A 57,120-nucleotide genomic window follows, 5' to 3' on the forward strand; every position below is an offset into this window, starting at 1 on the left:
GCGGCCAATCCGCCGAACGGATAATACCGTTTGTTGTCTTCGGTGACAACAATGCCCGGCAGCTGCATATTGCGGATTTCCTGCGCTTTTTCCTGCGAAATTTTGCGGCCGCCGGGCTTGATATAAGCTTGAGATTTGCGTACTGTAATTTGTTTGTAAACTTCCGCTTCGCTGAGGTCGAGCGCCGCCGCCAGCTTGGCCGCCGTCATCTGCGGATCTTTGATCTGGACAGGAATGGCCATGACCGTCGGCGTGCTTATATTGTAGGCCAGCTGTACGCCATTCCGGTCAAGCAGCTCTCCCCGTTTAGCCGTAACCTCGATGTTTCTTCGCCAAGATTCCTCGGCTTCTTTCGACAGCCTCGGCCCCATCCATATTTGCACGTACGCGAGCCGCACCACCAGCGCGAAGAACAAAATCGTTCCTATTATCAGTGCGGCGAATAATCGTCGGCGAACCGTTACATTCGATGCCCGCATGCCCGCTCCTTCCCCCTCCTGAATCAAGAATGGTTTCATATCATCCCTATTCAGGACAACCCGGGGTTAGAACAAGCTATCGTTTGGCGGCGTTCTTATCGGTTTTGCTTCCGGTTGCGGACGATGGGGATTCAGCCGGGTTATCCGGCGTCTCCAACAGTTCGCTGTATGGCTTCAGGGACAGCGTCAGCACCCGCTCGCTCTCGGTTCCTTCGAGCGTTTGGGCAGCCACATACCCTTCTCCTACGGATTGACAGCGCACTTTCAGGAGCGAGCATACTTCCATCGCGTCGCGAAGCGATTTGCCGGTTAAATTCGGGATCGATACGTGCTCAGGCTGTTCCAGCACTACATAGATTCGTTGCGAATTCCCGATTTCAGTATCAGGAGCAGGCAATTGGGCCAAAACGGTCGAGCCTTTTCCATACGATTCCACACTGACGCCCGATTTGTTCATTAAAGATTTCGCTTGGTCAAGCGTCATGCCGGTCAAGTCCGGCGCTTTCGTCTTCTCGCTGACCGGCGCCGGCTGCGTCTGCACCGTCGTCGGAGCAAGCCCCATATAACGCAGCGATTGCGAAACAATCTCGCGAAACGCAGGCGCGGCAACCTCTCCACCGCGATGGTAGTCCCCGCCGAGATCCGGCTCGTCGGCGATAATCGTAACAAGAATGCGCGGATTTTCAATCGGGGCGTAGCCGATAAAGGAAATGACCCATCTCCCTTCGGCATATCCTTTTTCACCCGGAAGCACTTTGTTGGCCGTACCTGTCTTACCGGCGATCCGGTAGCCGTCGATATAGGCTCTTTTTCCCGTTCCAATATCCTGGTCGGAGACTACCTGCTCCAAATATTCGCTGACTTGCTTCGCCGTCTTCTCCGATACGACTTCGCGGATCACCTTCGGTTCGAACTTCTGGATGACCTCGCCGGTATCAGGCTTCGTAATCTCTTTAATCAGATGAGGCCACATCAGCTTGCCACCGTTCGCAACGGCGGCATAGGCGGCCGTTTGTTGAATGGCGGTAGCGGTCAAGCCTTGTCCATAGGTCGCCGTTGCAAAATCGGGAGCGTAACGCATATTGACGATACCCGGCACCTCGCCGGAAATGTCGATGCCCGTCCTTGCGCCGAAGCCGAATTTGGTAATATATTGGCGCAGTTTGTCCTGCCCGAGCTTCTCGATGCCAAGCTTAACGAAGGCGACGTTACTCGAACGCTTCAAACCTTCTAAGTACGAAATTTTCCCCCATCCTGAAATGTTATGGTCATGAAGACGCCGGTCGGCCACTTTGATCGAACCGGATTGATACGTCTCATTCGGATTGAACAGCCCTTCTTCTACGGTAGCCGCTAATGTGACCAGCTTGAAGGTAGAACCGGGCTCATATTGGGAGGCCACGGCATGATTAAGAAAATCTCGCGTTTCTTTCGTTTCCCAATATTTGTTCGGGTTGAACGTCGGGACGTTCGCCAATCCTAAAATTTCCATCGTTTGCGGATCGACCGCAATCGCCGTTATGCTTTTCGGCTTGAATTTCTCGTTCACCTTCTGCAAGGCGCTTTCGATATAAAACTGAATATTTTTATCGAGGGTCAACTTCACATCATCCCCGTTGACAGCCGGCTGATACCGGCTTTGCGAGTCCGGCAGCTCGACGCCCTTCCGGTCTTTCTCATAAATCAACCAACCGGGAGAACCTCTCAAATATTTATCCAGCGTTAATTCCAGCCCCATAATCGGCTTATCTTCCTTGTTTATATATCCGATCAGGTGCGAAGCCATCGTCTCGGCGGGATAAAACCGCTTCTGCTCGGGAAGCAGCAGGATTCCCGTACTTTCGTTTTTCTTGGGCAGCTTCGACTGTAAATCGGAAATCATCTTCTTAATTTTATCAGCCGTTTCGGCGTCGATTTTCCAGCCATCGTTCCCCAGCTCCACCTGGGCGTAATACTTGCCGTCCTCTTTCTTCTTGTTGATGCGCGTACGGATCTTGTCCTCCATCGCCATCACAGCGCCCGCATCGTCAGCCGGACTTAAGATTGCCGCCAATCCTTTGATGACATCCAATTCAAGTCCTTTGTTCATAATCGTTTCCGGCTCCAACGCGATCGTGTAGGAAGGCGCATCTTCCGCCAAAGCCTTGCCGTTCCGGTCGGTTATCGTGCCGCGGATAGGTGGAATTTCTTTGTCCATCGCCCATTTTTCCTTCGCTTTGGAGAGCAGCTCTTCGCCTTGAACAACCTGCACCCAATACAATCGGGTCACCAGAACAGCAAAAAGGAGGGTGAATCCCCCTCCAATGAGTAACGACCGCAGTTTCACCATTTTCGTCATGGTCTTATCCCCCTATTCCCGCTTACGGATCAGGGCTGATCCTTCGTTTTCTTGACGCCGGACGCCGTCTTGGTTTCGGTCGATTTAGACGCGGCTTGTCCATTCGAATCGGCCGCGGCTTTGTTCTTGTTCGTCTTCACTTGATCGGGCTCAGGCGTTACGAAGCCGAGCTCCTTTGCTTTTTCGAGCATCCGGTGCGGCTCGGACAAAGCATCCACCTTTTGCTTCAAAATGCTGTTCTCCGCTTCCAGCTTGGCGATTTGCTGCTCGATGCTCCTGATGTTGGCATTCATTTCGTAAATTTGCGCGTAACGCCAAATAATCAACCCTGCAACGACGACGCAAATCGCAACCGTAAACAAATACAACAGCTTTTCCTGCAGCGGCAGCGTCTTATTCCGTTGTACGACGCGCTTCGTCTCTTTCGCTTTCACCTGTTGCTCCGTTCGCTGCTCCACCGCTAGGTTTCCATGAATATAAGCCGGCAAAATAATTCTCCCCCTTAATCCTTCACTTTTTCCGCGATTCTAAGTTTTGACGAACGGGCTCTCGGATTTGCTTCGAGCTCCTCTTCACCCGGTTCTATCGGCTTACGGTTAACCAGTTTCAATTGACCTGTCGGGTTGCATGCGCACATCGGAAGATCGGGCGGACATATGCATTTTGCCACGTACCCGGCGAACGTCTGCTTGCAGATGCGATCCTCGAGCGAATGGAACGTAATGACGGCCACCCGCCCTCCCGGAGCAAGGCAGCGCACCGCTTGCTTCAGCGCATCCTCGAAGGCGCCAAGCTCGTCGTTGACGGCAATCCGCAGCGCTTGGAAGCTGCGCTTGGCGGGATGCGGCCCGGTTCTGCGCGCGGCAGCCGGAATCCCTTCTTTAATCAGCTCGACCAGCTGTCCCGTCGTCTCGATAGGAGCTGCGCTGCGGGCGGAGACGATGTTTGCGGCGATGCGCCGGGCGAATTTCTCCTCCCCGTATTCGAACAGAATATCGGCGATTTCTTTCTCGGACCAACCGTTAACAATATCTTTCGCCGTAAGCGGCGCTGTACGGTCCATCCGCATATCCAGCTCCGCATCGTGGTTGTAGCTGAATCCCCGGTCGGCTTCATCGAGCTGCGGCGAGGAGACGCCGAGATCGAACAAGATGCCGTCGACCTGTGGATGCCCGTCCTTCACGGCCTCTGGAATTCGGGAGAGCTCCTGTTCCAAATAACGAAAGTTGCTGCGTACGAGCCGTACCTTGTCCTGAACGCCGGAAAGACGCTCTTTGGCGTTCGCTAAGGCGATGTCGTCTTGATCAAATGCGATCAGCAGCCCGCCCGGACCGAGTCTCGACGCAATTTCCAAACTGTGCCCGGCTCCGCCAAGCGTACAATCGACATATATACCGTCAGGCTTTATATGTAATCCTTCCACGGCTTCTTGCTTAAGCACCGTAATATGATGAAACACGGCTCCATCCTCCTACATCGAACTAACACCGGATTAAAAGTCAAAATTGAAGTCGACAAGCTTCTCGGCGATTTCGGCAAACGATTCTTCCGATTGCCTGGAATAGTCTTCCCAGATTGCCTTACTCCAAATCTCTACCCGGTTGGATACGCCGATCACGACGCAATCTTTCTCCAGCTTGGCATGGTCGATCAACGTATTCGGCAGGTTTACCCTGCCTTGCTTGTCCAGCTCGCATTCGGTGGCGCCGGAGAAAAAAAACCGCGTAAACGCACGCGCATCCGATTTCATCAGAGGCAGCGCCTTAAGCTTTTGCTCCAGAACAGACCATTCTTGCATGGGATACACGAACAAACATTGATCGAGACCGCGAGTGACGATGAACGATGCTCCGAGGGCTTCACGAAATTTGGCAGGCACAATCATACGGCCTTTGTCGTCGACTGTGTGCTGATACTCCCCCATGAACACCACTCGCCACCCCCTTTCCCTCCACTTTACCCCACTTCCCACCACTTGTATAGTAATGTTTCGCCATATTAACAAAAAATCCTGCTTCATCGTCGCGATGAAACAGGATTTTTTCGATTTATTCGGTTTTGTTTTCTTCCGCCAGCCGCTGTCGCACGCTTGCCAGCTTCGCTTTCCTTCGGCGGCGCACCCACCAGAGCGGAATGGCGACGATGACAAGCAGCACAAGAATCGGAAGCGCGCCGGCCAGTACGACAACGATCCCCTGCAGGACGACGTTCAGCACAGTCAGCGAGCCCTGCAGCGCGGCGGATGCCCGTTTGGCGAGCGGCCCTCGTTCTTGTGCGCCGATCGCCTCCGCCGAACCGATTTTTTGCGCGATGCGCAGATCGATGGTGGAGTACGATACGTTTTGCTCCAGATAACGCATACGCCCTTTAATACGTTCGATTTCTTCCTGCACCTTGCCCAGCTCGCTCGAGAAGGCTACCAGCTCATCCGCTTTCGTCGCCTTCTCCATGAAGGAAATCAACCGGCTTTCCACAAGCTGCTTCGCCTTCAATCGGGACGAGAGGTCCACATATTCCTCCGTCACATCCTGGCCTTCCATCGATTTGCGCATGGACGGATTGATTTTCTCCAGTTCGACGAGCAGCGATTGGAAGCCGTTCGCCGGGACCTTGATGACGAAGGTGCCGGACTTCTCCGATGCCGATGTGCTTTCGTTAAACTGCAGCACATAGCCGCCCGAACGCTTAACCGCCTCCTGCACGCGCGTCTCGGTGTCCGCGTAGTTCTCGACCTGCATCGATAGGTTGGCGCGATAAATAATCTTACGGCTGTATGCATCGTCGCCTTCCGCGGCCGTTTGCCCGGTAAAGCTCCCGCCCTGCGGCGGCGCGTTCTGCGAAGACGCGGCGGCGGCGTTCTGCGCTTCGCCGCCCGCCTGATCGGCAGCGCCCGCACTGACGCTTTCGTGCTGAGCCGAGTTTGCCGTCGGTGCTCCCGATTTGGCGGCCTCGCTCGCGGATTTATCGGAGCTTGCGGAGCTGCAGCCCGCGAGCGCCGACGCGATAAGCGCCGACGCGAGCAGCAGCCTCGCGCCCCGGCGGTTGATCGCGACTCGGAACCCGTTGCCCGACCGACTTCTCTCTTCTTTCATTCGATAATCCCCCTCGCTCTCTGCAATCGATCCGTCAGGCCGCCCTCCGTAATCCTAACAGGAAGCGCAGCCTTATCTATCCAGACGATTAGGGAAGAATTGATGTTGCACAGACCGCCAGCCCGAATTAAAAAAACGCCGATTCCGATCCAAAGCGCCCCTTCCCATACGGCCGAAACATACCGGAAACATCCGAGAAGCCAGGAAACCTTGCCCTTATCGTCCAAAAAGCGCCTCGACCGTTTCGTCGAGGCGCTCCTTATACAATCGTATTAATGCTCGGCCCAGCTGTCCAAGTACGACTTCTGCTCGTTCGTCAGCGTGTCGATACCGAAGCCGAGCGCCGCCAGCTTGAAGCGAGCCACCTGTTCGTCCAGCTCGTAAGGCACGTTCACCACTTTGCTGCCGATTTGCTTATAGTTGTCGTTCACATATTTCAGGGACATCGCTTGCAGTGCGAACGTCATATCCATAATTTCCGCAGGATGACCGTCGCCTGCCGCCAGATTGACGAGCCGTCCTTCCGCGAGCAGATAAAACTTGCGGCCGTCCTTCAAGGTATATTCTTCGATATTGCGGCGCACGGTACGCTTCGATACGGACAATGCCTCGAGCTCCGGTTTGTTCACTTCGACGTCGAAGTGGCCGGCGTTGGACAACACCGCACCGTCCTTCATCACTTCGTAATGCTCGCCGCGAATGACGTCGCGGTTGCCTGTGACCGTGACGAAGTAGTCGCCGACTTTCGCCGCTTCCACCATCGGCATAACGGCAAATCCGTCCATGTACGCTTCAACCGCCTTGATCGCATCGATTTCCGTCACGATCACGTTGGCGCCGAGTCCTTTGGCCCGCATCGCCACACCTTTGCCGCACCAGCCATATCCGACAACGACAACTGTTTTCCCGGCGACAACGAGGTTCGTCGTCCGGTTGATACCGTCCCAAACCGACTGGCCCGTACCGTACCGGTTATCGAACAAATATTTGCAGAACGCGTCGTTGACGGCAACCATCGGGAACTGCAGCTGTCCGTCTTTCTCAAGCGACTTCAAGCGCAAAATGCCCGTGGTCGTTTCTTCCGCGCCGCCGCGCACCTTTTTCAGCAAATCCTTGCGCTCGGAATGAAGAATCGTCACCAAGTCCCCGCCATCGTCGATAATCAAGTCCGGCTCGGTCTCAAGCGTTTTGAGCATTAGTTCCTTGTACTCCTGCGGGTCCGGGTTGTACTTGGCGAACACGGTAATCCCGTCTTCGACGAGCGCCGCGCACACGTCGTCCTGCGTGGAGAGCGGGTTACTGCCGCAGATCGCCACCTCCGCGCCGCCGGCTTGGACAACCTTGGCCAAATAGGCCGTTTTTGCTTCAAGATGAAGCGAAATCGCCACTTTAAGCCCTTTGAACGGCTGTTCTTTTTCGAATTGCTCGCGAATTTTATTCAGCACCGGCATGTGGGCATTCACCCAATCGATTTTCAAATGCCCTTCGTGCGCGAGCGAGATGTCGCGGATAATACTGGAATCTACCGTACTTTTAGCCACGTAAACTTCCTCCTCATAATAGATAATGAAATGAATTACATATAACAGATGCGGTGCTTGCCGTCAATTTCATGCGGGGTTTGCACCAATTCGTCCAGCCAGGCGCTGCCGTACTTGTTCAAATACGCGGAGATATTGAATACCCGCTCCTGCAGCTTGCCGGACGGCAGGACGGATTGACCGATCCGCGCGAACTGGCGCAAGCCCGATTCGTTCTGCGAACGGAGGCCGTCTTCCGCCTTTTGCCCGAAGAAGTCGATTTGCTCCAAAATTTTGCCTAAATTCGTTTCACCCAGCTTTTGCAGGCCCGGATTGATCTCGGCGACCGACGACACGATCGGCTCGTACAGCTCCCGAAACTTGTTCTTGACGTCGGCAAAACGATCCTTCAGCTGCCAGCGGTCTTGCGCTTCCAGCCAAGCCTGACGCCGTTCCTCCAGACGGAACCTGACGTCGTCCAAGGTCAGCCCGAGCTTCTGCATATTCTTCTGAGCGGTCCCTTCCACAATCGTGAAGCCAAGACGCGGCCACAAAATCGGCATACGCATGCCAAGCGTATGGAACGCTTGCTGCGTCAACCCCCAGTAGGCGATCTCCGCGGGGCCGAGCACCGTGCCGAGCACCGGCAGCAAGTAATCCTGCATGAGCGGCCTCGTCATCACGTTGTTGCTGAGCCGCTCCGGCGCGGTCTGCGCCCAGTCGAGCAGCTGCTCCTTCGAAAACCGGCGCTCGCCTTTACGATCCGTATAGCACTGACCTGACGCATCTGCAAACAGCAGCGTCCGCTCGCCCCGCTCGTCGAACACGAACAAGTTCAGACTGTTCTCGCTCCCGTCCGCCTGAGGCTCGTATCCAAGCTCCTGCAAGCGTGCCCGATTGCGCAGCAGCGCCTCGCCGATCGCAGACGAACGTTTGATCAACGTATGGAACATCGGTCCCTCCAGCCGGCGCAGCGCAGGATCGTCCGAATCCAGCAGCACAAGCCCGTACTTGCCGAACAAGCCCGCCAGCAGCTTCGCGAACCCATCCACCAATGTGTCCGAAGACTCCGCCGCGAAGCGGAATTCCGCCAGCACGCCTTCCTTAAACTCGGTAGGCATCAACGATGCATCGAGCTGCGCCAGAGCCGATTCCCATTGTTCGCGGCTAAGTAAGGTTTGGCTGACCGACGTACGCCGATCGTCCGGACGCTCCACCTTCATTTTCTCAACCCGCAAATCGGCCGACAAGAAATAGGTGTGATTCACTTCGTCGAAATCGTGATCTTCCCCGGCAATCCAAAATACCGGCACAACCGGCCGGTTCAACGCTTCAGCCGATTGCCTCGCCGCCTGTATAATGGTGATCGCCTTATAAACGACCATCAGCGGCCCCGTAAACAAACTCGCCTGCTGCCCTCCTACCACGCACAACGTGCGTGCATCGCGCAGCGATTCGATCCCTTGCAACGCCTCGGGAGCGTTGCCGGCCTTGCGATTGAAAGCCCGCAAAGCTTCGGCAAGCCCTTCGCGATCTGCACCGAACGGCCGTTCACGGTCTAACCAGTCCGCGCGCGCGCTCCACGCCCCCTTCGACCAAGGGTCGTAATCGTAAAGTCCGCTTGCCTTCTCGGAGCGATTTATGTAATCGTCGGTCAAAGGCTGGCCGGTTCGCCATTCCACTGTTTCCAAACGCAAAGCTCCCGCCGCCCTTTCCTCTGTATGGAGTCGAACTCGTATTGACAACTCATTCCTACTGATGTTAACAAAAAAAGCCCCCAAAGAGCAAGGGGCTTCTCGTAAGCTGTTAATAAAGATGGCAAGCGGTAAAGTGTCCCGGCTTCACTTCTTTGAATTCCGGCATCACCGCTGCGCATTCCGGCATCGCCATCGGACAGCGGGTCCGGAACGGACAGCCGCTGGGCGGGTTGAGCGGGCTCGGAATCTCACCCTGCAGAATGATGCGCTCGCGCGTACGCTCAACTTCGGGATCCGGAATCGGGATCGCCGACAGCAGCGATTGCGTGTACGGGTGCAGCGGGTTCGCGTACAGCTCCTCCGCCGTCGTCACCTCGACCAGTTTGCCCAAGTACATCACGCCGATGCGATCGGAGATGTGCTTGACCATCGCCAAGTCGTGCGCGATGAACAAGTAGGTCAGACCGCGTTCCTTCTGCAGCTTCTTAAACAGGTTGACGACTTGCGCTTGTACAGACACGTCCAGCGCCGATATCGGCTCGTCCGCAATGATGAACTGCGGCTCGATCGCGAGCGCCCGGGCAATGCCGATCCGCTGGCGCTGACCGCCCGAAAACTCGTGCGGGAACCGGTTTGCGTGTTCTTCGTTCAAGCCGACGGCTTGCAGCAGCTCGGATACGCGAGCCTTGCGCTGCTTGCCCGTGTACAGCCCGTGAATATCGATTCCCTCAGCGATAATGTTGCCGACGGTCATCCGCGGATTCAACGAAGCGTACGGATCTTGGAACACCATCTGCATGTGACGGCGAAACTCCTGCTGCTTGCGGCCGCGAAGGCCGTGAACGTTCTCTCCGTTAAAGAGCACCTCGCCGCCGGTCGCTTCATAGAGCCGGATGATCGTGCGACCGGCCGTCGACTTGCCGCATCCGGATTCGCCGACGAGTCCGAACGTCTCGCCGCGCTCGATGGCGAAATTCAAGCCGTCGACGGCTTTCAACGTTTTGCCGCTGCCCAGGTGAAAATGCTTCTTCAAATCGCGAACTTCCAATAAAGGCTGCGGCTTGCTCATCGCGAGACACCTCCCGTTTCTAGCGGACGTTCGACCTTCGGCGCGTCCGGATGCAGCAGCCAACAGGCGGCCGCATGCGTTTCGGAGAGCGGGGTCTGCTCCGGATCGTTCTCCAGACATACTTTCATCGCATAAGGGCAGCGCGCTGCGAAAGCACAGCCCTTGGGCGGTGCGAACAGATCCGGCGGCGTGCCCGGAATCGGAATCAGATCGCTATCCTTGTCCTGATCCAGGCGCGGTACCGAACGGAGCAGCCCCCATGTGTATGGATGTCTCGATTGATAGAAAATTTCATCGACGGTACCTTGCTCCACCACTTTGCCCGCATACATGACGACGACGCGCTGCGCCATCTCCGCGACGACGCCAAGGTCGTGCGTAATGACGATGATGGACGCTTCCGTTTGCTCCGACAGCTTCTTCATCAAGTCGATGATCTGCGCCTGAATCGTCACGTCAAGCGCCGTCGTCGGTTCATCCGCGATCAGCAGCTTCGGATTGCACGCCAGCGCGATCGCAATCATCACACGCTGCCGCATGCCGCCGGAGAGTTCGTGCGGATATTGGTGAATCCGGCCTTCCGGATTGGAAATGCCGACCAGCTTCAGGATTTCAACCGCTCGCGCGTTAGCGGCGTCACGGCTCAAGCCTTGATGCTTGATCAGGCCTTCTGTTATTTGCTTGCCGATTGTCATCGTCGGATTCAGCGACGTCATCGGATCCTGGAAAATCATCCCCATCTCCGAACCGCGGATGCTCTCCATCTGCGAATTTGAACAGCTGGTAATTTCCGTCTTGCCGTCAAACAAGATCGAACCGCCTTTAATCCAGCTCGGCGGCGAAGGAATCAGCCGCATGATCGTTTGTGCCGTCACGGATTTCCCGCACCCGGATTCGCCTACGATCGCCAATACTTCGCCTTTATCTAAATGAAAGGATACGCCCCGCACAGCTTGTACTTCGCCGGCGTAGGTGCGGAACGAAACCCGCAAATCCTTAACTTCCAATATCGGTTTACTCATGAATTGTCACCTCCGAATAACTGACTGCTTATTTGCGCATCTTCGGATCAAGGGCATCCCGCAGGCCATCGCCGAGCAGGTTGAAGCTCATCAGGATCAAACTGAACAGCAGCGTCGGGAAAATAACCCGATGCGGATACAAGCGAATCGAATTCGCGCCGTCGGACAACAGCGAACCTAACGATGCCAGCGGAACCCGGATGCCAAGTCCGATAAAACTGAGGAACGCTTCAACGAAAATCGCCGAAGGGACGATGAACGTAATTTGTACAATAATCAAACCGAGCGCGTTCGGCACCAAATGCTTCATAATAATGCGCGCGCCCCCGGCGCCGAGGGTACGAGCCGCAAGCACGTATTCCTGTTCCTTCAATTGTAAAACTTGACCGCGCACAAGCCTCGCCATAGGCACCCAGCCGGTGATGGCATAGGCAATGATAATCGTCTTGAAGCCCGGTCCGATCACGATAATCAACAAAATGGAAATCAACAGAAATGGGATCGAATAAATAATTTCGATGAACCGCTGCATAATATCATCGACGCGGCCCCCGTAGTAAGCGGAGATTCCGCCGTAAATGACCCCGAACACGAGGTCGAGCAGCGCGGCCGTAATTCCGATCGCAAGCGAGATCCTCGTACCCCACCATACCCGAACCCACAAATCCCGTCCGAAGTCGTCCGTGCCGAACCAGTGGACGGCCGAAGGCCCCATGTTTTTAATATCATAGTTTTGCGTCGCATAGTCGAATTTGGACAAAATCGGACCGAAGATCGACAGAAGCGTCAGAAGGATGAGCGTGATCAAGCCGAACATGGCGAGCTTGTTTTTTTTCAACCGCCGCCAAGCGTCCTGCCAATTCGTCATCGACGGACGAACGATCGTTTCCCGGTTCACTTCTTCCTTGCCGACCGGCTGGAACAGATCTTTGGATATTTCCATCATTTGCTTCCTCCCTTCGCCAAGCGTATCCGCGGATCGACAAGCCCATAGAGCACATCGGTAATAAACAGCACCACGACGAGAATAAACGCATAGAAAATCGTCAAACCCGTAATCATCGTGTAGTCATTGGAATAAATCGACTGGACGAAATGCTTGCCGAGACCCGGCACTACAAAAATTTGCTCCACGACCAGCGTACCTGTAATCAGGTTAACGAATACGGGACCGAGCACCGTAATGACCGGCAAAATCGCATTCCGGACCGTATGCTTCACCACAATCGAAGGCGAGGATAATCCTTTGGCCCGCGCCGTCTTAATGTAGTCTTGATTCAGCACGTCGAGCATCGACGTTCGCATAAGCCGCGCCAGGATGGCAATGGTACCGAACGATAACGCGATGGCGGGCAGTACCCTGGACGAAGGCCCTGTCCACATGCCCGGCGGCAGCCAGCCGAGCTTCACGCCGACGAAATAGGAGAGCAGAGGTCCGAGCACGAAGGAAGGAATCGAAATCCCGACGATAGCCGTAAACATCGCCGCCACGTCCAGCCCCTTGTTATGATTTAACGATGCAACAATACCGAGAATAAGACCGACGACAATAGCGATCAGCAGCGCCCACAATCCAAGCTCGAGCGAGGCCGGGAATGCTTGTTGAATAATATCCGTCACTTTACGCGTAGGAAACTGGAACGAAACACCCAGATCGCCGTGAATGACGTTGTTCATATATTTGAGGTACTGATTCCAGATCGGCTGGTCGAGACCGTATTGGGCATACAGGATCTGACGCTGCTCAACGGTCATTTTCTGCGAGTCTTCGCCAAACGGGTCCCCCGGCAAATTTTTCATCAACACGAATGTGAATGTCACAATGAGCCATAAGGTTACCACCATATACACCAGACGTCGTAGCAAGTAACGAAGCATGGCACACCTCCTAAACTAGTAAAAAAACAATTGCGCACAGCGCGGCCGAATCAGCCGAACTGCTTCGCAAGCATAGTAGACAACACCAGGGACTATGTTTGCGAAGCAGTTCCGCGCAACCGCCGTCCTTACCTGTCGCCAGCGGTCCAAAAGAAAAATCGAGGCCGTTCTTCATAAGCAGAACGGCCCCCTCTTGCATCGAATCAGCCTCGATTAATATAAAATTACTTGATAGAAACCCATTTTAATTCCCACTCTTTGGACATCGCCGGCAGAATCAAACCGTCGACATTCACTTTCTTCGCGTACGGACGCGTACGGAAGTAGAGCGGGGCGACCGGTGCGTCGTTCATCAACATTTTCTCGGCGTCAACGAGCATTTGGGAACGTTTCGCCAAGTCAACCTCTTTGTCGGCCGCTTTGACCAGATCATCGTAAGCTTTGCTGTTGTACTGCACGTAGTTAAAAGACTTGTTATCGGACATCCACATGTTAAGGAACGTCATCGGGTCGTTATAGTCCGCGCCCCACAAAGCGATCAACGCGTCAAAGTTGTTCTCCTGCATATTTTTCACGCGAAGTGCGAATGGCAGCGGTTCGCCGTCCACTTCGACTCCCAGATTTTGTTTCCATTGCGCTTGAACAAACTCGATCGTTTTCTTAGCCGTTTCCGTATCGTCGGAAGTCAGCTTGAACTTCGGCAATGACGTCATGTTCAGTTCCTGCAAACCTTCGGCAAGCAGCGCCTTCGCAGCTGCCACGTCGTACGCAAACTGCGTATCGCCCGCTACTTTACGGAACTCTTGCTTGTTGCCGTCCATCACTGTTCCCGGCACCAAACCGGTGGAAGGGATCGAGGCGCCGCCAAGCACAACTTCATTCAACGCTTTCCGGTCTACGGCCATGCCGAGCGCTTTACGTATTTTTGCGTTAGCAAACGCCGGCACTTTGTTGTTATGGAACATGATATAGCTGGTAACAAATTCCTTTTTCAGCGTCAATTCCGGCTTGCCCTGATACATTTGGAATTGATCGCCTTTAAGTTCCGTCAGGTCAACTTGATCCGTCTCAAACATATTCAGAGCCGTATTCGGGTCTTTGACGACGTTAACGGTAACTTTGGTCAACTTCACGTTAGCGGCGTCCCAATAATTTTCGTTTTTGACCATGACGAGCTGCTGCTCATGATCCCACTTTTCCAGCTTGAACGGACCTGCGCCGATTACCTTGTCCGCATCCGCGCCGTATTTGTCGCCTTGCGTTTTCACGAAGTCCGCTTTCTGCGGGAAGAAGATCGGCATGGACAATTGATCGGTGAAGAACGCGACCGGACGCTCCAAGGTGATTTCAAGCGTTCTATCGTCCTTCGCCTTCACGCCGAGCTCCGCTTTCCTGGCTTCGACTTCTTCCGGCTTCGCTGTATTCAAAGCTGTTCCGCCTTTAATCCAGGCAAGCATCGATGCGTATTTCGCTTTCGTGGCCGGATCCAGGGTGCGTTGGTAGGCCCACACGAAGTCATTTGCGGTCAGCGGCGAGCCGTCTGCCCATTTCAAACCGTCACGCAGCGTGATCGTGTACACCAGACCGTCCGGAGAAATGCTCGGCAGTTCTTTAGCTAGCGCCGGCTCCGGCTTGCCTTCCCCGTTAAGACGATACAAACCTTCATTGATCGCATTGATGATCGTGAAGGTCGGGTTTGTCGTAGCAATCGAGCTATCTAAAGCTGGCGGTTCGGCCGATAAATTGATTCGAATTTCTTGCGCCGACGCTTTTCCGGGTTCTGTTGCAGCACCCCCCGCTTGGTCATTGTTGGCATTGCCTGAACATCCCGCAACCGTAGCGCCAAGCACGGCCGTTACAGTCGCCAAGACTAGAAGTTTATTCAACTTCATAGACATCCTCCTCCTCAAATATGTAATTATATGTTAATTCCGAACTAGTCCAGAATTCCCACCAAAGTAATATTATCCTGTATTTATTCATTGAATTTATTACCTTTCCAATTGTAAATAGCTGTAACCGTTGCCAGATAGAAATTATACATCCATTGGTTAATAAATTCTAGTACTATTATTTAACATTGGTCAATTATTAGATGATGTAGCCGCACAAAAAAACGCGGCAGCTTCCCTGTTTCCTGAAAAAAAGAGCCTACGTCATAGGCTCTCAAATCAGGTACTATTTTATTCGCAACATTTAAGATAAATCCAACTTGCGCACCGAGTTCAACACCTTATCGATCGCATAGGACAATTCGCGGTAAACGTCGGTTTCGGCCTGCATCCCCATCTGGGCCTTGGCAATCACTTCTCCCCTAGCGGTTGAGACGTACTTCGCGGGCAGCCGATTCAGCGCGATGGCCATAATGTCGCTCTGGGACTTCTCGTCCAAAGCGGACAATTGCTCTTGGTGCAGCATTAAATCTTTTAGACACGCTTTCACAACATCCTCCATCAAATTATGTACGTTCAAACGTCTTCTCCCCCTAAGGCTCAAACATATACTTTCCTATTCCCACTACAAGCAGCAATACGTAACAAGCCGTTAGCACAAGGAACCCGAATCTTCCCAGCGTACGGGCGATCTTCATCATATCGATCCGGCCCTTGAGGCGGTTTTGTAAATTTCCGAGCAAACCCGCGGCAACCAGAAACAGAAGCACGATCGTCCACGACAGCATCCCGGAACCGAACAAATTGCGGCTCATGAAGGCGACGGATCCGATAAGAAACAGCGTTGTGATGTCCATACTAAGGTGCGTGGCCTTCCGCTTATCCCGGCTGACCCAATAGGCAATCGTCCAGACGATGAAAAAAGCTACGAAAGGAACAAGAGCAAGCAGCATATAGAGCTGATGAAGCCAACCGATCAGTACATTCATGACATCACCCGATTCGAACGAAATGGTTCAGCCGTTTGCCGAATTCCGCTCCTCCAACGCCTTCACAAGTCGATAGACGCTCTTGTGAACCGTCATGTCAAGCCCGAGGTCCTCACCCTTCCGGATCAGGCTTCCGTTAATGGCTTCGATCTCCGTCCGCCTTCCGGCCAGTATGTCCTGCAGCATAGATGAACGGTTAGTCGCCGTTAGCCTGCAAACTTGAAGCAGACGCTCCCAGAGTCCTGATTCCAACTGAATTCCCAGCGCGGCGGCAACCTTCTCGCCTTCCGCCAGCAAATCGCGCATGTAATCCTGCAGCCCGGAAGTTTGCAAAAGTTCGCCGTTGCGCACGTGCAGAATAGCAGTCAACGGATTAACGACGGCATTGATCAGCAGTTTTTGCCAAATGCGGCTAGTGATGTCATTCGACAGAAAGGTACGAAATCCTGCCGATTCGAGCTCTTTTGCCAGATTTTTTTGTGTTATTTCCATTAATGAACGCTCCGTCCCCGACACATCCTGAAATCGGGATGAATCCGGCGTCCAAGGCCCTGCCCAGGTTTCGCCTTGACCGGTATGGTCTGCCGCGGTATCCGACCGCTTCAGCGCGGCTTCGGTCGTAACGGCTAGAAGCAGCCGGCCGGCCGGGATATGCGTCGCCAGCGTCTCGGCGTGGCCGATTCCGTTCTGCAAGCAAACGACCCACGACATCGGCCCCATACGGCTTCTCAGGTTCTCGGCCAGCTGAACGGTGATGTCCGTCTGTTTAACGGTCAGGACGATATAATGCAGCTCAGGCGCTTCTGCGACGCCGCGGCTGCCTGCATCCGGCTCATCGATCCGGGTCACGTCCGGGAAGACGCGAAGCGGCGCTTCACCTTCGCGGCCCAGCGTGATCCCCTCTTGCGCCAGCCGCTGTCGTTGTTCCTCCCGCCGCACGACCAGCTCGGTCCTGTAACCCCCGGCCGTCAATTTAGCGGCAAACAATATCCCGAGCGCTCCTGCGCCAACAATGGTGTATCGACCCAAACGAACGTCACTTCCTTATCGGGTTTCTCGAACTTCTTCTCCCAACTCTACCATAAAAGCCAGGTCCGGTCGAAGGTTCTCGCCCCGCATCAGGTCCGCTCTGCCGAAAGCACAAAAACCTCCGTTCGGTTCCGGCACCATGATCCGGCATACCAAGAGGAGGCTTCGTTTTCTCGCAGTCAGACATTATCATTCAATACGTTCCAGGTTTCCATTCTCATCCATCTTAAAGCGCGCCTTCGTCTCCTCGTCTTCTTCCACGAGAAAGGCCAGCTTCCGCGCCCGATCCATGATTTGTATAAGCGCTTTATAATCGTCGTTCACGACCCGGTAATCGGTAGAAACATCGCTAACTTGCTTGTTCAGTTCCTCATTCTCGCTCCGCAAACGCTCCAATTCATCCTGCTTGTCGTTCAATTCCTTCTCCAGCTGACGCAAATGGCGCACCATCTCTTGATAGCTGCCCTTCCACTGCCGTAAAAAGCGGATCACTGCGTCGATCGAAAGCTCTTCGACGATTCCGTCCGTCCGTACGCTTGACGAATCGGTTATGACCCCAACGCCGCCGGATACGGTTGCGAACGCATTCGCGTGCTTGCGCTGCTGGTTGCGCTTCTGACGCTGCGCTTTCGCTATTTGTATCGCCGCTTCATACTTTTTACGAACGAAACTATTCCAGCGAAAGCCGCAAGCCGCTGCGGTTCTACCTATTTTTTCCCCTACTTCTTCAAACGCGGAAAGCTGCGTACTTCCTTCACGAATATGACGCAATGTCACCTCCGCTAAAATTAAGTCGTCTTCATCGCTCCATGCATCTTGTCGAATTGCGGTCATTGAAGCAGTCCTCCTAACCCCTGGGGTTTCATCCATCTATGATGGTCGTGCTGAACATGTTGCATTACCTTATCTCTATGCCCATGGTAGAGTTCATAGAATACTTTTCTAGTATTTTGTATTGCCATTTTTACAAGCAGTCATACATGTTTCCTTGCAATAGGGTTAACATATATATACCGATCGTAAAATTGACTTAAATTCGTCACCGATTGGGCGTTTACACGTTAGACAGCTTTCGCTATAATGTTGGATAGTAATGTTAGTTTTTGAATTGTGAGCTTAGAGAGGGGGATGCACAATGGATCGCATGTTTCGCGTACTCGGCTTCTGGACACTGGCGATCGGGCTTATGGCTCTAGCCGGCGACTTTATTCCGATGGCGCTTCTCTTTTTCGCCCAAACGGCCATTTTCGTACTGCTTGGTTACTTGAAGCTGTCCGAACGCACCTACATATTGCTTTTCTGGGGCTACATGATTCTCTCGTTCTCAGGGGTTACGTATTGGTCATTCTTCAAAATGTCCATTTAATCTCTCCCAGACTCGGCAATGAATTTGAAAAAGGTGAACCGCATCTAAGCTGCGGCTCACCTTTTTTGTTGAATCAATACTTTAAACAGCTCGCTCATCCGGTCCGACAGCAGCAGTTGACGGATCGCCCGATTGCGCCGCGCCGCCGGGGAGAACGGATCACGGGCGTCATGATCCTGCAGCCCGTTAAGGATACCGTGCTCGACCAAAAATTGCTTTTGTGTGAAGTACGCGACCGTTTCCAGCCCTGCTTCCTCGCCCGCCTCCATCAAAGCGCTGAAATTGACATGTGCCGTAATATCCTGCTCGCCGACATGCTCAAGCGGGGTATCGCTCGCCTGATGTCCGCGGTAACAAAGCAGCGTCCCGTTCATCCGATGCGCCGCATGCAGCTCTTCCCGCGTATGACCGTAGTCGATCGTCAACACGCGGCATCCCGGGGCAAGCCGCCGGGCCGCCTGTCCATACCAGCGAAGCGAGTCCAAACTCGCTTCGAACCGCTGACCTTCCCGCTCCGGCAGATTTTCCGCCTCGATATAACGCAACAGTTCTTCGTTCCTTACCGGCTGCTCCGTTTCCTTGAACGAGCACGTGTCACCGTCGTAACGGACGCCAAGCTCCATCCAGCCCTTCGCCCGCCGGACAAGCCGATGAACCGGAAAAGCGTCCGGCAGCTCGTTCGAGAACAGGATCGCCTGCGTCCAAGTCCCTCCAGCCATCCAGCTTTCCGGCGTTATGAATTGCACGCGACCGGCATGAGAGGCCAGCGCCTCCGTTTGAAGCCGCCGGTGGTACGGACTCGCCTCGACGCTTGTATACATCACCTGTCTGTACACCGAGGCATCCGCTTCCTTCAATGCGTCGAGAAACTGCCGCGCAAACCGGCCGTCCCCCCCGCCCCACTCGACAAATTGCAGCGCCGCTCCTCGATCCATTGACTTCGCCGCGCCAATCGTATAGTGCGCGACGCATTCCCCTAGCAAAGCGCCGACCGAGGAGGCTGTGTAAAAATCGCCGGATCGACCGATTTTTTCTTGTTCCTTCATATAATATCCATACTTCGGATCGTATAAGGCCATCTCCATAAAATCCCTGAACGGGATCCAGCCGCCTTCGCTGTCCGCAATCTTATTGCGAATGATCCCCGCAAGTCCGGTCTCACCCTGATGCATGATCCCACCGCCTCAAACCATTTTACTACAGACAAAGCGCACCCGAATCGTTATAATTATACGGGTACCTCATTTCCATATTCATCGAGATTACTACATGATCCTATCCAATTCTAGGGGGCAGAATGAGATGTCCATCTCTCGCTTCACGCGATACGCCGCGTTGTTTGGCCTTACCGTTCTGCTTGTATCGGGCTGTACCGACCGCCAGCAGTTGAAAGAAGAGTGGCAGCAAGCCGCCGCCAAGCAAGAGCAAGCGTTAAGCTATCAATTCTCCGGCGAGCTTGACCTGCAGCTCGACGCCTCCCTGTTCGAGGGCGCTCCACCGTTAACCGCAGGCCTGTTGTCCGTCTTTAAAGAAAGCCGGATCGCCTATAGCGGCAAAGCTTCGCTTAACGAACCCGTTCAACTCGAAGCCGACGTCAAGTTGACGCCCAAGGGCGCAGACAGCGGGCTGGAGCTTCCAATCTTACTTAAAGATAACAAATTGTACTTGCATATGCCAGCCGTCAACAAAACGGACGAATTTTTCATGCTGCCCCTTGGATCCAATGCCGATCGACTGAAGAACACCGGCCGAATGTCGGCCTCTGTCAGCGGCAAGCTGCTGCAAGCCGCGAACCCAGACTGGCTTGAATCCAGCGGAAACGATGAGCCGCTCGCGGGCGGAGAAACGGCCAAGCACATCTCCATGCTGGTGACGGATAAAAATAAGCAGCAAGCCGCTTCTTATTTGGCCGCCGTTCTGCCCGCTATAGCCGACGAATGGCTGAGCAGCGGCTTGATCGGCGAAGCGCAAGCGAAAGCATGGAAGGAAGCGAGCCGTTCGCTGCAAGTGACAGCCCCTTCTTCGCTGGAGACCTGGATCGATAGCCAAGGGTTTATTCGCCAGCAGAAAGCACAGCTTCGTTTCACCTTGAAAGAGGGCGGCGCAGTCCACGCCATCCAGTGGACGCATCGAATAGATGCCGTCAATCAACCGCAGACGTTCGAGAAAGAAACGCCGAAGCTATTGAAGAATACGGATGAGATTTTGCGCCTGCTGCCCAAAGCCTCTCCGAACTAAAAGAACGTGCCGCACCGCCGGCTTATGAACGGGTACCTTCTATGCAGACACGGCAAATAAATGCCGAAAAGTCTACATGGAAGGTATTTTTATTAGCGCAGCTATCGGCCGCCGAACCGGCTGCTCCAAAATTTTGTTGTCATCTTTTTCCCCTTCCTATGATAATCTGTAGTTAAGAGGGACTGGAGGGACATGCGGGTGAAGATGCGAAAATGGGCGTTCCTGGGGCTGCTCTTGGCCGTTGTATACATACCGGTTCTATATCCTGCTTACAGCGCGGAAACCGGACAACCGTCGAATAAGGAACTGCTGCAAAAAGGATTGACGATCTTCGAAATCGACCAAGAGCTCCAACGAATCGAAGCGCAGGAAACGGAACTGCAGAGTCAAATCGCGTCCGCGGAGAACAATCTGGCGTCCGCGGAAGCGGCTTCCCGTGAGGCCCGCGTGCATGCGGCCAAAGTGATCCGCGCTTATTATATGGGAGACCGGGATTCGCTGTGGACGCTGCTGTTCGCCGCACGTTCGTTCTCCGACGGCTTGGCAACGCTTGAATATTTGCAAATGATAATCCGCAACGATAAACTGGCCTTAGGCCGGCATCAGGAAGCCTGGAAGCAGCAGTCGCAGATCAAGCAGTCGCTGGACGCGGCAAGCGCATCGCTGCAGCAGGCGAAGCAGCGTTATATCGAACAACGCGCGAAGCTCGTGGCGCTGCAGGATGAAGTGGACCGGCAGCTTGCTTCGCAAGAAGTGCAGGCCGTTAGCCTGCAGCAGCAGATGCTCGATCTCAACCGGTTGTGGTATGAGCAAGGCCTCCCCCAATTCAAGACGTACTTTAGGGAGCTGGCCCGAGCGATGCAGGATTTGCCCGAAATCATGTCGGGCAAAAACGGTGCCATACAAAGCAACAAAATCAGCCTGTTCGATAACGGCCTTCATTCCACGTTTCAGCTGACGGACGCCGAGCTCAACGATTATTTGCGTTCGAAGAACACGATGTTTCAAAATTTAACGTTTCATTTTTTACAGGATCAAGTGATCGCTTCCGGCTCACACGAAGGCATCGAGCTTTCGGTGAAGGGCACCTACATGCTGGCGACGAAAGAAACCGGGGGTTCAAAAAAGCCTTATATTCGCTTCCGTATCGATGAGCTGCAGTTTAACGGCTTTCTGCTGCCGGACACCACGGTGGAATCGCTGGAGAAGGAAATCGATCTGAGCATTTATCCGGAGAAACTGGCGCCGTACTTGCAGGTAACCGAAGTGAAGCTGGAGGAAGGCAAGTTGAAGATTATTTTTAAACTGTTGTTTTAATCTGTCCGAGAGGTGACCGATTCCTATGGATTTCATGTTGAAATATGCGTTAGCCATGCATATGCCCGAAGGCAAAAGAGCCGGCTATTACGCACAAATCGTCAAGGCGTTGGCGGAACGCACGTCGCTGTTCGATCGGGACAAGGAACTGCTGATCTTCTCTTCCCCCGAAGAGCGCTCGGCGGCAGAACCGGTCATGACGCAGTACGCCGTTCCTGCCGAACCGATCGATTTGCTCCTGCTGCCTGCGAGCCTGCAGGCTCGCCCCACCTTCACCGACTTCGGCTTCGTCAGCCGCTTGGAGCAGCAGCCTTATCTTTACGCCGATATGGCGGCGCTGTTTCAACTCACCCACGCTCCAGCCGCGTCGCGTTCTTACGAGCCCGCCTCGGCGGCCGCTCAGCTGGACGAGCATGTGCTCGCCGATTGGCCTGCAGCATTCGACCCGGATGGTAAAGACGGCGCCGGTGACGATTACGGCCGGACGATCTTCGCCATCGAGGCGCAGCATGACCGGCTGGTTGAAGCCATCGCCGAAGCCTACGGCTGCGCGGTGCAGTGGCGATATCGGCCACAGCCTGCCCCCCACGCCAAATAAAGCCCTGGCCGATTCGGCCAGGGCTCTCTTCAGTTTACAGCAAATCCGCCGCCAGCTGTGCGAGGTTCGAACGTTCGCCCCGCTCCAGCATGATGTGACCGCTGATGCTTTGCTCCTTGAAGCGCTCGACAACATAGGTCAAGCCGTTGCTCGAGGCGTCCAGGTAAGGATGGTCGATCTGCTCCGGATCGCCGAGCAATACGATTTTACTGCCTTCGCCGACACGGGATACGATCGTTTTGACCTCGTGTTTGGACAAGTTTTGCGCCTCGTCGATAATAATAAACTGCCCCGGGATCGAACGGCCGCGGATATAGGTCAGCGCTTCGACCTGAATACTGCCGAGGCCGGCGAGAATTTTATCGATGTCGCCCGGCTTTTTCGTATCAAACAAAAACTCGAGGTTGTCGTACACCGGCTGCATCCAAGGCCGCAGCTTCTCATCCTTTTCCCCCGGCAAATACCCGATGTCCTTGCCCATCGGCACAACCGGGCGGGCGATCAGCAGCTTCTTGTACTTTCGCTCGTCCTCCACCTTCATAAGCCCCGCAGCAAGCGTCAGCAGCGTCTTCCCTGTACCGGCCTTACCCGTCAACGTCACAAGCGGCACATCGTCGTTGAGCAGCAGCTCGAGCGCCATCCGTTGATGGGCGTTGCGGGCCGCTATCCCCCAGATCGGATCATTGCTCATGTAAAGCGGCTCGAGCTTACGGCCGTCGGCATTCACCTTCAGCAGCGCCGACTTGCTCGTGCCCATCTCATCCTTCAGAATGATGAACTCGTGCGGATGCAGCGGGTACGTCAAGTTCAACGAATTAACGCTCAGCGAACGGTAAGTGTAAAACTCATCGATGATGGCCGGGTGCACATGAAGCGTCAAGTGACCGCTGTAAATATCGTCAGCGACATTCACGACCCGATCCGTCAAGTAGTCCTGGGCCGTGATGCCGAGAACGTCGGCTTTAATGCGCACAAGCATGTCCTTGCTAACCAGTATGACCGGACGCGGCTCAGACCGCTCCTGCTCTTCCAGATGATAGTTCAACGCCACCGCCAAAATGCGGTTGTCGTTGTTTGCATCCGCAAACACTTCCTGAAGCTTGGCAAAGCTTCTGTGATTAAGCTCCACCTTCAAGCTGCCGCCGCTCGGCAGGGCGATGCCTTCGTACAAATGGCCGTTTGCCCTTAGCGCGTCCAGCATCCGGGAAATTTGCCGGGAATTGCGCCCGAGCTCGTCGGCGTTTCGCTTCTTCGAGTCAATTTCTTCCAATACAATGGCAGGGATGATGACTTCATTATCCTCAAAGGCGTAAATCGCATTGGGATCCTGCAACAGGACATTCGTATCCAACACATAAATTTTTTTCATGTGAGTCCCTCCCGGGTCTGGTGTTTGGCTCTATGCGATACATAGGAATTTGGCCGTGAGGACAAACTAACCAAAGCTGATGCTGCAGAGAAAGGATCGATGACGAATGAAAATGTTTGTCGCGGCAATCTTGTTGTTGTCCGCTACTTTAGCAGGATGTAACCAATCACCAAAGAATGGAGCTTCCACCTCTCAAGCTGCTGATCCGAACCAACAGGTCAAGGCCCAGCAAACGGCACCGCAGAAGAAAGAAATTACTGACCCGCAGACGGTAGCGAAGCGGCTGGAACAAATCGCCCTCAGCGTTCCGAATGTAGAAAGCGCCAATTGCGTCGTGTTCGGAAATACGGCGATCGTCGGCATCAATGTGCCGCCGGGGATGGATCGGTCAAGGGTCGGTACCATCAAACTTTCCGTAGCGGAAGCATTAAAGAAAGATCCGTACGGCGTCGATGCCTTCGTAACCGCAGATATGGATTTAGGCGAACGTTTACAGAAAATCCGGAATCAACTTCAAAACGGCCGGGGCATTAACGGGCTTGCAGAAGAAATGGCTGCGATCATCGGGCGAATCATTCCGCAGATACCGCGCGACGTCGACCCCATTCGACCGAACGAACCGCAGAACAGCGGCAATCCGCAAGTCCCCAACCCATCGCTTTAATAAAAAATCGTGTGCAAAAAAGCCTAGAAACGAAAACGGATCTAGGCTTTTTTCATGGCGCTGAACACTTGCGTATCCAGTTTCTCAGCGGCACGCTTGTCATACGTCTTCTCATATTCAGGTTGAACCGAAATGCGCGCTCCGTAAAACATCCCATCGCGAACTTCCGTTACTTCAATATCGAAGCAGGCCAGTTTGAATGGCACCTCGTCGAGAGCATCGGTAACCAGACGCGCTTTGCCGTAAATGGCATGGACGGAACCGGCACCAATATAAGTTAATGTGACCAGCGGATTGGCCTTCATATTCGTTATGAGCCGAGAACGTTGATCCACGGCGAAACGAATCGTGGAAGCATCCTTGGCGAACAGCCATGAAATGGCATTCATGGTCGGCGAACCGCTTTCGTGATCGATCGTGCTCAAAAGGGTGAGCGCTTCTTTCTGCAAATGTTCGATCAGTTGCTCGGATAGTGCTGTGATCGTTTCCGCCATAGAGTCTCCTCCTGTGTTAATAGTTCCTATTGCTACATCCATTATATCATACGCAAATTGGTACAGCTACCGATAGTTGCAACAGACACTCCCTTCACTTTTGAATACTTTATTTTATCTAAATGTCCGGAAATTATGTCATTCGTTATATTTGGGATTCGAATTAATATCGGTCAGCAGCTGCTCGGCCAATTCCCGGTCGTACCGCTGCATACGGGTTTGTCCGTCCTGCTCGTACTCCACGCGGTACAAATCGTCGTTCTCCTCATAAGAGAACCGGCTCAAGGCATGGTCCTCCCGTAAGATGAGCTCGAAAAAATCTTTCGTTTCGCGCGCCGCTCCGTCCTCCGGACGTGCTTCGGCCACGATGCTGATTTGCAGCCAGTTAAACAATGTATCCTGCAAATTCATCGATCGACTCCGTCCTCTCTCAGCATAATGATCCGGTCGCCCCGCAATAACCAGGCTCGCAGCGCGGCCGCCCACTCTTCCGTCCCCGGCTCGAGATCGGCTAGACTTAACAAACGGGCTGCTTCTCCGGGCGAAGGCAGGCCCGATAAATAAGCTTCCGCGCAATGCGAAAGCGGCCACCCCGCGGAAGGCTCCTCGTCAGTCGCCGTCGAAGCCTCCAGGCTGCGCAGCACAATCGGCCCGGCAGATCCGAGGGCAAACGGCAGATCATCCGTGCCGCAAGCGTCCAGCGCCTCGTCAGCTACAAGCAGATGGGCTTTGAACGCCAGCAGCAGCCGCGGATGAACCGCTTGCAGCGCACGCACAAAGCGGTCGCGTTTATCAGCCGGGGCCAGCGTGAATCTCTCCTCACTGAACACCGCGGTTTCGCCGTCCCATTCCAGCGGCACAAGCCAGTACGTCGCCATGCGAACTTCACTCCTTGCCAGGATCAGTGGGTTTACCCTTATTGATGCGTTCCTGTACGAAATAACGCAGGCGAAGCGTCAGCATCAAGCCCACGGCCACCGATAAGCTCAAGATGATCGGCAAGCCCGCCAATTGAAAGAACAACAGCATCAAGGAGCCGAGCGCAAGCAGCAAATAAATGACCGCTTCTTTCAGCAAAGGCAGCTTGCGCGCCCGAAACACTTTGTTGTATACGTATGTAAGAAGAACGAATATAAGCACGTAAGCGATCCAAGGATGCGCCCTAAACCATTCGAGCATACGTACCGACACCTCCGGTTCCAAAGGGATAGAATGGTTATGAAGAAAGCTCTGATCGCTCAGAGCTTTCCCCGCTTAATGTTACGAAGTTATAGTGAGTTAGTTAGTTAGACGCTGCTTTCCGCCATCTTGCGGTGCTTCTCGAAGCGCTCGCGCTCGCTCTTGTTCAAAATCTTCTTGCGCAAGCGAATCGATTTCGGCGTAATCTCGCAATACTCGTCGTCGTTCAAATATTCCAGTGCTTGTTCCATCGAGTGGATGCGCGGCGTCTTCAGACGTACGGTCTCCTCTTTCGTTGCGGAACGAACGTTGGTCAGCTGCTTCTCTTTACAGATGTTCACGATGATGTCGGTATCGCGGTTATGCTCGCCGACGATCATGCCCTCATAAACTTCCGTGCCCGGCTCCAGAAACAGGATGCCGCGGTCTTCCACGGAAAGCATGCCGTAGAAGGTCGACGTTCCCGTCTCGCTGGAGACGAGTACCCCTTCGTGACGTCCGCCTACGCCGCTGCCGGCGTAAGGACCGTAGCTGTCGAACGCATGGTTCATCACGCCGTAACCGCGCGTCAGCGTCAGGAAATAGGTGCGGTAACCGATCAATCCGCGGGCCGGAATCAGGAATTCCAGACGCACATTACCGTTGCCGTTGTTAATCATGTTAACCATCTCGGCTTTGCGCGTACCGAGACTTTCCATAACGGAACCCATGCTGTCTTCCGGCACGTCGATGATCAGGCGCTCGATCGGCTCCATCTTCTGGCCGTCGATCTCTTTAATGATAACTTCCGGTTTCGATACTTGAAGCTCGAAGCCTTCGCGGCGCATATTCTCAATCAGAATCCCGAGATGAAGCTCGCCGCGGCCGGAAACGATGAACGCATCCGGGCTGTCGGTTTCTTCAACGCGCAGCGAGACGTCGGTCTCCAGCTCTTTCATCAGCCGTTCGCGCAGCTTCCTCGACGTGACGTGCTTCCCTTCACGGCCGGCGAACGGACTGTTGTTGACGAGGAACGTCATTTGCAGCGTCGGCTCGTCGATCTTCAGCACCGGGAGCGCCTCAGGGTTAGCCGGATCGGCCAGCGTTTCGCCGATATTGATGTCTTTAATACCGGAAATCGCAACGATATCACCGGCACCCGCTTCTTCGATCTCCAAACGTTTCAGCCCCTGGAAGCCGAACAGCTTTTCCACGCGCGCCTGTTTAATTTGACCTTCGCGGTTGATGACGGCGATCTGCTGACCTTGGCGGACGACGCCGCGGTTCACCCGGCCGATGGCGATACGGCCCAGGTACTCGTTATAATCCATCAACGTGACCAAAAATTGCAGCGGCTCTTCTACGCTTTCCGTCGGAGCCGGAATATGATTCACGATCGTTTCGTACAAGGCCTGCATGTTGTTTTCCTGTTTAGCAGGATCCGGATCAAGGCTGGACGTTCCCATCAGAGCGGACGCATAGGCGACGGGGAAATCCAATTGCGCGTCGTCGGCGCCAAGCTCGATGAACAAATCGAGCACCTCGTCTACCACTTCGGCCGGACGGGCGTTCGGACGGTCGATTTTGTTCACGACGACGATCGGCGTCAAGTGCTGCTCCAACGCTTTGCGCAGCACGAACTTCGTTTGCGGCATCGTGCCTTCGAACGCATCAACAACGAGCAGAACGCCGTCAACCATCTTCATAATCCGTTCCACTTCGCCGCCGAAGTCGGCGTGGCCCGGCGTATCCACGATATTAATCAAGTAGTCTTTGTAACTGATGGCGGTGTTTTTAGCCAAAATGGTAATGCCCCGCTCACGCTCCAAGTCATTGGAGTCCATGGCTCTCTCCTGCACCGCTTCATTGTCCCGGAACGTACCGGATTGCTGGAGAAGCTTGTCGACAAGCGTCGTTTTCCCGTGATCGACGTGGGCAATAATAGCAATATTGCGAATTTTATCTCTGGCATGCATAGGTGGTTTTAATTCCTCTCTTCTAATTTGGCCTGCGAAGCCCGTTCAACAAAGAAGCGTCGACTCAAGAAGCGCCGACGCATCATTCCATATTCCATTATACGTGCGATTACGGCAAAAGGCAAGGAAATCGCCGATATTTACGCACCGTAAACATTCGCCATTTCGACACGAAGCTAGGAATGCTTCGGCCTGACGATCAGCTTCTTCAACACGCCGCTGACGATTACGATGACCGTTGTGACGGTCGGCAGCACGTAATGCGGGATATCTCCGAGCACGAGATGCGAAATTTGCTCGTCCGCCATGAACATTTCACCCGCTGTATATCCTAAAATGCCCGCCCCCAAAAATACGAGCACCGGAAACTTTTTCAACAAAGTCACCACGAGGTTGCTGCCCCAGATAATGATCGGAATGCTGAGCCCGATTCCTAAAATGATGACGCCGACTTCGCCCTTTGCCTTGGCTGCGATCGCCAGTACGTTGTCCAGGCTCATGACGAAGTCGGCCAAAATAATAGTCGAGATCGCCTTGCCGAGCGTGGATGCTTCCTTCACGTCCGAATGCCCATCTTCGTCAATCAGCAGCTTAATGGCGATCCAGAGCAGCAGCAGCGATCCGATTCCTTGAATGTAAGGGATGTCCAGCACATAAACGGCGGCTAGCGTCAATAAAACCCGCAGCGCGATGGCGCCGAATGCCCCCCACCATATCGCCTGCTTGCGCTGGGCCACAGGCAAATTTTTACTGGCAAGCGCGATAACTACCGCGTTGTCTCCGCTCAGCACGATATTGATCAGCATAATTTCCAGAAACAAGACGATATTGTCCCAGAGCATGAATACCCCCCCTTTCCCTATATACAGGTGAGCTTACGGCTAGAAAAAGGCGTCGAAGCGGTCGAACCGCTCATCGCCGGCTTCTATCCAGGTTGTTTCCGTCCGGAGAACCGCGTCTTCGATCGCTTCCTCCAGCCAAGGCATGTTGCGCTCGATGCTGTGGATGACGTTCAAATTCGGATTGGTGCTTGGACTGGGCGGCAGAAACAGCGTGCAGCAATCTTCGTGCGGCAATATCGAGATATGAAAAGTATCGATCATTTCCGCGATTTTAATAATTTCCTTTTTTTCCATACAAATGAGCGGCCTTAGCACCGGCATCTGAACGGCGCGGCCGATCGCGTCCATGCTGGCCAGCGTTTGGCTTGCGACCTGCCCCAAGCTTTCACCGGTGATGATCGCTCCGGCGCCCCCGGCCTCGGCCAGCTTCTCGGTAATCCGGAACATGGCGCGCCGCAGCAATGTAATCAGCAAGTTTTGCGAGTACGCTTGATGAATACGCGTTTGCACTTCGGTGAACGGCACCATGTGCAGCTTGACCGAGCCGCCGTAAGGAGCGAGCCGCCGCACCAGGTCTCTTACCTTCTGCTGGGATTGCTCGCTGGTGTACGGATAGCTGTGAAAATGAACGGCCTCCACCTTCAGCCCTTGGCGCATAGCCAAATACCCGGCTACCGGACTGTCGATGCCGCCGGACAACATGAGCGCAGCCCGTCCGTTCGAGCCGAGCGGAAAGCCGCCCGCGCCCTGATCCACGCGGCAGTACAGCCATGCCGCCTCTTCGCGAAGCTCCACCTTCAGCTCCGTGTCGGGCCGATGCACATCGACCTTCAGCTCCGGCAGCGCGCGAAGCACCGCCCCGCCGACCAGACGGTTCATCGCCTGCGAATCGTGCGGAAAGCTTTTGTTAACACGGCGGACGGTCACCTTGAAGGTGTCCGGCTGCGGCGTCAGCGCCTCCATCATGGAGGCGGCCGCCTCTTGAATGCGCTCCAGCTCCAGTTCGGTGCTGACCACCGGACTTATCGAAGCGAGCCCGAACACGCGCTTCAGCGGCGGCAAAACATCTTCGTACGGCACGCCGTTCAAGTGAAGCATGATCCGGCCGAATTCCCGTTCGAACCGGATCGCCGGAAAGGGCCTGAGCCCTCGTTTCACCTGTTCGAACACCGTTTTCTCAAAACGGTGCCTATTTTTTCCTTTCAAAACCAATTCCCCGTAGCGAAGCACAGCCAGTTGCGCTTGATTCATCTAGTTTCGTCCTTTCCGGCTACGTGCGGTAACCTGCGGTTTAACGGCTTTCAACACCTCGGTAAGCATGCGGTCGAACCGCTCCACATCCCCAAGCGTTTGCTGCAATGAATAACTTAGACGTATACCGCTGCGGGCAGCGGCGTCCGTATACCCCATAGCTGTCAATATGCGACTGGGCTTCTCCACGGAGGACGAACATGCCGACCGCGCCGAGACGAAGATGCCTCGCTGCTCAAGCGCGTGAACGAGCACCTCCGATTTCATGCCCGGATAAGTGAAGTGAATCAGATGCGGTGCCATGCCTCCAGGCTCGTCCGTTCCGCTAAGCGTCAGCTCCGGATGGGCGCCGATTACGGCCTCCAGCTTCGTTCGCAGCTCCGCGGTATGAGCCGCAAACTGCGGCTGCTGCTGAACGGCGATCCGGACTGCCTTAGCCATGCCGACGATCGCCGGCACGTTCTCGGTGCCGGATCGCAGCCCTTGCTCCTGGCCTCCCCCATACAGCAGGGGCTGCAGCTCCACCCCGGAACGGATGTACAGAAATCCCGTTCCTTTCGGCCCGCCGAGCTTATGCGCCGCGCAGGTAAGCAGGTCGGCCCCCAATTCCTGCGGGACCACCTGCAGCTTGCCCAGAGCTTGTACCGCATCGACGTGGAACAGCGTCTTCACGCGGGTACGCAGCAGCTCTCCGATTTCCCGGATCGGCTGCACGCGGCCCATTTCGTTATTCACATACATGACGCTTACAAGAATCGTATCGTCGGTCAATGCGGCGCGCAGCGCATCCATGTCAATCCGGCCGGTGCGGTCGACCGGCACGTAGGTCACGCGGAACCCTTCTTGTTCCAGCTGCCGGAACGTGGCGTAAACCGAGTCGTGTTCGATTTGAGACGTGATCAAGTGCGTGCCGCGGTGCCGGTAACGATAGGCGGCCCCTCTTATCGCCCAATTGTTGCTTTCCGTGCCGCCGGACGTAAACCGAATTTCCGCAGCCTTACAGTGAAGCGCAGACGCAATCGTTTCCCGGCTGCGGGCGACGAGCGTCTGCGCGTCGATACCGAGGCGGTGCAGCGAAGACGGATTCCCGTAATGGGTTTTCATGACTTCCGTCATCGTGTCAATAACTTCGGGCAGCATCGGCGCAGTCGCCGCATAATCCAAATATAACAAGTCTATGAGCCTCCGCTTCCAATAAGTACTAGCCGTCTAACGAAAAACAAGACCAATCCTCGCGCCTCCGTACACCGGAAACGGAAATTGGTCCTGCCAAACCTTTTAAGAAAGCTCGTAGGCAGTTTGAAGCTGCCGCACTTTGCGAACATAGTTTTGCGTTTCCTTCGGGAGCAGATGCAGCTTGTCCATCAACTGTTGATCGGTGCGTATGCCGAGCCGGTCCAGACGGCCGGGACCGGCGTTGTAAGCGGCTAGCGCCACACCTTGATTGCCGTTGTATTTCATGAGCAGATCGGACAAATATTGCGTACCGCCGGTAATGTTCTGCGCTGGATCGAAAGCGTTCGTAACCCCGAGGTCAGCGCCCGTCGAATCCATCAGCTGCATCAGGCCCTTCGCCCCCGCCTGGGAAACAGCGCGAGGATTGAATGAAGATTCCGCTTCAATGACAGCCTTGATCATGCTCGGCCGCACGCCGAACTTCTGACTCGCTTCTTGAATGATAGGCTCGAAATCCGTAGGTTGGCTTGGGGCCAATTGCTCCTGCCAATACGCTCCTGACGAACCGAACGTCCCATTCGCGAAAAGCGGCGATTTGGACATAGCCGATGACGCGGCCGAGGTTAGCGCGGCTCCCGAGGCTTTAGCCGCATTTTGCCGGGCAGCCTGAGTCGCCATCAGCCCCTCGAGCAACTCGGCGAAATCGCCGTCGCTCCCGTCGGAGCCTGCCGGATTCGAGGAAAGCAAGCCGGCTTTATTTATCGTTTGCAGCTGCAGCAGTTCCTTGATCGTGCGCGGATCCAGGGATCCGATGTTCATGGACATGATGGTGAATGCTCCTTACGTATAAGAGATCATAGATCTATTGTACACTCTTTCGAGTACAGGTTCTACCCTAAAAATGTAAAGCAGGCCGAAGGCGGCCTGCTTCGTTTCTCCCGAAGTCATGCGTACAGCGGTACGAGGATGAAATACCCAGCCAGCGATATCAATCCGATTGCAAGCGCCCAGCCGCCGAGTGCACGCTGTCCGACAGAGTAAGCGAACAGCCCCAGCACAGCGGCTGTACTGCCGAGCAGCGCCGGGAACGCGAACAGCGACAAGACGGCGAGCATGATCGCCGTCAAACCGAGCCAGCGGTACGCAGTACCCGATCGCTCCGGCGCCTGACCCTCACTTGTCGTACGTACCGCCCGGTCTTCCGTCCGTTCCCTTACGGAAACAGGCGCACCGGAAGGAGGATAAATGCCCGCCTCTGCGGCAAATTCCTCGTGAACGCTACCCCCCGATTCGCGAGTAACCTGCTGCAGCTTGTAGCGCTGCAGCGCGGCATCGTTACGGTCAGGCTTTGCAGGCTTCCCTCCGAGCTTCCGTTTCATATCCGTTCGTCCTTTCCGGGTCAGGATGATTTGGACTTCTTCGGCTCAAAGGTGTGACAACAGGTGTTTCTTACGCTTGTGGCACGGTCTTGATGATCAACGAAATCCGTCGCGAATTCAGTATCGTACCCGACTTCCGCATGTTTGTCGACTTCAATCATGATCGTTTTCGCATTGCAATTGTTGCCTTGCGCCCAGTATTCGCAGTTGGCAACGCTGCATTTGACTTCTGGCATATGCTCACCCCCTGCCCACAGCTTGCCCGCTGCAAAGAGGGGGTATTCTTGCCAAACTGGGTTCATTTACCGGATAGAGTCGGGGTAGAGTCGATGGTACAGCACCAAATACATGCCGTGCGACCATAATAATGGCCTCGCCGGAGGGCCCCATTTGCTGACCCAATGCTCATACCCTTCGCGTGACGGAAGCGCATCCGGAACCTGCTCCGGCAGCCGGCCGCTGGCGTCGGCCTTGGATACGATCCAATGCAGCGCCGCTTCGGCTGTCTCGCGTCGGCCGCGCGAAAGAGCGGCCCATCCGTACCAGGCGGTCAGGAGGAGCCACTCGCCGCCGCCGTAATACGTGTCGCTGGCATAACGGCGAAGCCCGCCTTGTGCCGTGCGCAGCTCGGCATCGATTCGATTGAGCGTCGCCTCCATCGCCGGATGATCCGCTTCGAACATGTGAAACGGCTCAAACAGCCACAGCAAGCTCGCATCGACGCCTTCGTAATTGATTTTATACGTTACCGTGTCGTCGGCTTTGACGGGCGCGATATTTTTCACGAAATGTCCGTCCGGGTGGACCGCATGCTGCAGCAGGAACTCACGAATGCTCGCGCAAACCGTTTCCAGCTCATTCCGCCGGTCCAGTCGCGCGATCGCTTTCAGCCCGCCGTACAAACAGGCAAGCGTGGAGGGGTGGATAAATTCCGCATATTCTTCCCAACAGTCGAAATTCGGCAGCTGCCAGAACGCGACCAAATAAGCGACCGTCGCATCGACAGCCGGGCGATACGCATCCGGAATTTGCGGCTGCCCCGTCGCCTTCAAATGTTCGCTCAGTCCCCACAACCAGGCGCCGTAACCGTCCAGTTGAAAGTGACCCCAATCCGATTGTTCGTCGTCGCGGCCGTCCGCATAGTAGCGCGTATGTAAAAACTGCTCCTGCGGAATAAACTCGCCCCGCTCCTTCTTGCCTAGCAAATCGTCAATATGCGGCTTTTTCGATTCGATAATTCGGCTTACCCACTCATAGAACAGGCGGGAGCTGTCATGCTGCCCCGCAACATCCATGCCGTAAGCGATAAAGCTGCCGTCGCGCAGCCAACTGAACGTGTAATGGGAAAATAAAGGGGATGCTACGTACCCTCCCCGTTCGTGCTGATTCCATGTTATTACGCGGGTGCTGGCTTCCGCCAATTGTTCCGCCGTCAGCCTAGCGGTCATCCGGGCGACACTTCCTTTACGCTTGTATCAAGCTAAATAAAAAGAGATGCCGGAAAGCACCTCTACTTGTCATTATATGGAAAAGCGGTAGCGATTATACGTTATACCTTTTCGCCCTGCATCCTTTTTTGCGTAATATAGTCGGTTTCATAGTACGACAGATCTTCGCGAAGCGTCTCGAAAATTTTGGAGAGCTCAATCGTCAAGTCGCGGACTTCACGCACCGGCTTTTTGCGGAAACGAATAGCATCCTGGCCTGTGTAGGCGTAACGACCGTCTTCGGAATAACATTCATTTTTAGGATAAAAGAAGCTGTTTACGGATGAGTGATACACTTCATAAAGTACTTTCTCCGAATATTCCACGTTGAAGTTCGGTCGGCGCAGCGCAACCCCCAGCTTCTCGTAAGCCACCTCCGAAAATACGAGCAAGTGCCGGGTATCGGAAAGATATCCTTTATAAAACTCTTCCATCGCGCTGTCGTTCTCGGTGTTTAATTTCGTGAGCGAGCTCCCGTTTAAAAACTGCTCCATTTTGGCGATGGCTTCGCTCAATTTTGCTCTCGTCGTTTCACAAAGGTTTTTCACATGTTCTACTGACATAATTCCGGTAGCCTCCTCAACTTTGACGCAACAATAAATTTTATTCATACAAGCAGATTTCCAATCAATCGTACCATAAAACCAGAGTAAAAGTAATAGGAGAAATTCATTCATCCGGCTGGTTAACTTTGCTTATGATGATTCCTACGAACGTCGGGAAGTCTACTCCTATGATGAATACAGGAGGCTGTCACCGATGTGGAAATACGCGTTCCCCGTGTTGCTCGTAGTTGCAGGCGCGCTGATCCTGTTCCCCCGAGGCGATCAAACGCCACGACCCGAAGCCTTGTCGCCCCAAGCCGAGCTTCAGATGAAGCAAACGACATTGAATCAAGACCTTAAGCAGACCGAAGAGCTGTGCCGCAATCAATGCAGCTATGAGCTGCGCCGTGTGGCCGGCGAGATGAGCCGCAATGACGAAAACCGCATTCCGGCTTTACTGTCCGACTTGCAAAAGGATCATCCTCATATGCAGCTTCTTGTTCGAACCAAGCGCAACGAGTCCTTGTCGCAGGGCAAAGCTGCCGGTACTTTGAAAGATCCGGTGCGCCGGGCTGCGGATACCTATATGACGGAAGCGAAAGTCCAAGTAGACGCAGGACGCTCGTATCAATCGCCGGCCTTCGAAGCGGAAGGCAGCCAGTACTTCGTCTTAGGCGAGCCGGCGGATGACGGTACAAGCGGTATTATCGGCGTCGTAGAGCAGCACATTCTGAAGCAGGTGGCCGATCATCAGCTTAAAAACCTGCGGATTGTCACCTATCCGAGCGAAGGACGCTACAAAATCGAATCGGTCGATTCTGATACCTTACAGGATGTTCATGTCCATCATCCGGAAGGAAATCAAGGCACGAGCCATTATCATCAAAATCAAGTTGTCGTCCGGTTCAACAAAGAACCGACCGAAGCCGAGCTTTCCCAAATTCGCAAAGAAATCGGCGGTAGCACCGTGCAGAAGCTCGGTTACACCTATGTGTTCGAGTCCGACCGCATGGAAGCCAAGGCGCTTATGAATTACTTCCGCAAATGGAATGTTTCGTACAGCGAGCCTCACTTCCTTTATTTAACCAACGAGTCGGCCGTTCCCACGCCGACAGCTAACAGCATCACGCCGAATGATGCTTTATATCGCCGGTATCAATGGAATTTGCCGCAAATCGAAACCGAGGCCGGCTGGAACATTTCCAAAGGCTCCGATCAAGTCACCGTTGCCGTCATCGACACCGGAGTCGATTTGAAGCACCCGGACTTGAAGAACCAGCTTGTTAGCGGTTTGAACGTCGTAAATAAGGACGCCGATCCGCAGGACGATGTCGGGCACGGCACCCATGTCGCCGGGGTCATCGGAGCCTTGGTCAACAACAATCTGGGCGTAGCCGGCATGAGCTGGTACAACCGGATCATGCCGGTTAAAGTACTTGACTCGAGCGGAGCCGGCAGCACCTATGCCGTGGCGCAAGGCATCATTTGGGCCACCGACCATGGCGCCAAAGTCATCAATATGAGTCTCGGCAATTATGCCGATGCCGAATTTCTCCATGACGCGATTCGATATGCGTACGACCGCGATGTCGTGCTGATTGCCGCGAGCGGCAACGATAACACGGATCGGCCGGGTTATCCCGCCGCTTATGAGGAAGTGTTCGCGGTCGCAGCGGCCGACTCCCAGAAGTCGAAGGCGTCGTTCTCCAACTACGGCGATTACATCGACGTTACGGCGCCGGGCGTCAGCATCGCCAGCACGTACCTGAACAACCAGTACGCGGCATTGTCGGGGACGTCGATGGCAAGCCCGCACGTAACAGCGCTCGCCGCGCTGATTCGTTCGGTCAATCCGAAGCTGAAAAATACGGAAGTGATGCAGCTCATGCGCGACACCGCGACGGATCTGGGCCAGGCCGGCAAAGATAAATATTTCGGCTACGGCTTAATCGACGTAGCCGCCGCCCTGAAAGCCGCCCAACCGAAGTCCGTCCGGCAGGAAGAGCCGACAGCTCCGAATAACACCACGCTTCCGAACTGGCCCGGGTGGCTGCAGCGTCTGTTCGGCAGTTGAACCGGCACCAGCACAGCGCATGTGCGCAAAGCAAAGAAACCGCCTCATGAGGCGGTTTCTTTGCACATCTAAAACCATCCGTTTGCTGTATGTGGCTGAAAGAAAGTTTGCCGTAAGCCGGGTTCTGTGCTTCCAGTGGTCGTAACGGGGGCCACCCTGCCACCATTGAAGCGACAATCATCTATCTAGGCCAAACATTGCTGCCTGGCTCAAGCGACCAACCCGAACGCGCCTCGGGCTAAGGCTGTCCCTTAAAGAGACTAGCGTTCCTCTAGGTCTTGCTCCAGATGGGGTTTACCAGGAACCATGTCACCATGGCCCCTCGTGGTCTCTTACACCACGGTTCCACCCTTGCCTGTGCCGCTGCCGTGAAGCGGCGGCCATCGGCGGTCCGTTTCTGTGGCACTAGCCTTCAGCTCGCGCTGACTGGACGTTATCCAGCATCCTGCCCTATGGAGCCCGGACTTTCCTCTCGCGGCGCAAGGCCGCCAGCGATTGTCTGTCAAACTTTCTTTTGCAACAGATGCATTTGCTAGTATAACCCCATTCGCCGCAAAAGGCAATACGCCTAAATGAGGTCGGGCTTACACAAATCGGAAAGGCTCCGTGTCGGTCTGCGAAGCGATGGCGCGCGTCTTCCATTTGCGGTCGTCCAGCTTGCGCTGCAAATAATCGGCGACGCCCTGCTTCATAATCTTCTCCACGTTATGTCCGGGGTCGATCAAGGCGATGCCCGCGGCGAGCGCATCGTGCGCCGTATGATAATCGATATCGCCGGTGATCAGCACATCGGCTCCTGCGAAGATCGCATTGCGCACATACCTGCCGCCCGAGCCTCCGAGCACAGCCGCCTTACGGATGACGCGCTGCGGGTCGCCAACCATGCGCACCATCGGCACTTCATATGCCTGTTTGACGCGCTCGCACAGCTCAGCTAAGGTGACCGGAGCCTCCAGCTTCCCGGCCCGGCCCAGCCCGAACGTACGCGTCTTCAAGTCAAGCGCATATAAATCGTAAGCTACCTCTTCGTACGGATGCGCCTTCAGCATGGCCTGCACGACACGCCGTTCGGCGCTCTGCGGCACGATCGTTTCAATGCGGATTTCTTGCGCTTGCTCCAGCTGCCCCTGCCGTCCGATGTAAGGATCCGTTCCTTCGCCCGGCTTGAACGTTCCGACGCCTTCGATGTTGAAGCTGCAGTGGCTGTACTTGCCGATAGCGCCCGCCCCTGCATCGAACATCGCGGCGCGCACCTTGTCCGCGTGGTCGACCGGCACGAAGACAACCAGCTTCTTCAGCTTGTCGGTGTGCACTTCATCAAGCGGCTCGGTAACCTTCAGCCCGATCGCCTCAGCCATCATATCGTTAATGCCGCCGTCCGCCACATCCAAATTGGTATGGGAAATGTAGACGGCGATATCGTGTTTAATCAGCTTCTCGTACAAGCGCCCGGCCGGCGTATCGGTTTGCAGATGCGGCAGCGGGCGAAAAATAATCGCATGATGCGCAATGATCAAATTGGCGTCGACGCGCAGCGCTTCTTCGACGACTTCATCCGTGACGTCCAGCGCAATGAGCACATTGCGGATTTCCTTCTGCAGCGTTCCGAGCTGCAGACCGATTTTGTCATTCTCCACCGCATACGATTTCGGCGCTAACTCTTCCATTAGTTGAATGACGGCTTGACCTTTGGCGTACATGCGGCCAACACCTCCCTGATCCGGTTCATTTCCTTCCGGTATTCGGCTTCTTTCGCGCGGGCGGCCTCGGTCTGCGACAACCGAAGCTGCGCGCATATCTTATCCATTTTCTCAAGTTCCCAAGTCCACTTCGTTCTCCAGACGTCGGACGCTTCCCGCGTCAAGTAGGGCCCCATGAGAAGGAGAAGCTCACGCTGAACTTCCCTTCCGTCCGCGCATACGAGAGGAGCGTACATCTGCTCCGGCTCAAGCCCGGTTTCAGCGGCGGACACAGCAGTTAAGATTTCGTAGATTTTGCCGTCCTCTTCCAGAATACGTTCTCCGATCAGCACCCAGCCGTTCGCAAGCAGCCACTCCCGAACCGCAGGTTCGCCGACATTCGGCTGCAATACGAGCCGTTTCACCCCCTTGAGCTTCGACTTCCCCGCTTCCAGAATAGACACGATCAAGGCTCCGCCCATTCCCGCGATCGTAATGACGTCCACTTCGCCCGGTTCGATCACCGCCAGCCCGTCGCCAAGCCGAACGTCGATGACGTGCTTCAAGCCCGCTGAACGGACTTGCCTGGATGCCGCCTCATACGGCCCTTCGTTCACCTCGCCGGCCACCCCGCTCACGATGACCCCGTTTGCCGCCAAATAAGAAGGGAGCAGCGCGTGATCGGACCCGATATCCGCTAACCGGCTGCCCTCCGGCACTTCCCTCGCAATCCATTCCAATCGTTTCGACAACTTTATCATTCACATTACCCCATGACCCAGACGGTCCATTTTTTTCGCCAAACGAACAAGATCGCCGCTTGCATACACATTTTGCTTAGCAGCAGCCATTGCAGCGCTTGTTCGCCGTACTTCTCGGCATAAAGCATACCATACAATTCCGGCATGTACCAAACGATGAGGCCCAGCAAGAAGAAGACGAGCCCGATTTGACGGCTTCTCTCGTGGATCAACCAGGACAGCCAGCAGAACAATATCCCAAGCGGCACCCAGCTAATTTCCAGCGTAAACCAGTTGATCGCATCAAGCTGATGATGAAGCAGCCAACCGTAACAAAAAACGAGACTGACCCATCCGCACAACTGGAACAGCGCCAGCCGTGCCAATAGCCCGGTGATCATCCATATTAGACTGGTGATAAACACATATCCGACGACAAGCACCGGCTCCTCGATGCCGTGAAGCTTCATCATATAAACCCCGATAAACAGCAGGAACAGCGAAGCCATGCCCAGCAGTATTTGCGCCGCCATCGGTTCCTTGGCCCGCTTGAGCCCTCCCCACACATAACAGGCGGTCAAAACGGCCAATGCGACCCCCATTTGCATTGGTAATTCAAAAGCGTTAAAATTAAGAGCAGAAAAGGATAAAGCGGCCGCTATGATTAAATTGATCATCCATATTTCCCAATTGCTGTTTCTTATTTGCGATGACGAAAGCCCCAAAAATCCGCTCCCGGTATCGGGCTTCGCTGCATCGTTATCCAAATAAATGTTAAGTAAAAAATCGCAATACTGCTCCGGTAACAGTCGGCTGCGCCGCCAGTGTTCGATTTCGCGAATGAGCATTTTCTTTTTTTCGTCCATAAGCGTCCTTCTCCCCCAAGGCCCGGCATACTTCTTTCCTATTTCATTATCGGCGGCGGGGACATAAAAAATTAGACCTTGCTGCGAGGCACTCGCAGAAGGTCCAACATAGATCCGAACGCATGACCGTTTCGTTTATTCCAAGAAATCCTTCAGCCGCTTGCTGCGGCTTGGGTGCCGAAGCTTACGGAGCGCCTTGGCTTCGATTTGGCGAATCCGCTCGCGCGTAACGCCGAATACTTTACCGACTTCCTCCAGCGTTCTTGTGCGGCCGTCATCCAGTCCGAAGCGCAAGCGAAGAACGTTTTCTTCCCGTTCCGTCAACGTGTCGAGCACGTCCTCAAGCTGTTCCTTCAGCAGTTCGTAAGCGGCGGCATCCGCAGGTGCCAGCGCCTCCTGGTCCTCGATGAAATCCCCCAAATGTGAATCGTCTTCCTCACCGATCGGCGTTTCCAATGAAACCGGCTCTTGAGCGATTTTCATAATTTCGCGCACTTTATCGGTACTGAGATCCATCTCTTTGGCGATTTCTTCCGGTGTGGGTTCGCGCCCGAGCTCTTGCAGCAGTTGTCGGGATACCCGGATCAGCTTGTTGATGGTCTCTACCATATGTACCGGTATCCGAATCGTCCGCGCCTGGTCCGCAATCGCTCGCGTAATCGCCTGGCGAATCCACCATGTCGCATACGTACTGAATTTGTATCCCTTCGTATGGTCGAACTTCTCAACGGCTTTAATCAAGCCCATATTGCCTTCCTGGATTAAATCAAGGAACAGCATGCCGCGTCCGACATATCGTTTGGCAATGCTGACAACGAGACGCAAATTGGCTTCGGCCAGACGGCGCTTCGCTTCTTCGTCGCCAAGCTCGATCCGTTTCGCCAAATCGACTTCATCTTCTGCGGAAAGCAGAGGAACACGGCCGATTTCCTTCAAGTACATCCGCACCGGATCGTTGATCTTAATGCCCGGAGGCAAAGATAGATCGTCGTCAAAGTGGAAATCGTCGTGCTCATTATCATGCGGATTCATGTCATGGTCTTCATCCGACTCGTTGCCGACGTCGATGCCCATTTCTTGGAGCTGCTCGAAAAATTCGTCGATCTGCTCCGGATCTTGATCGAAAGGCGCCAGCTTTTCCATTATCTCTTTGTACGTAATAACCGAGCGCTTCTTGCCCTGTTCGATCAGTTGTTCTTTCACTTGCTCCAACGTCAACTCTGTCTCTATTTCCGTGCGTTGATCGTTCGCCATAATCCAACTCCCTCCTCCTTGGAACTCCCCTAAGCGCGCTTAAGCATCAGGATGATTTCAATTGCTTTTCCAAGGATATAATTTCACTGCCCAGCTGCAGAGCTCTTGGAATATCTCCCATTCGTTCCGCTTGTTTAATTTCTTCTCTCTTACGCTCCAATTGCTGCAGAAGCGGATACTTCTTAATTTCGCGAATGTAATCGTCAATCACGGCTTCGTTCACACCGTTGCGATTATCTATTAAGGTCAAAGAGCTTGCCAAGCTCTCGAGCTTGTCATCCTGGAGCATCCCGATGAACATGCTTGCATTCGGTTCGTATCCTTGCGCATAGTAGGCGTACAAGTAGGCGGCGATGGCCGCATGAGCCTCCATATTGAACTCGTCCCCCAAACGACGCTCGACATACTGGGAAACGTCCCGGTCCAGCATCATTACGGCAAGCAATTGTCGCTCTGCAAATTGATAGGCAGGGATCATTGAAGGGGTCTGTTCACGAGGCTTTCCGTCATTCATACCATTATTCCACGGATTGGGTTTATTATCCCCGGATCGGCTGTTTTTTTCCGTCTGCAGCCTGATCTCATTAAGCGTCTGCATCGCGGAGTCATAGGAATACCGGAACTCGGAAGTTAAATCCTTCACGTAGTGCTCCCTCTCAATCGGTGATGTGAGCCCCGCAATCAATCGGAGCGCCTGCTGTATATATCGTAGCCTCTCCCCATCCTCCTGCATCCTATAGTTTTTGCGAAAATAAAGAAGTTTATATTTGATCGACGGTACGGCGGTCTCGATAACCTCGCGTACGAATCGTTCAGAACCGTGATTGGCAATATATTCGTCCGGATCCATGCCCCCCGGGATTACCGCGATCTTCACCTGGCACCCGGCGTTCTCTAAGAGCGGAATGCTCTTGTAGGCGGCCGATTGTCCGGCATTATCGCCGTCGTATGCAACCGTTACCCGTTCCGCAAGCCTGCGAATCGCTTCGGCGTGTTCCGGCGTCAGAGCCGTTCCCATCGTGGCGACTCCGTTCGTGACTCCCGCATCCCAGGAACGAATGACGTCCATGTACCCTTCGAACAGGACAATCTCCTGCATTTTGCGTATTTGGGGTCTCGATGCGTGCAAGTTGTACAAGGTACGGCTCTTATGGAACAGCATCGATTCCGGGCTGTTTAAATATTTGGGCTGTCCGTCCCCCATCAACCTTCCGCCGAATGCGATCGTCTGCCCTTTCCAATCGCGGATCGGGAACATCACGCGATCTCGAAATTTGTCGACGTAACCGGTGCCATCCTGTTTCGCCGAAATCAAACCGCCTTGTTCCATGAGCGGCAGCGGAAATTGCTTCTTGTCCAGCAGATTAACGAGCGTATCCCATCTGGATGGCGCGTAGCCGATGCCGAATGTCTCCATCAGCTTACCTGTAATCCCTCGTCCCATCAAATACTGTTTAGCCGCTTTTCCCTGCTCCGTATTGTGGAGAATGTACTGGTACAGCTTGTCGGCCAGCTCGTACGCTTCGAGAAGCTTAGCCCGCTCCTTGCTCTCTTTCGTTTCCGTCCCGGTATGAGACGCCCCAAGACCGACCTGCAGATTCGCTTCCTCCGCTAATTTCCTAACCGCTTGACCGAAGGATAAACCTTCGATTTCGGCGACGAAACGAATCACTTGCCCGCCTGCGCCGCAGCCGTAGCAATGGTAAATTTGCTTCTCCGGCGTAACGGTGAACGACGGCGTCTTCTCGGAGTGAAAAGGACACAGGCCTTTCAGATAATGCCCTTGTTTCGTCAAATGCACGTACTTGCCGACGACTTCGACAATATCGTGAGCCTTCAGGACGGCGTCGATGACATGATCGGGAATGCGTCCGTTACTCATCCTATCCACCTTCAATCCAATTAACACGTAATACTATTCGCTACTTTAGGCGATTCTCCTGCAAACGGGATAAAAGTTTTGTCAAAGATTGTAGAAATTCATCACGATCCTGATTCGTAAACGCTCTGGGCCCTTTCGTATGCTTCCCTCCGCGCCGCAGCTTGGCTTGCTCGTGGCGGCGTTCCAGCAAAAAATCCATCGTACGATCGTTGAACAGCTGCCCCCGGTTGGATAGGGCGAACGCCTTCTTCCCGAGCGCAAGAGCCGCAAGACCGAAGTCCTGGGTAACGAGAACGTCTCCTGCCTGAATTCGATTCACGATATAAAGATCGACCGATTGATCGGAACGATCCACTTGAACGATTTCGACGCCGTCTTCCGGCTGCAGCCGGTGATCGAACGAGGCGACCATGACCACTTGAACGTCAAACCGTGAAGCGGCGTTGCGGATTTCGGCTTTGACCGGGCAAGCGTCCGCATCCACTATTATTTTATACGTCATGAGAGACCACCACGGGGATTAATTCAGATATGTGAATGTTTTTACAATCGCACTACCGTAATATTATATACGATGAAATTACAAAAAATCCTGCTTATATCCAAAAGAAACAGACTACCTGGAACGGAATATATCGATGATGATGCTGGCCGTCTCCTCGACGGCTTTGTTGGACACGTCGATGACCGCGCATCCGATTCGTTTCATGACCGCGTCAGCAAACTCCAGCTCTTTATGAATGCGCGCGGTGTTCGCGTAAGTGGCGTTGCCGGGCAGCCCTAACGTCTTCAACCGCTCGGTGCGAATCACGTTCAGCTTCTCGGGGTCGATCCGCAAGCCTACAATCTTCTTGGAGGATACGGTGAACAATTGATCGGGCGGTGCAATTTCCGGTACCAGCGGCACATTCGCGACCTTGAATTTTTTGTGGGCCAAATACATGGACAGCGGTGTCTTGGAAGTCCGCGACACGCCGACCAGCACGATGTCGGCCTGCAGCACGCCGCTGAAATCGCGGCCGTCGTCGTATTTGACGGCAAACTCGATCGCTTCCACCTTCTTGAAGTAATCTTCGTCCAGCTTGTGGATCATTCCCGGCAAATGCCTTGCTTCCTGTTTAAGCGTATGCTCCAGTGTGCGAATGACCGGTCCGAGCACATCGATGTATACGATGCCGGCGCGTTCAGCTTCCTCGATCAAGTAATCCCGCAGCTCGGGAATAACGAGCGTAAAGACGATCGCCCCGTTGCGTTCCACCACGGTTCGGATCATTCGATCGATATCCGTTATTTCCTGCAGGAAAGGCACCCGTCTTATTTCTACTTGCAACGGATCGAATTGAACGGCGGCCGCGCGTACGACCGCTTCCCCCGTATCTCCGGCCGAATCGGAAGCAACGAATATGACCGGCTTAAGCATGGTTACCATCTCGGCCTCGTCCCCCTTGGTAAAGTTCTGGCATGACCTACTCTTACTACGAGCCTATACACGGTAATGTTTCATGATGGGACAAACAAAAAATCTCGCTAACCAAAGCCTAGTAAGCAGACTCTGTAACGAGAATTCCATGGATGCATCATATTATAATAACATTGCACGAAAATTATGTCAATTTTTTCATCTATATTTCATAGCGATCCATTTGATCTAAAAAATCACGCGATTTCAAGCGCAAGCCTGCGTGCGTGTCGAAGTAAGCGCGCAATATTTGTTTCAACAATGCTTTCGTCTGCGGCTTCACGTCAATCTGCCCGAGCCTCCTGACGTCGGTTTGAACAAAGATCCGCAGCAGCTTCAATGCTCCGGGCGTTAAAGCAATCGCCTGCGGATCGCGCAGCCGGCAAGTCTCGCATAAGATGCCGCCGAGCCCGACGCTGAACGAAACCGCTTCCCCTTTACTGCCGCAGATGACGCACTGTTCCAGCTCAGGCATATAACCGGCGTGCATCATCATTTTCATTTCGTATAAGTGGACGACAATCTGCATATCCTTGCCTTCAAGCAGCGCATGAAAGCTCCCTTTCAATTGCTCGAATAAGTAAGGTTGTCCTTCCTGATCGCCCAGCATCCGGTCAGTCAGCTCCGCCAGGTACGACGCGTTAGCCGCCAGATGCAAATCTTCGCGCAACTTGTGGAACGCCTCCACGATCTCGGCGTGATTCAGCGTTCCGAGCTGACCCGATTTGAAAAATGAAAAATCGCCCAGCGTAAAAAGCTGGACGGTCGAGCCGAATCGGCTTTTTACTTTTTTGGCGCCTCGGGCGACAATACTCATTTTTCCTTGTTCCCGAGTAAACAGCGTAATAATTTTATTGCCTTCCCCATAATCCATGCTGCGAATGACGATTCCCTGCAGCCTATACTGCATCGGCAGTCTCTCCCTGCTCCTAAGCCTCGCGCGTATTACTTACTGAAGCCAGTCGGAGGCTTCCAGCCCCGCTTCTTCCTCCGGTTCCGGTTCCTCTCCGTCTTGGACATTCATCTCTTTATAAAGCAGGTAGGCATCCACATCTCCAGTCATCGAAAAATACTTCCACGAAAAATCTCTCATGGTACATCCTCCCCAGTGTGACATGACTACAATACCTGTTTATAGGAATAGGATGATACGAATCGCATCGAAGTATGCTGAACAAATACTGGCATGTATGCTCTCCATTACCCTGCCTTTGTACTACTGAAACAAATTCCGTCTTATTCGTGCCTAAAACCGAGATCCTTCAGCACGCGGTCGTGGTTTCTCCAGTCTTTCTTCACCTTCACCCACAGCTCGAGGAACGTCTTGGAGCCGAGCAGCGCCTCGATATCGGCGCGCGCCTGTTTGCCGACTTCCTTCAACAATGCGCCGCTCTTGCCGATGATGATGCCCTTTTGCGAATCCCGTTCCACATAGATGACGGCCGAAATGCGGACGAGACCGTTCTCCTGCACTCGCATATCTTCAATGGACACCGCGATGGAATGCGGAATTTCTTCGCGCGTCAGATGCAATAATTTCTCCCGGATCAGCTCCGCGCAAACGAATTGCTCCGGGTGATCCGTCACTTGATCCGCCGGATAATACTGAGGTCCTTCCGGCAAATATTTGATCACCTGCTCGAGAAGCGTGTTCACGTTGTTGCCGTTCTTCGCCGAGATCGGCACGATTTCAGCGAACGGGTACAGCTCCTTGTACGTTGTAATTACCGGCAGCAGCTGCTCGGGATGCACCTGGTCGATTTTGTTCATGACCAGGATGACCGGCGTCTTGACGTTACGTAGCTGCTCGATAATGAACCGGTCGCCGCCGCCGAGCCCTTCGACAACGTCGATCAGAAACAGCACGGCCTCCACTTCGCTGAGTGCGCTTTGAGCGGATTTCATCATATAATCGCCGAGTTTCGATGTCGGTTTATGTATACCCGGCGTATCGAGAAAGACGATTTGCGCTTCATCGGTCGTATATACGCCATGAATTTTGTTGCGCGTCGTTTGCGGCTTATCCGACATGATCGCGATTTTTTGGCCGATCACTTGATTCATCAACGTTGATTTGCCCACGTTCGGCCGGCCTATAATGGCCACGAAGCCGGATTTAAAAGGCGCTTTCTTGGTGTCGTTCTTTGAAGAGTTTGACATCAGTTGTCTGTTCCTCCGTCCAGATCTTGAGATGTGAATGCCCCGGGCAGCAGCGCCGATACGGTCGTCTCCGTGACGTCTCCGCGCAAATTCGCCAAATACACCGGCATATCCGGAGCGCATAGCTCCACGAGCACTTGACGGCAAACGCCGCAAGGAGAAACCGGATGCGGCGTATCGCCGACGACCGCAATGGCCTGAAACGTACGCGGCGCTTCCCCGTCCGCGATCGCGCGATGCAGCGCCGTTCGTTCGGCGCAGTTGGTCGGCCCGTACGCCGCATTCTCCACGTTGCAGCCGAGATGAACGCGGCCTGATGAATCGAGCAATGCGCTGCCTACTTTAAAGCGGGAGTACGGCACGTAAGCCCGCTCCCGCACTTGCTTGGCCCATTCGATCAATTCCGAGCGTTGCATGCGGTCACATCCTTCTTTGATTAGAAAATCGTGTATAAATAAAAGCAAAGCAACGTGATGAGGCTGCCTATCAAGGCTCCCAGCAGCTGCGAGGCGAAAGATCTCCGCCGTTTATCATATAACACGAGCGAGAGCACGATAGCGAGAAAAAAACCTAGCAGCGATGCGAGCGTATCCTCGATGCGGTATGCAATCAGCGTCGCAACGGCGAAGGCTACCGCGCTGAGCAAGCTCGGCTTCACCCAGGTGCCCTTCTCCGTGAACCGCGTCTGAATGACGATTACCGTCAGAATAACCAATGATAGCAAAATCCATACCGCGCCTGCGGTCAGCGCATGGCCTTCCATGGCGCGACCGGTCCGCAGCAGCCGGTCGATCGGATCGTAGAACACGACCATGCCCGTAACAACGGCAAAAGCCGCAGTCACCAATACCGCGGCTGCCGCTACGTCTTTGGCGATTTTGGCGAGCGGATGGATGTCCGGCATCGCCAGATCGACCGACTTCTCAATGGCGGTATTGATGAGTTCCGTCACGATAACGAGCGTCACCGCAAGCAGAATGAACAAGACGTCCGTTTTGGAAAGACCGAAAAGCAAGGCAAGCACCAAGGCCAGAAACGCTAGCGTGAAATGAAATTTCATGTTGCGCTGGGTGGAGAGCGCATATTTGACGCCTTCGTACGCGTACCGGAAGCTGCGCTGCCATTTGACCGGCTGTCTCACCGGGTCAAGCCCGCCTGCTGCAAGATCGCTTCCTGCTTCGCAAACATTTGCTTCTCTGCCCCTTCGTCCTGATGGTCGTACCCGAGCAAATGGAGGAAGCCGTGCACGAACAGGAACCCTAGCTCCCGATCGACGGAATGGCCGTACTCTTCGGCTTGCGCCACAGCCTTTTGTACGGAAATAATGACGTCTCCGATCGGCTCCTCGAAGCCTTCTTCCTCGTCGTCCCCTTCGTCCGAAGCATCGTCTTCATCGGCGTCCGAATCCGCACCGTTGCCGATGAATTCGAATTCCTCTTCGTCGTACTCCTCGTCGCCGTACACGATCTCAATCTCATCCTCGCCCATCTCGAGCATCGAGAAGGAGAGAACGTCCGTCGGCTTATCCAGTCCGCGGTACTGTTTATTCAGCGCTTGAATCGCCGCATCGTCGACGAACGTTAACGTCACTTCGCCGTCCGATACCTGCTCGGCCTTCCCGGCCAGCCGCAGCAGCTCTTCCAGCTTCCGGACCAGCTCCGGGCTAATCTCGATATGGTCTTGCTCATTGCTAAACGATAATCTCAAACTCATGGGTCCACCTCTTTTTTATTCTCGTCCGCTTTATTCTCGTCCGCAGCCTTGTCTTTGTCTTTACGAGCTTTTGGATCTGCCCGCGTCACTTGAACGTCGGCCGGATATTCGATTCTGGAGTGAAAAATACCGAGCAGCGTCTCGTTCAACGTTCTCGCAATTTGATCGAGCTCTTTAATCGTCAAATCGCATTCATTGAATTGACCGTCGTCCAATCGGCTCTTGATAATCTTGCGAACCATCGAATCGATTTGCTCCACGGTCGGATTCCGCAGCGAGCGGACAGCCGCCTCGACGCAGTCGGCGATGCCGACAATCGCCGCTTCCTTCGTCTGCGCATTCGGTCCCGGGTAGCGGTAGTCCTTCTCCTCCGGCGGTTCTTCGCCCCGCTCTTCGGCTAGTTTCTTCGCTTTGTGGTAAAAAAACTGAAGCAGCGTCGTGCCGTGATGCTGCTCGGCGATATCGCGAATCGGCTTGGGAATATTAACATCCTTCAACATTTCGGACCCGTCGCGGGCATGAGCCACGATAATGGACTTGCTGAGCGCCGGATCGATTTTGTCATGCGGATTTTCGATATTCGTTTGATTCTCGATAAAATAGCTCGGTCTTTTCGTCTTGCCGATATCGTGATAGTACGATCCGACCCGGCACAGCAAGCCGTCCGCGCCGATCGCTTCCGCGGCGGCCTCCGACAAATTGCCGACCATCACGCTGTGATGATACGTCCCCGGGGTCTCCGTCAGCAGCTTGCGCAGCAGCGGATGGTTCGGATTGGACAGCTCGACGAGCTTCAACGGCGACAGAATGCCGAACGCCACTTCGAAGAACGGGAGCAAGCCGATGACGAATACGGCGGTCAGCAGCCCGCTGCCAAGGGCGAACGAGGCCGCGAAGATGGCGGCGCGTTTGGACTCCTGCTCCTCGAACAACAGCAAGGCGGCAACAAGCGCCACCGCGAACACCGAAACCATCATGCCCGCCTTGAGAATCGACGAGCGCTGGCTCGCCCGCTGAATCGAGAAAATCGCGGCGAACGACGTGGAGAATGTCAGCAAGCCGTAGCGGAAGTCGAACGTTTGCACGTGGTCGGAGTTGAAAATGATGCTCGCCATCACGCTGAACAGCACGGTTGCGATAAACGCCAGCTGCGGGTTTAACAAAATCGTGATCAGCATCGCTCCCATGGCTGTCGGTGCCAAATACCCGATCATCGGGTAGTCGAGGTTCTGCATCATCGAGAACACTTTCATAAACGTAACCGTCAAAAATAAAATGAGCACGAGCATTAACAGCTGCACGTTGTTATACTTGATCGGCAGCGCGCTTTGCCGGACGTACATATACAGCGCAAGTCCGCATAAGGAAACGAAAATAAACAGACCGAGATGAGGCCAATACGAGCGATCGTCTTTCAACAGCTCCAGCGCAGCCAGCCGCTGATAGACGTCTTCGGTAATTTTATCACCCTTGGCCACGAGCACCTCGTTCTTGTTGATAAAAATTGGCTTCACATTGTCCCGGGCGTGGCCTTTCGCTTCTTCCGTACCTTTCTGATCGTAGAACTTGTTCGGCGTCAGCGCTGCCCGCACCAGCTCCTGCACAATCTCCCTCGCGTTGTTCTTCGACAAGGTCGAGGCGTTAACCAGCTCCGCCACTTTCGCCCGGCCCGGCTGCGCCTCCAGCAGCTGATCCGTCATCAGCCGTGATACGATTTCTTTGGCGACCGGCTGCATTTGGAGTAAATCATCCTTGCTCAGCCGCGGAATTTTATAAAACGCTTCCTCTGGAATCCGGTACTGCTGCTCGTCGAAATCCTGGCGCATCTCGGCCAGCAATTCGGGACTGTACTGCCCGCTGTCCTGAAACTGCTTCAGCTGACGGTACAGGTGGTCTTGAATAAGCTGCGGAATGACCGTTTTGTAAATGTTCACTTTATCGGCTGTGGACACGTCCGCGTCGGCATTAATTTGCTGCAGCTTCTCGAAGACGGCTTCAAGCGCCATCTCGTTTTTCAACGAAACGATTTTGTAAACAGGCTGCACTTTCGCAGCCGCCTCTTCCTTGGCCTTCTCCGTGGCTACTTCATTCAATATGGCGCGCGGCGCCAGAATGTCTTTCTCGGCGACGGCGTTCAGCGTGATATCGTAGGTTTGCGGGACAACACGGTGCAAAAGCGCAAAGTAAAAAAAGACGGCTAGCGCCAAAAACAGAAGAAAGCGCACGATGGCGCTATATCTCCAGCCGGCAAGCCGATATTGGTATTTGCCCCGAATGGAAACGCGATTGCTCATGATGAAAGGTCAGCCCTTTCTCAGCCTTCTTTGTCTTCATTATAGGCTACGATGATTTTTTGCACGAGCGAGTGTCGAACGACATCCTGTTCGGCGAAGGTAATAAATCCGAGCTCTTCGATCCGGCCCAGGATCCGTTTCGCTTCCACAAGACCCGAAGACTTGCCGCGCGGCAGGTCGATCTGGGTGACGTCGCCGGTAATGACCATCTTCGACCCGAAGCCGAGCCTCGTCAGAAACATTTTCATCTGTTCCGGAGTCGTATTCTGCGCCTCGTCCAATATAATAAAAGAATCGTCAAGCGTTCTCCCCCGCATGTAGGCGAGCGGCGCGATTTCGATCAATCCGCGCTCCAGCGACTTCAGCACCTGCTCGGGACCCAGCACGTCGTTAAGAGCATCATACAACGGGCGCAAATAAGGGTCAACTTTTTCCTGAAGGTCGCCCGGCAGGAAACCGAGACTTTCTCCCGCCTCGACGGCAGGGCGCGTCAGCACGATCCGCTTCACTTTGCCCTCTTTCAGCGCGGCTACGGCGAGAACGACGGCGATATAGGTTTTGCCCGTCCCCGCAGGTCCGATCCCGAAGACGATATCCTTCTTCTTGATTTCGTTTACATACTGCTTTTGCCCGATCGTCTTCACACGAATCGGCTTGCCTTTGTGCGTAACGGCGATTTCGCCCTTGAACAGATCCAGCAGCTGATCGGCCTTCATCTCTTTGGACAAATCCAAAGCATAAATCACGTCGCGCTCGGTCAGCACGTACTGGTTTCGGATCAACTCGAGCAGTACCGCAAATAAATGCTCGAGACGCGCGGTTTCGGCGCTCGCGCCTTGAATGACGATCTCCGCTTCGCGCGTAAAAATGGACGCCTGCACTTCCCGTTCAATCAAGTGCAGAAACTTATCCTGCGGCCCGAAAAGCGCCTGGCCCTCGGACGGATTTTTCAAAGATACTTTCACCGTTGTCGCTTGTTCCATCCAGTTCTCCTTCAACGATAACCGTTCGTCATATGAAATTAAGGCACAATCGGTTGTTCAACCGCAATTGACTCCTCGACTTCCAAAAGCACTTCCATATAAACTTTACCATTCTCCGCCTTCTCATGCAAAATTTTTTCGGAAACGACCCTTGCGCCCCCGCCCGCGGCAGACAATATTTGTGCTTTCGCCTCCGTCAATCCGACGCTCGACGCCTCCTTCGGATCGATCGGCTGCTCCTGAAGCTCCACTTCCATCACCTTCTCGCTGAGCCATCCGATCGGCAGTGTGTAGGAGCGCCAACTGAGCGTTTTGCGTTCCTGAATCGTTTCCGTCTGCCCGAACGGCACTTTACCGTACCCGGACACCTGCACCCCGCGGCTGCCGAGGACCAAGTAAGAGCGTTGTTTACTTTCGCCCGTGTAAACTTTATATTGACGCACGAGCGGCACTTCGACCGTCGGTTTGTACCAGACCACACCTTTGACGGTGCCGGAAGCTACGACCGTTTGCTGATGGAGCTCGTCGCCGATCATGCCGGATATGAGGATGTCTCCTTTGCGCACATACGTATTCGGCTTAACGGCGGGACGTCCCTTTTCAGCAAAAATCTCCGTCACAAGCGCATGCTTCGAGGCCACCAGATGCCGCGGATTCATCAGCGGCGGCTTCTCCGGAATCGTCGCTTCGACGACCTTGATCACGACATGCGTACCGCGCACCTCAACGCCGATCCAAGCGGCGGCCGGCAGCTGACTCTGCATCGCCCGGGACAGCTCGGAAGGCTCCTTCAGCTTAAACTTCCACTGCAGCCGGTACACCCCCTGCTGCTTGGCCGCCTGCAAAATTTGTTCGGTTTGAATCGTCTCGTTGCCCTCCACGCGAACCTGCAAGACGAGCTGGGAAAGCAAATAAATGCCGATGACGAAGCCGAGCAGCCCGATGGCGAAAAATTTGCGCCTCTCGAGCTTGTCCAGCCAAAACGGAAAGCCGCGTTTTTCCTTGATGCGAATCAGGGAGCCTGTCTCTTTCAAGAGCGGACGAAGCCGAAAAAAATCGGGCACGGTGACATATAACGAAATCCGCTCCTTGTCCAAATAACGGATGTCCCAGACGGACATCCTTTTCTGTGATAAGCGGTTAACCAAATGCTCCAACTTGCCTCCGGTGACCTCCAGATGAACAAAGCCGCGCAGACGGTAAATTAACGAAGCTTTCAAGACTCTCATCCCCTTTCCGGCTCTAGGACATATATTTGATATCTCGGATTTTCCCTTCAATCATCACTTCATCAGGCAGGATCGCGCGAATCACCAGATCGGAGCCGTCCACTTCAAGTTTTCCTTTCGCCAAGGCCAATTTCAAAGAATCGCTGGAGAAGTGAAGGACGCCCCGATGATTTTCGATATAAAGCTGCATATTCCCGATCATCGTAATGCGGGGCAGGTCCATAGCGACGTCCTGAGGCAGGTCGAGCAGTTTTGCCGTAAATTGATTGATTTTGTGAGTCAGACTGCGCATACTTAACCTCCTCCGGTAGCGGGCGCTTTGCAAAATAGCGGAAGATCACGGGCTATTTACACGATATGCCGGGGAATCGAAATTATGACGTCGGGCCGGGAAAAAGAGTAAAATGACCCGGCCGAAATCCAGGCCGAAATATAGCTAGGAAGCCTGCCCGCGGAACCGGGGATGCGCAGTTTCGCGCAGGAGGCTTGAACTGCGCCAACGCCAAAAACCGCCGCAAGCGATGAAGGACAACCTTCATCGCTTGCGGCGGTTAGATGTAAGCCGGTTCCGCTAACGCCGATAAGGACGCTTAGCGCGCGGCGGGCCAAGAATTTCCGCCCAGAGGACGCCGAGCGCCGCGTCTTCCGGGCGCAGCGGACCGGGCGCTGAAGCCGGCTCGGCGGCTCCCGCCCCGCCGGTGACGCGTTCGCCCAAGCCGCGGCCCACGGCTAGCGGGCGCTCCCGCTGCTCGCGCTGAGCCGCGTACGGGTCTTCAGCTGCGGCCTGGCGCTCCGCAGACTCGCGAATGACGGGCGGCTTGTTCGCGTGTCCGCGCGTGTCTGCACGCTCCGCAGAAGCCGCCTGCGGCTGCCCAGGAGCCGCCTTGCGCATCGGCCGGGCGTCCGAACCTTTCGGCCAGCCGGAACCTCCGCCCCCGAAGGGCGGCATGCTTGAAACCGGCTTGCCGGGCGATTGCGGCTTAGCAGGGTTTCCTTGCTTCATCTGTTTGAACAACGAGCTGAAGACGAAGAAAACAATCGCCACAACGATCCAATTTTCCAATAAAAAACCGATGATGTTCACGGGTTATTCACCGCCTTTACCGCGCGTCGCTCCCGCTTCACGCGTCCTCGCCCTGTTGGCCGGGGTTGTTGTTCATTTTGCCGAGACTGGAGCGCATTTGCGTATCCGCATCGATATTTTTCAAGTTCATATAATCCATGACGCCAAGCTTGCCTTCGCGAAGCGCTTCGGCCATCGCAAGCGGCACTTCGGATTCGGCTTCGACCACCTTGGCCTTCATCTCGACGACCTTCGCTTTCATTTCCTGCTCCTGCGCGACAGCCATCGCGCGCCGCTCCTCCGCCTTCGCTTGGGCGATGCGCTTGTCGGCTTCCGCTTGCTCCGTTTGAAGGTTGGCGCCGATATTTTTGCCCACGTCGACGTCCGCAATATCAATGGATAAAATCTCGAATGCCGTACCGGCGTCCAATCCTTTGCCAAGCACGGTGCGTGAAATCAAGTCGGGATTTTCCAGCACGTCCTTATGCGAGCCGCTGGAGCCGACCGTCGTGACAATGCCTTCGCCGACACGGGCGATGATCGTCTCTTCCCCGGCGCCCCCGACTAACCGCTCGATATTGGCGCGTACCGTCACTCTGGCGATAACCTTTACTTCAATCCCGTCCTTCGACACGGCCGATACGGTAGGCGTCTCGATAACGCGCGGATTGACGCTCATTTGCACGGCCTGCAGCACGTCCCGTCCGGCCAGATCAATCGCCGCCGCGCGTTCGAACTCAAGATGAATGTTCGCGCGGTGTGCGGCAATCAGCGCATTGACGACGCGATCGACGTTACCGCCCGCCAGAAAGTGACTTTCCAGCTGGTTGATCGTCAACTCTATTCCCGCCTTCGTCGCTTTGATCATCGGATTGACGATGCGGCTTGGCAAGACGCGGCGCAGGCGCATCGCGACCAGCGTGATAATGCCGATCCTCACTCCGGACGCCAACGCGGAAATCCACAACATGACCGGCACAAACGTGAAAAACACCGACAGCGCAATAATGACCACAACCGCTAAAAATAAAACCGAAATCAAACTCGTATCCATGAAACACAACGCCTCCTTATTGTTTTACTTCCTTCACAACGATACGCGATCCTTCGACGAACGTAATTGTCACCGTCCGGTTGGCGGGTATAAATTCACCATCGGCGACGACGTCGAGCCGCTCTTCATCGAAGACGGCCGTCCCCGCAGGCCGAAGCGGCGTAACCGACGTGCCGGTCTTGCCGACCAGCTCGCGCCGGGTAACGACGGAAACGTAGCCTTCTTCGGTCGTCAGCTTATCGCGCAAGATGAACCGGTTCCAAACGCCGCGGTGCTGGAAGATTTTCACGACAATCGCTACAACGACGACGGCCCCGAGGAACGCGATGCCCAGATTCAGCGCCGCCAGCTTCATGTTATAGGCCGACAGCACGACGCCGCTGAATAGACAAACCGCTCCAAGGAAGCCGAGAATGCCGAAGCTGGACACGAAAATTTCCAGTATAAGCAGGAATATGCCGGCAATAAACAGCGCCACGTCTTCCACCCCCGCAAATCCAGCGATATAATGCCCGAAAAAGTAAAGTCCAAACCCTAAAATACCCAGCACGCCTGCGATGCCGAAGCCTGCTACAAGCATTTCGATGGCGATCCCGGCGATGCCGACCAACAACAGCAGCACGGACACCCAGGGGAGCGTCACAAAACGCGCCACCTGCTCCGCAGCGCTTGCTTCAATCGTGACGAGCGGATGATCCGCGCCGCCGATAAAGCGCACCACTTCCTGCACGTCGGCGGCCATCGTCTCGGCATAACCGACCTTCACGGCCTCTCCCGCCGTAAGCGTCAAAATTTGCCCTTTCGGTACTTCGCGTCCAAGCTCCGGCAGCGAAAGCCCGACCTGTTTATCCACCATCGCCTCGGCGACTTGCGTATTGCGGCCGCGCAGCTCCGCGGCGGCCTTCATCTGCCCCGACCAATACGAGACGACCTTCACGTTCTCGATCTCGCTGCCGGTCCCGTCCACTACGGCGGCCGCTCCCATGGAACTGCCGGGCTCCATGGCGATGCGGTTCGCATTCAATGCGATATACGCGCCGGCCGAAATCGCTTTCCCCCGCACGTAAGCGATTGTCGGTATCGGACTTTCTTTCACGAGCTGCCCGATATGCTCGGCCGATTCCACGCTTCCTCCGAGCGTATCGATGTCCAGAATGATGTGCATGGCGCCAAGCTCTTGCGCCTCGGCAAACGCTCTTTGCATAAACCGTTCAAGCCCGCTTTCGATCGTCCGATCCACCGGAATGACGACAACCGGGGCGGCAAGCGGCGGTGCGGACGGAGCTTGCGGTACGGACGCGGCGTGCGCACCCGGCAGCAAGCATACGAACGCGACGCCTGCCACAAGCGCAAGCCATAGGATCAACCTGCGGATGAAGCACGGTTCGCTGGTTTTATCGGCTGCTGCGTACATAGGCTAGCCTCCTTCGATCAGGATGAAATATGCCCTATCGGAAAGTAATACGCAAATGTTCGGCATTTGATTCGTCCGATACGCATTATTCGTTCGAAGATACCCTTTCAGGTTAAAAAAAAGAAACACTCCAATACTGGAGTGTTTCTCCGGGTCGTTAGTTTAATAATTGTTGAACGAACTGATTGACGACTTTACCGTCAGCTCGTCCTTTCACCTTCGGCATCAACGCGCCCATGACTTTACCCATATCCGCTTTTGAAGAAGCCCCCACTTCTTGGATGGTCTGCTGTACAATGGCTTTTACTTCTTCATCGGAAAGCTGTTGCGGCATGTATTCCATCAATATGGCAATCTCAGCACGAAGGTTTTCGGCCAAATCTTCACGACC

General features: G+C 54.4%; 59 protein-coding genes and 1 other RNA gene (2 of these 60 only partly in view). 6 read left to right on the top strand and 54 right to left on the bottom strand.

Annotated features, from left to right (window positions below; genetic code table 11):
• The 17 genes from FKP33_RS01125 to FKP33_RS01205 form a co-directional block, all read right to left on the bottom strand.
• Positions 1-479 carry the 5' portion of a stage V sporulation protein D gene (locus tag FKP33_RS01125; protein WP_127608532.1) on the bottom strand. The gene continues 1,471 nt to the left of window position 1, outside the view, so only the first 479 of its 1,950 coding nucleotides appear in the window; its start codon is at positions 477-479; its stop codon lies off the left edge, out of view.
• Between the two features lie 76 nt (positions 480-555).
• Positions 556-2,817 carry a peptidoglycan D,D-transpeptidase FtsI family protein gene (locus FKP33_RS01130; protein WP_141333761.1) on the bottom strand — a complete coding sequence of 754 codons (2,262 nt, stop codon included), beginning with the start codon at positions 2,815-2,817 and terminating at the stop codon, positions 556-558.
• Positions 2,818-2,846: 29 nt separating this feature from the next.
• Positions 2,847-3,305, bottom strand: a complete 459-nt coding sequence (gene ftsL, locus FKP33_RS01135) for a cell division protein FtsL (protein WP_127608530.1) — start codon at positions 3,303-3,305, stop codon at positions 2,847-2,849.
• Between the two features lie 14 nt (positions 3,306-3,319).
• Positions 3,320-4,276, bottom strand: a complete 957-nt coding sequence (rsmH, locus tag FKP33_RS01140; RefSeq protein WP_127608529.1) for a 16S rRNA (cytosine(1402)-N(4))-methyltransferase RsmH — start codon at positions 4,274-4,276, stop codon at positions 3,320-3,322.
• 33 nt (positions 4,277-4,309) lie between these two features.
• Positions 4,310-4,747 (bottom strand): division/cell wall cluster transcriptional repressor MraZ, encoded by a 438-nt coding sequence (gene mraZ, locus FKP33_RS01145; RefSeq protein WP_127608541.1) that lies wholly within the window; start codon positions 4,745-4,747, stop codon positions 4,310-4,312.
• A gap of 118 nt (positions 4,748-4,865) precedes the next feature.
• A complete protein-coding gene (locus FKP33_RS01150; protein ID WP_141333762.1) occupies positions 4,866-5,909 on the bottom strand; it encodes a DUF4349 domain-containing protein in 1,044 nt (347 codons plus the stop codon).
• A 272-nt stretch (positions 5,910-6,181) separates the two neighbouring features.
• Entirely contained in the window at positions 6,182-7,450 is a 1,269-nt protein-coding gene (locus FKP33_RS01155; RefSeq protein WP_127608527.1) for an adenosylhomocysteinase, read from the bottom strand.
• Positions 7,451-7,485: 35 nt separating this feature from the next.
• Positions 7,486-9,111, bottom strand: a complete 1,626-nt coding sequence (gene bshC / locus FKP33_RS01160) for a bacillithiol biosynthesis cysteine-adding enzyme BshC (RefSeq protein WP_258313350.1) — start codon at positions 9,109-9,111, stop codon at positions 7,486-7,488.
• A gap of 124 nt (positions 9,112-9,235) precedes the next feature.
• Positions 9,236-10,195 (bottom strand): ABC transporter ATP-binding protein, encoded by a 960-nt coding sequence (locus FKP33_RS01165; RefSeq protein ID WP_127608525.1) that lies wholly within the window; start codon positions 10,193-10,195, stop codon positions 9,236-9,238.
• On the bottom strand, positions 10,192-11,217 hold the full coding sequence (locus tag FKP33_RS01170) for an ABC transporter ATP-binding protein (RefSeq protein ID WP_054797365.1): 1,026 nt from the start codon (positions 11,215-11,217) through the stop codon (positions 10,192-10,194). Before FKP33_RS01170 ends, FKP33_RS01165 begins: the two co-directional genes overlap by 4 nt.
• 28 nt (positions 11,218-11,245) lie before the next feature.
• Positions 11,246-12,160: an ABC transporter permease gene (locus FKP33_RS01175; protein ID WP_127608524.1), complete on the bottom strand. Its 915-nt coding sequence runs from the start codon at positions 12,158-12,160 to the stop codon at positions 11,246-11,248.
• Positions 12,160-13,095 carry an ABC transporter permease gene (locus tag FKP33_RS01180; protein ID WP_141333764.1) on the bottom strand — a complete coding sequence of 312 codons (936 nt, stop codon included), beginning with the start codon at positions 13,093-13,095 and terminating at the stop codon, positions 12,160-12,162. Before FKP33_RS01180 ends, FKP33_RS01175 begins: the two co-directional genes overlap by 1 nt.
• A gap of 224 nt (positions 13,096-13,319) precedes the next feature.
• The gene (locus FKP33_RS01185) at positions 13,320-14,987 is read right to left on the bottom strand and encodes a peptide ABC transporter substrate-binding protein (protein ID WP_141333765.1); all 1,668 of its coding nucleotides are present in this window, start codon (positions 14,985-14,987) and stop codon (positions 13,320-13,322) included.
• A gap of 304 nt (positions 14,988-15,291) precedes the next feature.
• A complete protein-coding gene (locus FKP33_RS01190) occupies positions 15,292-15,567 on the bottom strand; it encodes a late competence development ComFB family protein (RefSeq protein WP_054797364.1) in 276 nt (91 codons plus the stop codon).
• Positions 15,568-15,580: 13 nt separating this feature from the next.
• Complete coding sequence (locus FKP33_RS01195) at positions 15,581-15,976, bottom strand: DUF3397 domain-containing protein (RefSeq protein WP_127608521.1); 396 nt, start codon at positions 15,974-15,976, stop codon at positions 15,581-15,583.
• 27 nt (positions 15,977-16,003) lie between these two features.
• Positions 16,004-17,005, bottom strand: coding sequence for a ketopantoate reductase family protein (locus FKP33_RS01200; protein ID WP_141333766.1), 1,002 nt, complete (start codon positions 17,003-17,005; stop codon positions 16,004-16,006).
• A gap of 189 nt (positions 17,006-17,194) precedes the next feature.
• The gene (locus tag FKP33_RS01205; protein WP_141333767.1) at positions 17,195-17,839 is read right to left on the bottom strand and encodes an RsfA family transcriptional regulator; all 645 of its coding nucleotides are present in this window, start codon (positions 17,837-17,839) and stop codon (positions 17,195-17,197) included.
• Positions 17,840-18,140: 301 nt separating this feature from the next.
• Between FKP33_RS01205 and FKP33_RS01210 the strand changes: the two genes are divergently transcribed.
• On the top strand, positions 18,141-18,371 hold the full coding sequence (locus FKP33_RS01210) for a DUF2626 domain-containing protein (protein WP_054800017.1): 231 nt from the start codon (positions 18,141-18,143) through the stop codon (positions 18,369-18,371).
• A 56-nt stretch (positions 18,372-18,427) separates the two neighbouring features.
• Here FKP33_RS01210 and FKP33_RS01215 read toward each other — a convergent pair whose 3' ends face one another.
• A complete protein-coding gene (locus FKP33_RS01215; RefSeq protein ID WP_141333768.1) occupies positions 18,428-19,543 on the bottom strand; it encodes a class I SAM-dependent methyltransferase in 1,116 nt (371 codons plus the stop codon).
• 130 nt (positions 19,544-19,673) lie between these two features.
• Between FKP33_RS01215 and FKP33_RS01220 the strand changes: the two genes are divergently transcribed.
• The 3 genes from FKP33_RS01220 (at position 19,674) to FKP33_RS01230 (ending at position 22,524) form a co-directional block, all read left to right on the top strand.
• The gene (locus FKP33_RS01220; RefSeq protein ID WP_054800016.1) at positions 19,674-20,609 is read left to right on the top strand and encodes a hypothetical protein; all 936 of its coding nucleotides are present in this window, start codon (positions 19,674-19,676) and stop codon (positions 20,607-20,609) included.
• 204 nt (positions 20,610-20,813) lie between these two features.
• The gene (locus FKP33_RS01225; protein WP_258313351.1) at positions 20,814-21,926 is read left to right on the top strand and encodes a hypothetical protein; all 1,113 of its coding nucleotides are present in this window, start codon (positions 20,814-20,816) and stop codon (positions 21,924-21,926) included.
• A gap of 25 nt (positions 21,927-21,951) precedes the next feature.
• Entirely contained in the window at positions 21,952-22,524 is a 573-nt protein-coding gene (locus tag FKP33_RS01230; protein ID WP_054797361.1) for a hypothetical protein, read from the top strand.
• A 34-nt stretch (positions 22,525-22,558) separates the two neighbouring features.
• Here the strand turns inward: FKP33_RS01230 and FKP33_RS01235 are convergent, their stop codons facing one another.
• Positions 22,559-23,893 (bottom strand): PhoH family protein, encoded by a 1,335-nt coding sequence (locus FKP33_RS01235; protein ID WP_141333770.1) that lies wholly within the window; start codon positions 23,891-23,893, stop codon positions 22,559-22,561.
• Positions 23,894-23,999: 106 nt separating this feature from the next.
• Here FKP33_RS01235 and FKP33_RS01240 point away from each other — a divergent pair, with 106 nt between their 5' ends.
• Entirely contained in the window at positions 24,000-24,557 is a 558-nt protein-coding gene (locus FKP33_RS01240) for a YhcN/YlaJ family sporulation lipoprotein (protein ID WP_141333771.1), read from the top strand.
• A gap of 41 nt (positions 24,558-24,598) precedes the next feature.
• Here the strand turns inward: FKP33_RS01240 and FKP33_RS01245 are convergent, their stop codons facing one another.
• The 13 genes from FKP33_RS01245 to FKP33_RS01305 all read right to left on the bottom strand — a co-directional run bounded on the left by FKP33_RS01245 (position 24,599) and on the right by FKP33_RS01305 (position 34,883).
• On the bottom strand, positions 24,599-25,051 hold the full coding sequence (locus FKP33_RS01245; protein ID WP_054797359.1) for a pyridoxamine 5'-phosphate oxidase family protein: 453 nt from the start codon (positions 25,049-25,051) through the stop codon (positions 24,599-24,601).
• A 138-nt stretch (positions 25,052-25,189) separates the two neighbouring features.
• Positions 25,190-25,462: a hypothetical protein gene (locus FKP33_RS01250; RefSeq protein WP_127608514.1), complete on the bottom strand. Its 273-nt coding sequence runs from the start codon at positions 25,460-25,462 to the stop codon at positions 25,190-25,192.
• Positions 25,459-25,929: a hypothetical protein gene (locus FKP33_RS01255; RefSeq protein WP_141333772.1), complete on the bottom strand. Its 471-nt coding sequence runs from the start codon at positions 25,927-25,929 to the stop codon at positions 25,459-25,461. The genes FKP33_RS01250 and FKP33_RS01255 overlap by 4 nt, the downstream gene beginning before the upstream one ends.
• Positions 25,930-25,936: 7 nt before the next feature.
• Positions 25,937-26,230 (bottom strand): YlaH-like family protein, encoded by a 294-nt coding sequence (locus FKP33_RS01260; protein WP_054797357.1) that lies wholly within the window; start codon positions 26,228-26,230, stop codon positions 25,937-25,939.
• 107 nt (positions 26,231-26,337) lie between these two features.
• Positions 26,338-28,185, bottom strand: a complete 1,848-nt coding sequence (gene typA / locus FKP33_RS01265; protein WP_127608513.1) for a translational GTPase TypA — start codon at positions 28,183-28,185, stop codon at positions 26,338-26,340.
• A 176-nt stretch (positions 28,186-28,361) separates the two neighbouring features.
• Entirely contained in the window at positions 28,362-29,027 is a 666-nt protein-coding gene (locus tag FKP33_RS01270; protein ID WP_141333773.1) for a TerC family protein, read from the bottom strand.
• A 39-nt stretch (positions 29,028-29,066) separates the two neighbouring features.
• Positions 29,067-30,278 carry a tRNA uracil 4-sulfurtransferase ThiI gene (gene thiI / locus FKP33_RS01275; RefSeq protein ID WP_141333774.1) on the bottom strand — a complete coding sequence of 404 codons (1,212 nt, stop codon included), beginning with the start codon at positions 30,276-30,278 and terminating at the stop codon, positions 29,067-29,069.
• Positions 30,279-31,451, bottom strand: coding sequence for a cysteine desulfurase family protein (locus FKP33_RS01280; RefSeq protein WP_258313348.1), 1,173 nt, complete (start codon positions 31,449-31,451; stop codon positions 30,279-30,281).
• 105 nt (positions 31,452-31,556) lie between these two features.
• Positions 31,557-32,279 (bottom strand): lytic transglycosylase domain-containing protein, encoded by a 723-nt coding sequence (locus FKP33_RS01285; RefSeq protein ID WP_141333776.1) that lies wholly within the window; start codon positions 32,277-32,279, stop codon positions 31,557-31,559.
• 119 nt (positions 32,280-32,398) lie between these two features.
• Entirely contained in the window at positions 32,399-32,833 is a 435-nt protein-coding gene (locus FKP33_RS01290; protein WP_141333777.1) for a hypothetical protein, read from the bottom strand.
• Between the two features lie 20 nt (positions 32,834-32,853).
• Entirely contained in the window at positions 32,854-33,069 is a 216-nt protein-coding gene (locus FKP33_RS01295; RefSeq protein WP_054797353.1) for a DUF1540 domain-containing protein, read from the bottom strand.
• Positions 33,070-33,135: 66 nt separating this feature from the next.
• The gene (locus FKP33_RS01300; RefSeq protein ID WP_127608507.1) at positions 33,136-34,281 is read right to left on the bottom strand and encodes a glycoside hydrolase family 15 protein; all 1,146 of its coding nucleotides are present in this window, start codon (positions 34,279-34,281) and stop codon (positions 33,136-33,138) included.
• A 101-nt stretch (positions 34,282-34,382) separates the two neighbouring features.
• Complete coding sequence (locus tag FKP33_RS01305; protein ID WP_127608506.1) at positions 34,383-34,883, bottom strand: YpuI family protein; 501 nt, start codon at positions 34,881-34,883, stop codon at positions 34,383-34,385.
• A gap of 196 nt (positions 34,884-35,079) precedes the next feature.
• Between FKP33_RS01305 and FKP33_RS01310 the strand changes: the two genes are divergently transcribed.
• Positions 35,080-36,939: a S8 family peptidase gene (locus FKP33_RS01310; protein WP_127608505.1), complete on the top strand. Its 1,860-nt coding sequence runs from the start codon at positions 35,080-35,082 to the stop codon at positions 36,937-36,939.
• 98 nt (positions 36,940-37,037) lie between these two features.
• Here FKP33_RS01310 and rnpB read toward each other — a convergent pair.
• The 22 genes from rnpB to FKP33_RS01420 all read right to left on the bottom strand — a co-directional run.
• An RNA gene (gene rnpB / locus FKP33_RS01315) (RNase P RNA component class A) lies at positions 37,038-37,450 on the bottom strand.
• 73 nt (positions 37,451-37,523) lie between these two features.
• On the bottom strand, positions 37,524-38,639 hold the full coding sequence (locus tag FKP33_RS01320; protein WP_141333778.1) for a Nif3-like dinuclear metal center hexameric protein: 1,116 nt from the start codon (positions 38,637-38,639) through the stop codon (positions 37,524-37,526).
• On the bottom strand, positions 38,606-39,379 hold the full coding sequence (locus FKP33_RS01325) for a tRNA (adenine(22)-N(1))-methyltransferase (RefSeq protein WP_141333779.1): 774 nt from the start codon (positions 39,377-39,379) through the stop codon (positions 38,606-38,608). The genes FKP33_RS01320 and FKP33_RS01325 overlap by 34 nt, the downstream gene beginning before the upstream one ends.
• 5 nt (positions 39,380-39,384) lie before the next feature.
• Entirely contained in the window at positions 39,385-40,224 is an 840-nt protein-coding gene (locus tag FKP33_RS01330; protein WP_141333780.1) for a hypothetical protein, read from the bottom strand.
• 135 nt (positions 40,225-40,359) lie between these two features.
• Positions 40,360-41,478, bottom strand: a complete 1,119-nt coding sequence (gene rpoD / locus FKP33_RS01335) for an RNA polymerase sigma factor RpoD (protein WP_054797348.1) — start codon at positions 41,476-41,478, stop codon at positions 40,360-40,362.
• A gap of 46 nt (positions 41,479-41,524) precedes the next feature.
• Complete coding sequence (dnaG, locus tag FKP33_RS01340; protein WP_141333781.1) at positions 41,525-43,360, bottom strand: DNA primase; 1,836 nt, start codon at positions 43,358-43,360, stop codon at positions 41,525-41,527.
• A 40-nt stretch (positions 43,361-43,400) separates the two neighbouring features.
• On the bottom strand, positions 43,401-43,862 hold the full coding sequence (locus tag FKP33_RS01345) for a YaiI/YqxD family protein (protein WP_127608500.1): 462 nt from the start codon (positions 43,860-43,862) through the stop codon (positions 43,401-43,403).
• Positions 43,863-43,976: 114 nt separating this feature from the next.
• Positions 43,977-44,789: a pyruvate, water dikinase regulatory protein gene (locus FKP33_RS01350; RefSeq protein WP_127608499.1), complete on the bottom strand. Its 813-nt coding sequence runs from the start codon at positions 44,787-44,789 to the stop codon at positions 43,977-43,979.
• A 193-nt stretch (positions 44,790-44,982) separates the two neighbouring features.
• A complete protein-coding gene (recO, locus tag FKP33_RS01355) occupies positions 44,983-45,729 on the bottom strand; it encodes a DNA repair protein RecO (protein WP_127608498.1) in 747 nt (248 codons plus the stop codon).
• Positions 45,730-45,768: 39 nt separating this feature from the next.
• A complete protein-coding gene (locus tag FKP33_RS01360; protein ID WP_127608497.1) occupies positions 45,769-45,912 on the bottom strand; it encodes a YqzL family protein in 144 nt (47 codons plus the stop codon).
• A gap of 143 nt (positions 45,913-46,055) precedes the next feature.
• Positions 46,056-46,979: a GTPase Era gene (gene era / locus FKP33_RS01365; RefSeq protein ID WP_127608496.1), complete on the bottom strand. Its 924-nt coding sequence runs from the start codon at positions 46,977-46,979 to the stop codon at positions 46,056-46,058.
• Complete coding sequence (locus tag FKP33_RS01370) at positions 46,979-47,395, bottom strand: cytidine deaminase (RefSeq protein WP_054797346.1); 417 nt, start codon at positions 47,393-47,395, stop codon at positions 46,979-46,981. The genes era and FKP33_RS01370 overlap by 1 nt, the downstream gene beginning before the upstream one ends.
• A 20-nt stretch (positions 47,396-47,415) precedes the next feature.
• The gene (locus FKP33_RS01375) at positions 47,416-48,120 is read right to left on the bottom strand and encodes a diacylglycerol kinase (protein ID WP_127608495.1); all 705 of its coding nucleotides are present in this window, start codon (positions 48,118-48,120) and stop codon (positions 47,416-47,418) included.
• Positions 48,117-48,692, bottom strand: coding sequence for an rRNA maturation RNase YbeY (ybeY, locus tag FKP33_RS01380; RefSeq protein ID WP_054797345.1), 576 nt, complete (start codon positions 48,690-48,692; stop codon positions 48,117-48,119). The genes FKP33_RS01375 and ybeY overlap by 4 nt, the downstream gene beginning before the upstream one ends.
• Complete coding sequence (locus FKP33_RS01385) at positions 48,689-50,986, bottom strand: HD family phosphohydrolase (protein WP_127608494.1); 2,298 nt, start codon at positions 50,984-50,986, stop codon at positions 48,689-48,691. The genes ybeY and FKP33_RS01385 overlap by 4 nt, the downstream gene beginning before the upstream one ends.
• Positions 50,987-51,006: 20 nt before the next feature.
• Positions 51,007-51,969, bottom strand: a complete 963-nt coding sequence (locus FKP33_RS01390) for a PhoH family protein (protein ID WP_127608493.1) — start codon at positions 51,967-51,969, stop codon at positions 51,007-51,009.
• A gap of 38 nt (positions 51,970-52,007) precedes the next feature.
• Positions 52,008-53,198: a sporulation protein YqfD gene (gene yqfD / locus FKP33_RS01395; protein WP_306439325.1), complete on the bottom strand. Its 1,191-nt coding sequence runs from the start codon at positions 53,196-53,198 to the stop codon at positions 52,008-52,010.
• 13 nt (positions 53,199-53,211) lie between these two features.
• Positions 53,212-53,490 carry a sporulation protein YqfC gene (gene yqfC, locus FKP33_RS01400; RefSeq protein WP_054797344.1) on the bottom strand — a complete coding sequence of 93 codons (279 nt, stop codon included), beginning with the start codon at positions 53,488-53,490 and terminating at the stop codon, positions 53,212-53,214.
• 279 nt (positions 53,491-53,769) lie between these two features.
• The gene (locus FKP33_RS01405) at positions 53,770-54,282 is read right to left on the bottom strand and encodes a hypothetical protein (protein ID WP_141333782.1); all 513 of its coding nucleotides are present in this window, start codon (positions 54,280-54,282) and stop codon (positions 53,770-53,772) included.
• Positions 54,283-54,319: 37 nt separating this feature from the next.
• A complete protein-coding gene (gene floA / locus FKP33_RS01410) occupies positions 54,320-55,315 on the bottom strand; it encodes a flotillin-like protein FloA (RefSeq protein ID WP_127610808.1) in 996 nt (331 codons plus the stop codon).
• 16 nt (positions 55,316-55,331) lie between these two features.
• Complete coding sequence (locus FKP33_RS01415; RefSeq protein WP_141333783.1) at positions 55,332-56,729, bottom strand: NfeD family protein; 1,398 nt, start codon at positions 56,727-56,729, stop codon at positions 55,332-55,334.
• 157 nt (positions 56,730-56,886) lie between these two features.
• On the bottom strand, positions 56,887-57,120 hold the 3' portion of the coding sequence (locus FKP33_RS01420) for a GatB/YqeY domain-containing protein (RefSeq protein ID WP_054798583.1). The gene runs 210 nt beyond the window's last position; 234 of the gene's 444 nt are visible here — the last part of the coding sequence; its start codon lies off the right edge, out of view — the gene reads right to left on this strand; its stop codon occupies positions 56,887-56,889.

This window comes from Paenibacillus sp. tmac-D7 (genome assembly GCF_006519665.1).
In the GTDB taxonomy this organism is placed as follows: domain Bacteria; phylum Bacillota; class Bacilli; order Paenibacillales; family NBRC-103111; genus Paenibacillus_G; species Paenibacillus_G validus.

What these genes read in the sequence shown, in the direction of transcription:
- FKP33_RS01130 (WP_141333761.1), bottom strand. Translation starts at nt 2,817, where the DNA reads ATGACGAAAATGGTGAAACTGCGGTCGTTACTCATTGGAGGGGGATTC.
- FKP33_RS01150 (WP_141333762.1), bottom strand. Translation starts at nt 5,909, where the DNA reads ATGAAAGAAGAGAGAAGTCGGTCGGGCAACGGGTTCCGAGTCGCGATC.
- FKP33_RS01165 (WP_127608525.1), bottom strand. Translation starts at nt 10,195, where the DNA reads ATGAGCAAGCCGCAGCCTTTATTGGAAGTTCGCGATTTGAAGAAGCAT.
- FKP33_RS01170 (WP_054797365.1), bottom strand. Translation starts at nt 11,217, where the DNA reads ATGAGTAAACCGATATTGGAAGTTAAGGATTTGCGGGTTTCGTTCCGC.
- FKP33_RS01175 (WP_127608524.1), bottom strand. Translation starts at nt 12,160, where the DNA reads ATGGAAATATCCAAAGATCTGTTCCAGCCGGTCGGCAAGGAAGAAGTG.
- FKP33_RS01180 (WP_141333764.1), bottom strand. Translation starts at nt 13,095, where the DNA reads ATGCTTCGTTACTTGCTACGACGTCTGGTGTATATGGTGGTAACCTTA.
- FKP33_RS01185 (WP_141333765.1), bottom strand. Translation starts at nt 14,987, where the DNA reads ATGAAGTTGAATAAACTTCTAGTCTTGGCGACTGTAACGGCCGTGCTT.
- FKP33_RS01195 (WP_127608521.1), bottom strand. Translation starts at nt 15,976, where the DNA reads ATGAATGTACTGATCGGTTGGCTTCATCAGCTCTATATGCTGCTTGCT.
- FKP33_RS01205 (WP_141333767.1), bottom strand. Translation starts at nt 17,839, where the DNA reads ATGACCGCAATTCGACAAGATGCATGGAGCGATGAAGACGACTTAATT.
- FKP33_RS01210 (WP_054800017.1), top strand. Translation starts at nt 18,141, where the DNA reads ATGGATCGCATGTTTCGCGTACTCGGCTTCTGGACACTGGCGATCGGG.
- FKP33_RS01215 (WP_141333768.1), bottom strand. Translation starts at nt 19,543, where the DNA reads ATGCATCAGGGTGAGACCGGACTTGCGGGGATCATTCGCAATAAGATT.
- FKP33_RS01220 (WP_054800016.1), top strand. Translation starts at nt 19,674, where the DNA reads ATGTCCATCTCTCGCTTCACGCGATACGCCGCGTTGTTTGGCCTTACC.
- FKP33_RS01225 (WP_258313351.1), top strand. Translation starts at nt 20,814, where the DNA reads ATGCGAAAATGGGCGTTCCTGGGGCTGCTCTTGGCCGTTGTATACATA.
- FKP33_RS01230 (WP_054797361.1), top strand. Translation starts at nt 21,952, where the DNA reads ATGGATTTCATGTTGAAATATGCGTTAGCCATGCATATGCCCGAAGGC.
- FKP33_RS01235 (WP_141333770.1), bottom strand. Translation starts at nt 23,893, where the DNA reads ATGAAAAAAATTTATGTGTTGGATACGAATGTCCTGTTGCAGGATCCC.
- FKP33_RS01240 (WP_141333771.1), top strand. Translation starts at nt 24,000, where the DNA reads ATGAAAATGTTTGTCGCGGCAATCTTGTTGTTGTCCGCTACTTTAGCA.
- FKP33_RS01245 (WP_054797359.1), bottom strand. Translation starts at nt 25,051, where the DNA reads ATGGCGGAAACGATCACAGCACTATCCGAGCAACTGATCGAACATTTG.
- FKP33_RS01250 (WP_127608514.1), bottom strand. Translation starts at nt 25,462, where the DNA reads ATGAATTTGCAGGATACATTGTTTAACTGGCTGCAAATCAGCATCGTG.
- FKP33_RS01255 (WP_141333772.1), bottom strand. Translation starts at nt 25,929, where the DNA reads ATGGCGACGTACTGGCTTGTGCCGCTGGAATGGGACGGCGAAACCGCG.
- FKP33_RS01260 (WP_054797357.1), bottom strand. Translation starts at nt 26,230, where the DNA reads ATGCTCGAATGGTTTAGGGCGCATCCTTGGATCGCTTACGTGCTTATA.
- typA (WP_127608513.1), bottom strand. Translation starts at nt 28,185, where the DNA reads ATGCATGCCAGAGATAAAATTCGCAATATTGCTATTATTGCCCACGTC.
- FKP33_RS01270 (WP_141333773.1), bottom strand. Translation starts at nt 29,027, where the DNA reads ATGCTCTGGGACAATATCGTCTTGTTTCTGGAAATTATGCTGATCAAT.
- thiI (WP_141333774.1), bottom strand. Translation starts at nt 30,278, where the DNA reads ATGAATCAAGCGCAACTGGCTGTGCTTCGCTACGGGGAATTGGTTTTG.
- FKP33_RS01285 (WP_141333776.1), bottom strand. Translation starts at nt 32,279, where the DNA reads ATGTCCATGAACATCGGATCCCTGGATCCGCGCACGATCAAGGAACTG.
- FKP33_RS01290 (WP_141333777.1), bottom strand. Translation starts at nt 32,833, where the DNA reads ATGAAACGGAAGCTCGGAGGGAAGCCTGCAAAGCCTGACCGTAACGAT.
- FKP33_RS01295 (WP_054797353.1), bottom strand. Translation starts at nt 33,069, where the DNA reads ATGCCAGAAGTCAAATGCAGCGTTGCCAACTGCGAATACTGGGCGCAA.
- FKP33_RS01300 (WP_127608507.1), bottom strand. Translation starts at nt 34,281, where the DNA reads ATGACCGCTAGGCTGACGGCGGAACAATTGGCGGAAGCCAGCACCCGC.
- FKP33_RS01305 (WP_127608506.1), bottom strand. Translation starts at nt 34,883, where the DNA reads ATGTCAGTAGAACATGTGAAAAACCTTTGTGAAACGACGAGAGCAAAA.
- FKP33_RS01310 (WP_127608505.1), top strand. Translation starts at nt 35,080, where the DNA reads ATGTGGAAATACGCGTTCCCCGTGTTGCTCGTAGTTGCAGGCGCGCTG.
- FKP33_RS01320 (WP_141333778.1), bottom strand. Translation starts at nt 38,639, where the DNA reads ATGTACGCCAAAGGTCAAGCCGTCATTCAACTAATGGAAGAGTTAGCG.
- FKP33_RS01325 (WP_141333779.1), bottom strand. Translation starts at nt 39,379, where the DNA reads ATGATAAAGTTGTCGAAACGATTGGAATGGATTGCGAGGGAAGTGCCG.
- FKP33_RS01330 (WP_141333780.1), bottom strand. Translation starts at nt 40,224, where the DNA reads ATGGACGAAAAAAAGAAAATGCTCATTCGCGAAATCGAACACTGGCGG.
- rpoD (WP_054797348.1), bottom strand. Translation starts at nt 41,478, where the DNA reads ATGGCGAACGATCAACGCACGGAAATAGAGACAGAGTTGACGTTGGAG.
- dnaG (WP_141333781.1), bottom strand. Translation starts at nt 43,360, where the DNA reads ATGAGTAACGGACGCATTCCCGATCATGTCATCGACGCCGTCCTGAAG.
- FKP33_RS01345 (WP_127608500.1), bottom strand. Translation starts at nt 43,862, where the DNA reads ATGACGTATAAAATAATAGTGGATGCGGACGCTTGCCCGGTCAAAGCC.
- FKP33_RS01350 (WP_127608499.1), bottom strand. Translation starts at nt 44,789, where the DNA reads ATGGTAACCATGCTTAAGCCGGTCATATTCGTTGCTTCCGATTCGGCC.
- recO (WP_127608498.1), bottom strand. Translation starts at nt 45,729, where the DNA reads ATGCAGTATAGGCTGCAGGGAATCGTCATTCGCAGCATGGATTATGGG.
- FKP33_RS01360 (WP_127608497.1), bottom strand. Translation starts at nt 45,912, where the DNA reads ATGAGAGATTTTTCGTGGAAGTATTTTTCGATGACTGGAGATGTGGAT.
- era (WP_127608496.1), bottom strand. Translation starts at nt 46,979, where the DNA reads ATGTCAAACTCTTCAAAGAACGACACCAAGAAAGCGCCTTTTAAATCC.
- FKP33_RS01370 (WP_054797346.1), bottom strand. Translation starts at nt 47,395, where the DNA reads ATGCAACGCTCGGAATTGATCGAATGGGCCAAGCAAGTGCGGGAGCGG.
- ybeY (WP_054797345.1), bottom strand. Translation starts at nt 48,692, where the DNA reads ATGAGTTTGAGATTATCGTTTAGCAATGAGCAAGACCATATCGAGATT.
- FKP33_RS01385 (WP_127608494.1), bottom strand. Translation starts at nt 50,986, where the DNA reads ATGAGCAATCGCGTTTCCATTCGGGGCAAATACCAATATCGGCTTGCC.
- FKP33_RS01390 (WP_127608493.1), bottom strand. Translation starts at nt 51,969, where the DNA reads ATGGAACAAGCGACAACGGTGAAAGTATCTTTGAAAAATCCGTCCGAG.
- yqfD (WP_306439325.1), bottom strand. Translation starts at nt 53,198, where the DNA reads ATGAGAGTCTTGAAAGCTTCGTTAATTTACCGTCTGCGCGGCTTTGTT.
- yqfC (WP_054797344.1), bottom strand. Translation starts at nt 53,490, where the DNA reads ATGCGCAGTCTGACTCACAAAATCAATCAATTTACGGCAAAACTGCTC.
- floA (WP_127610808.1), bottom strand. Translation starts at nt 55,315, where the DNA reads ATGGATACGAGTTTGATTTCGGTTTTATTTTTAGCGGTTGTGGTCATT.
- FKP33_RS01415 (WP_141333783.1), bottom strand. Translation starts at nt 56,729, where the DNA reads ATGTACGCAGCAGCCGATAAAACCAGCGAACCGTGCTTCATCCGCAGG.